50 protein-coding genes and 1 pseudogene (1 of these 51 running past the window's edge) are annotated in these 57671 nt (G+C 49.9%); 42 read left to right on the top strand and 9 right to left on the bottom strand.

Going from position 1 to position 57671, the window contains the following annotated elements:
• The 40 genes from NT140_00530 to NT140_00335 form a co-directional block, all read left to right on the top strand.
• Nucleotides 1–85: the 3' end of an ABC transporter ATP-binding protein gene (locus tag NT140_00530; GenBank protein MCX5830377.1), read on the top strand. 596 nt of this gene lie to the left of the window's left edge; 85 of the gene's 681 nt are visible here — the last part of the coding sequence; its start codon lies off the left edge, out of view; the stop codon is at nt 83–85.
• On the top strand, nt 78–2366 hold the full coding sequence (gene bamA, locus NT140_00525; GenBank protein ID MCX5830376.1) for an outer membrane protein assembly factor BamA: 2289 nt from the start codon (nt 78–80) through the stop codon (nt 2364–2366). The genes NT140_00530 and bamA overlap by 8 nt, the downstream gene beginning before the upstream one ends.
• 29 nt (nt 2367–2395) lie before the next feature.
• Nucleotides 2396–2944, top strand: coding sequence for an OmpH family outer membrane protein (locus NT140_00520; GenBank protein MCX5830375.1), 549 nt, complete (start codon nt 2396–2398; stop codon nt 2942–2944).
• A 27-nt stretch (nt 2945–2971) separates the two neighbouring features.
• Entirely contained in the window at nt 2972–4009 is a 1038-nt protein-coding gene (gene lpxD, locus NT140_00515; GenBank protein MCX5830374.1) for a UDP-3-O-(3-hydroxymyristoyl)glucosamine N-acyltransferase, read from the top strand.
• Nucleotides 4006–4779, top strand: a complete 774-nt coding sequence (gene lpxA / locus NT140_00510; protein MCX5830373.1) for an acyl-ACP--UDP-N-acetylglucosamine O-acyltransferase — start codon at nt 4006–4008, stop codon at nt 4777–4779. The genes lpxD and lpxA overlap by 4 nt, the downstream gene beginning before the upstream one ends.
• Complete coding sequence (gene lpxB, locus NT140_00505; protein MCX5830372.1) at nt 4770–5966, top strand: lipid-A-disaccharide synthase; 1197 nt, start codon at nt 4770–4772, stop codon at nt 5964–5966. The genes lpxA and lpxB overlap by 10 nt, the downstream gene beginning before the upstream one ends.
• On the top strand, nt 5963–7711 hold the full coding sequence (gene msbA / locus NT140_00500; protein ID MCX5830371.1) for a lipid A export permease/ATP-binding protein MsbA: 1749 nt from the start codon (nt 5963–5965) through the stop codon (nt 7709–7711). The genes lpxB and msbA overlap by 4 nt, the downstream gene beginning before the upstream one ends.
• Before the next feature lie 2 nt (nt 7712–7713).
• On the top strand, nt 7714–8826 hold the full coding sequence (gene lpxK, locus NT140_00495) for a tetraacyldisaccharide 4'-kinase (GenBank protein MCX5830370.1): 1113 nt from the start codon (nt 7714–7716) through the stop codon (nt 8824–8826).
• A gap of 1 nt (nt 8827) precedes the next feature.
• A complete protein-coding gene (gene waaF, locus NT140_00490) occupies nt 8828–9910 on the top strand; it encodes a lipopolysaccharide heptosyltransferase II (GenBank protein MCX5830369.1) in 1083 nt (360 codons plus the stop codon).
• On the top strand, nt 9907–10518 hold the full coding sequence (locus tag NT140_00485) for an HAD family hydrolase (protein ID MCX5830368.1): 612 nt from the start codon (nt 9907–9909) through the stop codon (nt 10516–10518). Before waaF ends, NT140_00485 begins: the two co-directional genes overlap by 4 nt.
• Entirely contained in the window at nt 10515–11591 is a 1077-nt protein-coding gene (locus NT140_00480) for a glycosyltransferase family 9 protein (GenBank protein ID MCX5830367.1), read from the top strand. The genes NT140_00485 and NT140_00480 overlap by 4 nt, the downstream gene beginning before the upstream one ends.
• Nucleotides 11592–11605: 14 nt before the next feature.
• On the top strand, nt 11606–12259 hold the full coding sequence (locus NT140_00475) for a protein-L-isoaspartate(D-aspartate) O-methyltransferase (protein ID MCX5830366.1): 654 nt from the start codon (nt 11606–11608) through the stop codon (nt 12257–12259).
• Between the two features lie 46 nt (nt 12260–12305).
• Nucleotides 12306–13232, top strand: a complete 927-nt coding sequence (locus NT140_00470; GenBank protein ID MCX5830365.1) for a M23 family metallopeptidase — start codon at nt 12306–12308, stop codon at nt 13230–13232.
• 168 nt (nt 13233–13400) lie between these two features.
• Nucleotides 13401–14531: a flagellar assembly protein T N-terminal domain-containing protein gene (locus NT140_00465; GenBank protein ID MCX5830364.1), complete on the top strand. Its 1131-nt coding sequence runs from the start codon at nt 13401–13403 to the stop codon at nt 14529–14531.
• A 43-nt stretch (nt 14532–14574) separates the two neighbouring features.
• Entirely contained in the window at nt 14575–16560 is a 1986-nt protein-coding gene (locus NT140_00460) for a tetratricopeptide repeat protein (GenBank protein MCX5830363.1), read from the top strand.
• 28 nt (nt 16561–16588) lie between these two features.
• Entirely contained in the window at nt 16589–18844 is a 2256-nt protein-coding gene (locus NT140_00455; GenBank protein ID MCX5830362.1) for a hypothetical protein, read from the top strand.
• A 46-nt stretch (nt 18845–18890) separates the two neighbouring features.
• A complete protein-coding gene (locus tag NT140_00450) occupies nt 18891–19688 on the top strand; it encodes an MBL fold metallo-hydrolase (protein MCX5830361.1) in 798 nt (265 codons plus the stop codon).
• Nucleotides 19689–19710: 22 nt separating this feature from the next.
• On the top strand, nt 19711–22458 hold the full coding sequence (locus NT140_00445) for a DUF799 family lipoprotein (GenBank protein MCX5830360.1): 2748 nt from the start codon (nt 19711–19713) through the stop codon (nt 22456–22458).
• A 31-nt stretch (nt 22459–22489) separates the two neighbouring features.
• Nucleotides 22490–23407 (top strand): hypothetical protein, encoded by a 918-nt coding sequence (locus NT140_00440; protein MCX5830359.1) that lies wholly within the window; start codon nt 22490–22492, stop codon nt 23405–23407.
• A gap of 140 nt (nt 23408–23547) precedes the next feature.
• Nucleotides 23548–25347, top strand: a complete 1800-nt coding sequence (gene mutL / locus NT140_00435) for a DNA mismatch repair endonuclease MutL (GenBank protein MCX5830358.1) — start codon at nt 23548–23550, stop codon at nt 25345–25347.
• A complete protein-coding gene (gene miaA, locus NT140_00430; protein MCX5830357.1) occupies nt 25344–26327 on the top strand; it encodes a tRNA (adenosine(37)-N6)-dimethylallyltransferase MiaA in 984 nt (327 codons plus the stop codon). The genes mutL and miaA overlap by 4 nt, the downstream gene beginning before the upstream one ends.
• Nucleotides 26328–26413: 86 nt before the next feature.
• Nucleotides 26414–27574 (top strand): hypothetical protein, encoded by a 1161-nt coding sequence (locus tag NT140_00425; GenBank protein ID MCX5830356.1) that lies wholly within the window; start codon nt 26414–26416, stop codon nt 27572–27574.
• 76 nt (nt 27575–27650) lie between these two features.
• The gene (locus NT140_00420; protein MCX5830355.1) at nt 27651–30320 is read left to right on the top strand and encodes a valine--tRNA ligase; all 2670 of its coding nucleotides are present in this window, start codon (nt 27651–27653) and stop codon (nt 30318–30320) included.
• Between the two features lie 31 nt (nt 30321–30351).
• On the top strand, nt 30352–31203 hold the full coding sequence (gene nadC / locus NT140_00415; GenBank protein ID MCX5830354.1) for a carboxylating nicotinate-nucleotide diphosphorylase: 852 nt from the start codon (nt 30352–30354) through the stop codon (nt 31201–31203).
• The gene (locus tag NT140_00410; GenBank protein ID MCX5830353.1) at nt 31204–32004 is read left to right on the top strand and encodes a biotin--[acetyl-CoA-carboxylase] ligase; all 801 of its coding nucleotides are present in this window, start codon (nt 31204–31206) and stop codon (nt 32002–32004) included. It abuts the gene before it with no gap.
• Nucleotides 32005–32007: 3 nt separating this feature from the next.
• A complete protein-coding gene (locus tag NT140_00405) occupies nt 32008–32844 on the top strand; it encodes a type III pantothenate kinase (GenBank protein ID MCX5830352.1) in 837 nt (278 codons plus the stop codon).
• Nucleotides 32792–34795: an ASKHA domain-containing protein gene (locus NT140_00400; GenBank protein ID MCX5830351.1), complete on the top strand. Its 2004-nt coding sequence runs from the start codon at nt 32792–32794 to the stop codon at nt 34793–34795. The genes NT140_00405 and NT140_00400 overlap by 53 nt, the downstream gene beginning before the upstream one ends.
• Nucleotides 34796–34912: 117 nt before the next feature.
• Nucleotides 34913–35659 carry an AAA family ATPase gene (locus tag NT140_00395; protein MCX5830350.1) on the top strand — a complete coding sequence of 249 codons (747 nt, stop codon included), beginning with the start codon at nt 34913–34915 and terminating at the stop codon, nt 35657–35659.
• Nucleotides 35660–35679: 20 nt separating this feature from the next.
• Complete coding sequence (locus NT140_00390; protein MCX5830349.1) at nt 35680–36570, top strand: bifunctional 5,10-methylene-tetrahydrofolate dehydrogenase/5,10-methylene-tetrahydrofolate cyclohydrolase; 891 nt, start codon at nt 35680–35682, stop codon at nt 36568–36570.
• Between the two features lie 4 nt (nt 36571–36574).
• Nucleotides 36575–37519: an acetyl-CoA decarbonylase/synthase complex subunit delta gene (locus NT140_00385; GenBank protein ID MCX5830348.1), complete on the top strand. Its 945-nt coding sequence runs from the start codon at nt 36575–36577 to the stop codon at nt 37517–37519.
• A 102-nt stretch (nt 37520–37621) separates the two neighbouring features.
• The gene (gene cooS, locus NT140_00380; protein ID MCX5830347.1) at nt 37622–39709 is read left to right on the top strand and encodes an anaerobic carbon-monoxide dehydrogenase catalytic subunit; all 2088 of its coding nucleotides are present in this window, start codon (nt 37622–37624) and stop codon (nt 39707–39709) included.
• Between the two features lie 103 nt (nt 39710–39812).
• Nucleotides 39813–42026 carry an acetyl-CoA decarbonylase/synthase complex subunit alpha/beta gene (acsB, locus tag NT140_00375; protein MCX5830346.1) on the top strand — a complete coding sequence of 738 codons (2214 nt, stop codon included), beginning with the start codon at nt 39813–39815 and terminating at the stop codon, nt 42024–42026.
• 115 nt (nt 42027–42141) lie between these two features.
• On the top strand, nt 42142–43488 hold the full coding sequence (gene acsC / locus NT140_00370) for an acetyl-CoA decarbonylase/synthase complex subunit gamma (protein ID MCX5830345.1): 1347 nt from the start codon (nt 42142–42144) through the stop codon (nt 43486–43488).
• 34 nt (nt 43489–43522) lie between these two features.
• Nucleotides 43523–44425, top strand: coding sequence for a dihydropteroate synthase (locus tag NT140_00365; GenBank protein ID MCX5830344.1), 903 nt, complete (start codon nt 43523–43525; stop codon nt 44423–44425).
• Between the two features lie 17 nt (nt 44426–44442).
• Nucleotides 44443–45366 (top strand): methylenetetrahydrofolate reductase, encoded by a 924-nt coding sequence (locus NT140_00360; protein MCX5830343.1) that lies wholly within the window; start codon nt 44443–44445, stop codon nt 45364–45366.
• Nucleotides 45367–45380: 14 nt separating this feature from the next.
• Entirely contained in the window at nt 45381–46019 is a 639-nt protein-coding gene (locus tag NT140_00355) for a hypothetical protein (protein ID MCX5830342.1), read from the top strand.
• A gap of 113 nt (nt 46020–46132) precedes the next feature.
• Nucleotides 46133–46462 (top strand): 4Fe-4S dicluster domain-containing protein, encoded by a 330-nt coding sequence (locus NT140_00350; GenBank protein MCX5830341.1) that lies wholly within the window; start codon nt 46133–46135, stop codon nt 46460–46462.
• Between the two features lie 17 nt (nt 46463–46479).
• Nucleotides 46480–46890 (top strand): cytochrome c3 family protein, encoded by a 411-nt coding sequence (locus NT140_00345; GenBank protein ID MCX5830340.1) that lies wholly within the window; start codon nt 46480–46482, stop codon nt 46888–46890.
• Nucleotides 46891–46919: 29 nt separating this feature from the next.
• Entirely contained in the window at nt 46920–47594 is a 675-nt protein-coding gene (locus NT140_00340; GenBank protein ID MCX5830339.1) for a methylenetetrahydrofolate reductase C-terminal domain-containing protein, read from the top strand.
• A 15-nt stretch (nt 47595–47609) separates the two neighbouring features.
• Nucleotides 47610–49112 (top strand): PAS domain S-box protein, encoded by a 1503-nt coding sequence (locus NT140_00335; GenBank protein MCX5830338.1) that lies wholly within the window; start codon nt 47610–47612, stop codon nt 49110–49112.
• A 408-nt stretch (nt 49113–49520) separates the two neighbouring features.
• On the opposite strand, the pseudogene NT140_00330 reads toward NT140_00335, so the two are convergent.
• The 9 genes and pseudogenes from NT140_00330 to NT140_00290 all read right to left on the bottom strand — a co-directional run bounded on the left by NT140_00330 (nt 49521) and on the right by NT140_00290 (nt 56189).
• Nucleotides 49521–50060 (bottom strand): annotated as a pseudogene (locus NT140_00330) (MvaI/BcnI family restriction endonuclease).
• Between the two features lie 28 nt (nt 50061–50088).
• Nucleotides 50089–50841 (bottom strand): HNH endonuclease, encoded by a 753-nt coding sequence (locus tag NT140_00325; GenBank protein MCX5830337.1) that lies wholly within the window; start codon nt 50839–50841, stop codon nt 50089–50091.
• A complete protein-coding gene (dcm, locus tag NT140_00320) occupies nt 50834–52168 on the bottom strand; it encodes a DNA (cytosine-5-)-methyltransferase (protein ID MCX5830336.1) in 1335 nt (444 codons plus the stop codon). Before dcm ends, NT140_00325 begins: the two co-directional genes overlap by 8 nt.
• Before the next feature lie 163 nt (nt 52169–52331).
• Entirely contained in the window at nt 52332–53120 is a 789-nt protein-coding gene (locus NT140_00315; GenBank protein ID MCX5830335.1) for a tetratricopeptide repeat protein, read from the bottom strand.
• 13 nt (nt 53121–53133) lie between these two features.
• On the bottom strand, nt 53134–53940 hold the full coding sequence (locus NT140_00310; protein ID MCX5830334.1) for a hypothetical protein: 807 nt from the start codon (nt 53938–53940) through the stop codon (nt 53134–53136).
• On the bottom strand, nt 53921–54811 hold the full coding sequence (locus NT140_00305) for a tetratricopeptide repeat protein (protein ID MCX5830333.1): 891 nt from the start codon (nt 54809–54811) through the stop codon (nt 53921–53923). The genes NT140_00310 and NT140_00305 overlap by 20 nt, the downstream gene beginning before the upstream one ends.
• A gap of 339 nt (nt 54812–55150) precedes the next feature.
• The gene (locus NT140_00300; protein ID MCX5830332.1) at nt 55151–55555 is read right to left on the bottom strand and encodes a putative toxin-antitoxin system toxin component, PIN family; all 405 of its coding nucleotides are present in this window, start codon (nt 55553–55555) and stop codon (nt 55151–55153) included.
• On the bottom strand, nt 55552–55770 hold the full coding sequence (locus tag NT140_00295) for a ribbon-helix-helix protein, CopG family (protein ID MCX5830331.1): 219 nt from the start codon (nt 55768–55770) through the stop codon (nt 55552–55554). The genes NT140_00300 and NT140_00295 overlap by 4 nt, the downstream gene beginning before the upstream one ends.
• A gap of 44 nt (nt 55771–55814) precedes the next feature.
• Nucleotides 55815–56189: a hypothetical protein gene (locus tag NT140_00290; protein MCX5830330.1), complete on the bottom strand. Its 375-nt coding sequence runs from the start codon at nt 56187–56189 to the stop codon at nt 55815–55817.
• 65 nt (nt 56190–56254) lie between these two features.
• On the opposite strand from NT140_00290, the gene coaE reads away from it, so the two are divergent.
• Together coaE and NT140_00280 are read left to right on the top strand one after the other, a co-directional pair.
• Entirely contained in the window at nt 56255–56914 is a 660-nt protein-coding gene (gene coaE, locus NT140_00285) for a dephospho-CoA kinase (GenBank protein MCX5830329.1), read from the top strand.
• A gap of 17 nt (nt 56915–56931) precedes the next feature.
• Nucleotides 56932–57549: a carbonic anhydrase gene (locus NT140_00280; protein MCX5830328.1), complete on the top strand. Its 618-nt coding sequence runs from the start codon at nt 56932–56934 to the stop codon at nt 57547–57549.
• Nucleotides 57550–57671: the final 122 nt, after the last annotated feature.

Here is a 57671-nt window from a genome sequence, read left to right as displayed (position 1 = left end):
TGTCGTCACGCATAATAAATCCCTGGCTGACCGGATGTCGCGTCGTATCGGCCTGGGAGACGGAAGGATTTACACGATTGCCTAAGAAAAAATTGTCGCTGATATGCGCGTTGCTCCTTTTCCCTTTTTTCGCGTCTCCCCGTCTGTTTGCAGAGGAGACAAAAAATTCACAGATCCTGATGCGCGTGGCAACGGAGCAAAGAATTGCCCGCATTGAATTCAAGGGCAACCGTCGCATTGAAAGCCCGGCCATAAGCCAGGTGATAAAGAGTTCTGCGGGAAGTGTTTTCTCCAGTGCGGATTTAGCCCAGGATATCAAGGCAATATATAAAATGGGTTATTTTACCGATGTCTCCGCCCAGACTACCGATGTCCCCGAGGGCCTGGTAATAACTTTTACCTTGCAGGAGCAGGGCATTATCGGTTCCATCAAGGTTTCCGGCAACAAGAAAATATCCAAAGATGATATTGATGCTGTCATTGTCGTCAAGGTCAAGCAGATCCTGAACCGTGAAAAAATTAAGGCCGATGCGGGACGCATCAAGGAACTATACGATACTAAAGGCTATTACAACGCTGAAGTGGTGGATGTTGTCGAAAAAGAGGGGGAAAAGGACGCTCGGGTAATCTATAATATCGTCGAAAACGAGCAGTCGTATATCGAACAAATAAGCTTTACAGGCAATGAGGCTTATACCGCCAAAGAGCTGCGCAAACTGATGACCACCGATGAAAAGGGCTTCTTTTATTTTATCAGCGATTCCGGGCTATTGAAGAAAGATCAGCTTAATCAGGACATTGGGAAGATAAATGCCTTCTACCTGAACAATGGTTTCATCTATGCCCAGGTCGGTGAACCGGAAATTATTCACGACAAGAAAGGCATCTATGTCAAGATAACGATCACGGAGGGCAAGCGGTATCAGGTTGGAAAAGTCAGCATTGCCGGTGATGAGATAAAGCTCTCCCGCGCGGAACTGCTTGACAAATTGATGATCAACAAGAAACGCTATTATGACCGGGAAGCGGTCATGAAAGATATGGATTTAATTCAGCAGGCCTGCAGTGACGAGGGCTATGCCTATGCCGATGTCGTCCCCCGTACAGTTCCCCAGGACAAGGAGCAGACGGTAGATGTCGTTTATCAGGTAGCGAAGGGTAATCAGGTTTACTTCAACAGGATAAATATTATCGGCAACGTCAAGACCCGCGATAAGGTCATCAGGAGACTTCTTACCGTGGTGGAAGGCGATCTTTACAGCAAGACCAATCTAAAGAAGAGCTACATGGCGATCAATCGGCTCCGGTATTTTGAAGAAGTTGATTTTCAAACGGAAAAGGGTGACGATGCCAACTCCACGAATGTAAATATTCGCGTCCGGGAAAAGCCGACGGGGATGTTCAGTATCGGCGCCGGTTACAGCGCCCTGGACAACGCAATCTTTACGGCCCAGATCGCCCAGCAGAATCTCTTCGGGCGCGGGCAAAGCTTGAGCCTGAGAGCGAATATCGGGGGCAGTTCCGCGAATTACGAACTTTCCTTTATCGAGCCCTGGCTGTTCGACATGCCTCTGTGGACCAAGACCGACATCTGGAAAATGTATCGCATCTATGATACCTACAAAATGGATTCCGAGGGCGCCGGTTTTACTTTTGGCTATCCGATCTGGCAATACATCTCCTGGTACACGGGATACAAGCTGAGCAAGGATAACGTCGGTGATATATCCGATACGGCTTCCGCTTACATAATAAAGCAGAAGGGGCAAATAACCACGAGCAGCCTGACGATTACGCTTACCAGTGATACGACGGATGATAACATATTCCCCTCGAAGGGATCGAAAAGCAGTGTTTCCACGGAATATACCGGCGGATTTCTTCAGGGAGACGCCGCTTTTGTCAAATACCAGCTTACTTCAGCCTGGTTTTATCCGCTGCCGCTGGATACTGTTTTCGGTGTCAGAGGCCGCGTGGGTTATTTGCAGGGCAGGGATGGCAAGGAAGTGCCCGTTTACGAAAGATTTTATCTGGGCGGCATCAACTCGCTCCGGGGGCTTCGTTCCGTAGGGCCGATGGATCCTCTCACCGGCGACGTGATCGGGGGATTGACCATGATGAACTTTAATGCCGAGTTTGTTTTCCCGCTGATAAAAGATGCCGGCATGAAAGGGGTGCTTTTTTACGATACCGGCAACAGTTGGCTATCGAGATATGACATTTATGATATGAGGCAAACTGCGGGTATCGGTGTGCGCTGGTACTCGCCCGTAGGTCCGCTCCGGCTGGAATGGGGCCATGTTCTTGATCAGAAGAAAAACGAATCGTCCAACAGGTGGGAATTTACCATCGGCATGTTTATGTAGAGGCAATTAACAATAAAGGAGAGGATTTTATGAAAAAAAATGTTCTATTGATCACCGGCTTGCTCAGCCTGTTACTGGCGGGGGTGGCCCCGGCAGCGGAGAAGATCAGTGCGGAGAAGATTGGTTTTGTGGATATCAGGGAGATCATGATGAATTCCGAGTCCGGGAAGAAAGCGGCGGCTGAATTCAAGAATATTTATGAAAAAAACAGACTTATTGTTCAGGGCAGGGAGTCGGAACTGCAAAAGTTGAGGGAGGAGATCGAGAAGCAGCGTTCGATCCTTACGGAAGCGGCCTTGAAGGAAAAAGAAACGTCCTATCAGGCGAAATTCCGCGAATATCAGGTTCTCGTCAAGGAAGCCAATGATGACTTGCAGGGGAAGGATCAGGAACTGTCCAAGAGTATGATTCCCGAAATCTCAAAGGTAGTCAATGCCATCGGAGAAAAAGAAAAATATACCGTAATCTTTGACTTGAGCGCGATGCCGATACCCTACTACAACAAAACGGCAGATCTGACGAAGCGCGTCATGGACGATTTTAACAAGAGCTATAAACCCAACCCCGCTAAAAAATAGAATTGTTAAAAGGGAAATCACTTGTCCATGAAAATTAAGGAAATTGCCCGTATTTTAAATGGTAGCGTCGTCGGTGACGGTGAGGTGGTAATTGAGCGTGTGTACCCGATCGAAGAAGCAGGCGCAGGGGATCTTACCTTTATTGCCAATCCGCAATATCTGCGCCAATTAGAAACCACCCGCGCGGATGCGATTTTGGTTCGTCCGGGGACGGAATGCCCCGGTAAGAACCTGATCATTGTCGGTGATCCTTACGTCGCTCTGGGGAAGCTGCTGGCGATTTTTTGCCCCGAGGAGTCTCATTCACCAGGGATTTCCAGCCGGGCTTTCACGGAGGAGGGCGCTGATATATCGCCGGAGGCCACTGTTTACCCAGGTGCTACCGTTTGCCAGGGCGCCAGAATATTGCGCGGCGTGGTTCTTTATCCGGGGGTCTTTGTCGGTCGTGATGTCTCGATAGACGAGGATTCGATCCTTTACCCTAACGTTTGCGTTTACAGAAAATGTATTATCGGTAAGCGCGTCATCCTGCATGCCGGCGTGGTGGTCGGCGGTGATGGTTTTGGTTATGCCAATCCGGGTGCTGATAACCTTAAAATCCCGCAGGTGGGCATTGTTCAGATTGACGATGATGTGGAAATCGGTTCCAACAGCACTATTGACCGCGGTACCCTCGGCAAAACATGGATTAAAAGGGGCGTTAAAATTGACAATCTTGTCCAGATCGCCCATAACGTTGTCATTGGCGAGGATTCCGTCATTGTCGCCCAAGTCGGCATTTCCGGAAGCACAAGGTTGGGAAAAAGTGTCATTATTGGTGGTCAGGCCGGCTTAGTGGGACACATCGCCATTGGCGATCGGGTTATGATCGGCGCACAATCAGGAATTCACGAAGATGTCCCATCAGGCATGACCGTATCCGGCTCGCCGCACCTGCCCCATAAAATGTGGTTGCGCGTTGTCGCCTCAATGGCAAAATTGCCGGAGATGAGGCATATGCTGTCTTTGCTGACTATGAGGGTAAATAAGCTGGAAGAGGAGTGTAAAATAATAGATCCGTCATGAATATTCATCCAACTGCAATAGTATCCCCCGATGTAAATATCGGGGAAGGAGCGACCATTGGCGCCTACAGCGTTATCGGGCGGCAGGTGCGGATCGGCAGCAACACCGCCATTGCCTCGCACGTGGTAATCGAAGCTGGTACCGAGATTGGTGAAAACTGCCAGATTTCGCAATTTTCCTGCATCGGCGGCGTTCCCCAGGATCTGAAGTTCAAGGGAGAAATTACCAGGGTAGTAATTGGCAATTTCAATAACATCAGGGAATTCGTCACCATTAATAGAGCCACTGTTGACGATATTGGCGTCACCATGATCGGCGATCACAACCTCATCATGGCTTACTGCCATGTTGCCCACAACTGCCACCTGGCTAACAACATAGTCCTGGCCAACGGCACCAACCTGGCCGGCCACGTTATCATCGAAGACTATGCCGTGGTGGGCGGATTAACAGGTGTCCATCAGTTCACCCATATTGGCGCCCATAGTATGATTGGCGGCGCTTCAGCCGTTAATAAGGATGTCCCCCCCTATGTCACGGCCTCGGGCAATCATGCCAGGCTGTACGGCCTTAATCTGATCGGCATGAAACGGCGTGGCTTTTCGGCCGAAGTACTGCAGGCGCTGAAGGATTCCTACCGGATTATTTTTCGTTCCAGTATGTTGCTCTCTCAGGCCATCGCCCAGGTTAGGAACGATGTCCCTGATTTTGTCGAGGTCCGACATTTTCTGGACTTTATCCAAAAGTCCAAAAGAGGTGTTTGCCGCTGAAAGAACTGCCGGTTTCTTCTGAAGATCAAAATATTATGGTGGTAGCCGGAGAGGCTTCGGGCGACTTGCATGCCGCTGCTCTTGTCCGGGCCCTGAAACGAATTGAACCCCGGTACCGGTATTACGGGGTGGGAGGTGAGAAGCTCCGTGCGGAAGGGATTGAATTAATCGCTGATTCCGCTGCGATGGCTGTTATTGGGCTTACGGAAGTCTTCTTGAAGTTGCCTGTCATCCTCAAGGTGATGAACAGTTTAGTACGTTCTTTCCAGGAAAAAAAACCGGTAGCCGTAATACTGGTTGATTATCCGGACTTCAATCTTATCCTGGCGCGCAAAGCCCATGCCAGGGGCATCAAGGTATTTTACTACATCAGCCCCCAAATATGGGCCTGGCGAAAGGGCAGGATAACGACCATTCGACGTAATGTTGACAAGTTGGCAGTTATTTTACCTTTTGAGGCGCCTATCTACAGGTCGGCCGGCGTGAATGCCGAATACGTCGGTCATCCGCTCCTAGACATGATTCCACCTCCCTCTTCACAGGAAGAAGCCAGGGAAAAACTGGGGCTCCGGGCCGGGGTAAAAACCGTCAGTTTGCTCCCCGGCAGCAGACCAGGCGAGGTGGCAAAACTCCTGCCGGTATGCCTGCAAGCGGCCACGATAATGCAGCAGCAACAAGAACTGCAATTTATTTTGCCGTTAGCCAGCACTCTGTCTCGTGATTTTGTGGAAAGCATCATTAATCGTTATAATCTCAAGATTACTGTTGTTTCCAACGCTATTTATGATATTCTGGCTGCCGCCGACCTGGCCATCGTTGCTTCCGGTACGGCGACCCTGGAGGCTGGGCTCATGGAAACACCGATGATCATCATTTACCGCGTCTCCCGGTTGACCTATTTACTGGGTAGAATGCTTATCAAGGTGAAAAATATCGGTCTAGTAAATATAATCGCCGGCAAAACAATCGTTCCCGAATTGGTCCAGACGGAGGCCAATCCGGAACGTCTGGCCGAACTGGCAGACCGGCTGCTTGGCGACCAAAGCGCCAGAGACAGGATGAAAATTGCCTTGTCCCAGATTAAAGCCCAGTTGGGCGCCCCCGGTGCTTCCGAGCGGGCGGCTCATCTCGTAGCCAACCTGTTGAATACTTGTTTCACTTCCGATGATATGCACAAACCCATATGAAGATATTCCAACGCCTCCTGAAACTGGCCCGACCGCACCTGATAAAATTCGTCCTGGCAATGCTTTGCATGCTGACGGTGGGCGCCCTCACATCGTCGTTGGCTTTTTTGGTCAAACCAGCTCTCGATGAGATATTTATCAATAAAAACGGCTTGATGCTGAGGTGGATTCCGCTGGCGGTGATCGCGCTTTATCTCTTGAAGGGGATATGTAATTATGTTCAGACCATCCTTATGAGCTTTATCGGTCAGCGCATTATTGCCGATCTGAGAAATACGCTTTACTGGCAGATTCAAAAGCAGTCGCTGGCGTTTTTTACCAGAAACCCGACAGGCCTGCTCATGTCCCGCATTACCAATGATGTTGCGTATGTTCAAGGCGCCGTTTCGGAAGCCGTTACCAGCCTGCTACGCGATTCTTCCACATTGATATTCTTGGTTTTTGTCGTTTTCTACCGTGACTGGCAGCTTGCCATCATCGGGATGCTCGTTTTCCCGCTCACCGTTTTCCCGATCGCCAAGTTCGGCGAGAAAATGAGAAATGTGGCCACCCGTACCCAGGTAACAATGGGATCGTTGACCACCATGCTGCAGGAAACCATTTCCGGCGTCCGCATTGTCAAGGCCTTTGGCCGGGAAGATTACGAAAATCAGCGTTTCGCCCAAAACAACGAACGGCTCTTTAACCTGACTTTAAAATCAGTGACAATCAATGCCCTGTCCAGCCCCTTTATGGAGTTTCTGGGGGGGATCGGCATCGCGGCTATCATATTCTACGGCGGGAACCAGGTAATAAATGGTAAATCTACGCCCGGCACTTTTTTTTCCTTTCTAACCGCCCTGATCATGCTCTACGAACCGATCAAACGCCTGACGAACGTCAATAATACCATTCAGCAAGGCATCGCCGGCGCCGAGCGTGTCTTCAGTCTGATTGACAATGTGCCCGATATTCAGAATAAACCGGGGGCTTTGGCCTTGCCGAAAATATCCCGGGAGATAGAGCTGAGGGACGTCACTTTTTGCTACGAAGAAACGCCGGTATTAAAAAACATCAATTTAAAAATAAAAGCGGGCGACGTTATTGCCTTTGTCGGTATGAGCGGCGGCGGCAAGACTACCCTGGTGAACTTGATCCCCCGTTTTTACGATGTTACGACCGGTCAAATATTGATTGACGATGTGGATATCCGCGAGGTGACCATGGAATCGCTCAGGAACCAGATGGCGATCGTTACCCAGCAGACCATTCTGTTTAACGATACGGTGCGCAGCAATATCGCCTACGGGGATATCAACAAGACTGAGGAGGACATCAGGCGAGCGGCTCGGGCTGCCAATGCCCATGAATTCATTATTAATATGCCTCAGGGATACGAAACGGTAATCGGCGAACTGGGGACCAAGCTTTCGGGCGGAGAGAAACAAAGGCTCTCTATCGCCCGCGCCTTGCTTAAAGATGCCCCGATACTGATCCTGGATGAAGCTACCTCTTCGCTGGATACGGAGGCGGAGATGGAAGTTCAGGAGGCCTTGGACAATCTTATGCGGGGGAGAACCACCCTGGTCATCGCGCACCGGCTTTCCACCATTCGTCATGCCAACCGGATTGTTGTCATTGAGGGTGGAGAAATCGTGGAAGAAGGTACGCACGAAGAGCTGCTCGAGGTAAGAGGCGAATATTACAAGTTATACAACATGCAATTTCGCGAGGAAGATGCTCATCGGGCCAACGGGAAACCGTAGCAATGATTAACCGCCACGAAATAATCAGGATAATTTGGGACGGAGAGAGCAAGGTTCCAGCTATATCTTTGCTATCTCTCTTGCTTCGTATCCTGTCCATTCCTTACCGGTTTGCCGTTGGCGCGAGGAATTTTCTTTATGACCAGGGTACGCTGCGGTCCAAAAAACTTCCCTGCCCGGTGATCAGCATCGGTAATCTGACTGTCGGCGGCACCGGGAAAACGCCCCTGGCAATCCTGCTGGCTGGCATGCTGAAGGAGAATGGCTTTCGACCGGCAGTTCTTTCGCGTGGCTACGGGCGCCGCGGAGGCCAAAGTAGCGGCGTTGTTTCCGATGGTTGCCGTATCCTGATGGACCATCGGCAAGCGGGCGACGAGCCATTTCTGATGTCTCTCTTGCTGCCCCAGGCGCCCGTAATTGTAGGCGCTTGCCGCTTTCTCACCGGCAAGAAGGCAATAGAGGAACTGGGCGCCGATATCCTGATTCTCGATGACGGCTTTCAGCACCGTGGTCTTTATCGGGATATTGATATTGTGCTTTTGGAAAGTAGCCGGCCCCTGGGAAACGGTCGCCTGCTTCCGGGCGGATCCCTGCGGGAGCCGCCCCGCGGTCTGCGGCGCGCCGATATCATTGTAATGACAGGAAGCGGCAACCCGGCAGGTTCAAGTTCGCCTGACTGCCGGCAGCGATTTTTGAAGGGCTTGGCGCCTTGTTTTCAGAGCTGTCACAGGGCCCGGGCAATCATTGACGCCGACAGGGATGCCCTTTCGCTTACCTTTCTGCAAGGTAAAAGAATTTATGCCTTTTCCGGCATCGGTAATCCGCTTTCCTTTCGCCGGACGATAGAAGACCTGGGTGCGAATCTGTCCGGTTTTGAAGCCTTTCCGGATCATCATTGTTACAGTGCGTCTGAGATTGCCGGCATTACCGCTCACGCCCAGCTTTTACAGGCTGATATAATTCTGACGACAGAAAAAGATGGCGTAAGACTGCTCGATTTTCCAGATTTTCTGGCGAAGATATTTCTCTTGCGCATTGAGATGGCCTTCATCCCGGACGGGGATGGTTTTTTAAAACTGATTCTGGATAATCTGAAAACGCTTAACAGGGAATAATATGAGGAAATTACCAACAAGCGGCGTGAATAAGATTCTCATCCGGGGAACAAACTGGATCGGCGATGCCATACTCACTCTTGCCGCCGTCTCCTCCATAAGGAACACCTATCCCGAGGCCCGGATATTTATCCTCGTGAAGCCCTGGGTGGCAGATATATTCCGACTCTGCCCGCTGGTGGATGAAGTTATTATTTATCATAGCCCCGGGATCCATGCCGGAATGCTGGGCAAGCTGCGGCTGGCGAGAGAACTGAAGGCCCAGGGGTTCGATATGGCTATTTTGCTCCAAAACGCCATCGAGGCCGCTATTATTGCCCGGCTGTCAGGCATTCCTGTTCGCGCCGGCTACAATACTGATGTCCGCGGCGGCCTGCTTTCTCACCCTGTTGTAATGACGAAAGCCATCAAAAAAGTCCATCAGTCTCATTACTATTTGGCAATGGCCCAGAGCTTGGGATGCGGAGACCCAGGCGTTGGACCCTTTATCAAGTTGACGGGAGAAGATGAAAGGACGGCCAGCCGGTTGCTCCAGGATCAGGGAATTGATAATGAGCAGCTTCTCATCGGGATGGCGCCGGGCGCCACCTATGGGCCGGCCAAGAAGTGGTTTCCCGATCGCTTCGGCGCCGTGGCAGAAAAATTCAGGGAAGAATTTGGCGCCACAACCATGCTTTTCGGCGGTGCCTCCGACCGTGAAACCACCCTGAATGTCCAGAGATCCTCAAAATATCCGCTCCTTGATCTGGCCGGTAAAACTGACTTGCGCACTTCTGTGGCGCTCATGGCCCGGTGCGCTCTCTTTATCTCCAATGATTCCGGGCTAATGCATGTTGCCGGGGCGTTGAATATTCCCACTATTGCCATCTTCGGATCTACTAACCCCGTTACCACCAGTCCCATTGGCGAGAACAACACAATTATTTATAATAAGACAGACTGTAGTCCTTGCCTGCGGGAAACTTGTCCCACCGATTTCCGTTGCATGGACTCAATTTCAACCTTGGCGGTTTACAACCAGGCAAAAGCTATTGTAGGGGCTGATTTTAAACCCGTCCGTACATTAATTTCAGGTGACCGATGACAACATACACACGTCATTCCGGTGAAAACGGGAATCCAGGAAACAAGGTGGAGGCAATATTCTTGGATCGGGATGGAACAATCAATGAAGAAGTCGGGCATCTGAGCAGCCTCGCCCAACTGATGCTTTATCCCCAAGCGGCGCGGGCAATCAAAATGATCAACGTCAGCGGGATGAAATCAGTCGTCGTTACCAACCAGTCCGGCGTGGCCCGAGGATATTTTACTGCGGCCCTTGTCGCGGACGTGCACATGAAGATTCAGTCGCTGCTCGCGCCCCACCAGGCCCACTTGGATGCTTTCTATTACTGCCCTCATCATCCCGAGGGACAGGGCATTTACCGTCAGGGATGTAACTGTCGGAAACCGGAGCCAGGAATGCTGCTTACGGCCGCGCAAGATATGGGGATTGACCTGGGGCGGTCCTACCTTATTGGCGATACTCGCAAGGATATGCAAGCGGGACTGAAGGCCGGGGCAAAAGCGGTCCTGGTCCGGACCGGTTATGGCCGGGAAGCGGAAGCGGAGTGCTCGGACATCGGTCTCAATTATGTTGCCGATGACATCCTTGCTGCTGTAATATGGATCATGCAGGACCGCCAAAAATGAATATCCTGATCGTAAAATTAAGCGCCATCGGCGACGTTGTGCACACCCTACCGGCCTTGGCCGCCTTGAGAAAACTTTATCCCCAGGCCTTCATTACCTGGGTAATAGAGGAAGGAGCCGCCGACCTGATCCAGGACCACCCTTATCTGGACAAGGTTCTTGTTTCTCACCGTAAGCGCTGGCTCAGGGACTTGAAAAGGGGACATCTAAAAACGGTCGGAAATATCATGGCTTTCATAAGAGAACTCAGGAGCCGCCGCTATGACCTGGTTATAGACTTTCACGGGCTTCTGAAAAGTTCTCTGATCGTATTATTGACCACGGCGGAGCGCAAGATTGGTTATGACAGTATGCAGGAGCTGAGCGGCCTTTTTATTCGTGAAAAAGTTCCGGAAGATATGGACAAGCATGCTGTAGACCGCTATCTCGACCTGGTCCACTACCTTGACACTAAGAAACTTGTGATGTCAGGCGGTGGAAGCTGTAAAGCGACGGCAACTGCCGGTGACTGTCAGGAGAAGGTGGAATTTATTATTCCTGTTCTCGATGCTCAGGAGAAACGGATAACGCAACTGCTCCTGTCAAACGGCTTGACAGGCCGGTTTGTGGCTCTCAATCCGATAGCTTTATGGCAGACGAAGCTCTGGGATGACGCAGGGTTTGCCCGCTTATGCGACCGGATTGTCGCAGAATTAAAATTACCGGTGGTATTTACCGGAACTCGGAAGCAGGAAATCAGCCCTATTCAATCTCTCATGTCCGTTCCTTCCGTTAACCTGGCCGGGGAAACGTCACTGCGGGAACTGACCTGTCTATACCGGCACGCAGCGCTCGTGATTACCACGGATAGCGGGCCGATGCACATCGCCGCGGCGGTCGGAACCCCGGTTGTTGCGCTTTTCGGACCTACTGATGCCAGACGGACCGGTCCTTACGGAAAGGGGCATCGCGTGGTAAGCGTTGATATCCCCTGCCGCCCATGCTTCCGGAAAAAGTGTCCCACCCGGGAATGTATGCACGGCATTACGGTAGATGCAGTCTTCAACGCTGTGAGCGATATATTAGCAAGATAGAAATTGGATCATTTATGGAAAGATTCAATAAAAATCGCACCCGGATGGTTGATAGTCAGCTCCGCTCGCGGGGTATCCTGGATCAACGAGTATTGGCGGCCATGGAAAAGGTTCCGCGTCACCTGTTTGTGGCGGAGTGTATGTGGGATCAGGCCTACCACGACAGCCCGCTGCCTATTGAGGAGGGTCAGACGATTTCTCAGCCTTATATGGTAGCCCTGATGACGGAGTTGCTGGAGATGAAGGGCGGCGAAAAGGTGTTGGAGATAGGCACAGGTTCCGGATACCAGGCGGCCGTCCTGGCGGAACTCGGAGCGCAGGTCTATTCCATTGATCGCATTGCCCAACTGGCTGTGAATGCCAGGAGGCTGTTGGAATCACTTGGTTATTATCAAGTAGTCGTCAGGGTTGGCGACGGTACTTATGGTTGGCGCGAAGAATCGCCCTTTGATGCCATTATCGTGACCGCAGGCGCACCGGCAGTACCCCATACCCTTGTGGAACAGCTATCATTAGGTGGATGTCTGATAATACCGGTGGGCGATCGCCATTATCAGACCCTGACCAGGATTACCCGCCTTTCCGAAAATGCTGGTGATCTGAAAAAAGAAGATCTGGTGGGCTGTCGTTTTGTAGATCTTATCGGGGCCTATGGCTGGAAAGCGTAAGCACTCATTGTATCCGTCTCGAAAAGAGACTCATTTGTTGCCGGATATGCAACGCATCTGCAAGTTGCTGATTATCGTCGCTTTTGTCCTGGTCACCGCCTGTGCCGGCTCGTTAACCGGAAGCAAACAGGCCAGCGGCGTTTATCATCGCGTAAAAAAGGGAGAGACCCTGTACAGGATAGCGCAAGTTTATCATGTCAGCTTGCAGCAACTCGCGGAAGTGAATAATATTGATCATATAGATATCTTGGAAGCCGGCCGAGTTCTTTTTATTCCCGATGCCCAAGCGGTTGCAGATGACATCCTGGTTGCCGTGAAGGTGCAGGAAGCAGAGAAGAAAACTGCCAGGACGCCGGGCAGGAAGGGAGATGTGGTTGCTTTGACACCCGGTGGAGAAGCGCCTGGGGTTGATCCGCCGTTAAACGAAAAGCACTCTGCGGAAAGAGACAAATCCCGACTTCCCGCCGCCGGCAAATCCGAAATTGCCTCGCAACCTGATAAAACCATCTTCCCCTTGAAACTGCCCCCGGTTTTGCAAAAGGAGAGCAGCAAAGGTGAAAATTTACCTCCCGATGCGGAACAAGATAAAATCCAACGGGATAAAATGTTTTTTATTTGGCCCGTTGCCGGAAAGGTCGTTTCTCGATACGGAATACAGCCTAACGGTATGTTTTACAACGGGATTAAAATTGCGGCGCCGGAGGGCGCTCCCGTCTCCGCCGCAGCAGGTGGAGCAGTTATTTTCTCTGCTCATTTAAAGGATTATGGGGAAACCATCATTCTGAAGCATGATAATGATTATGCCACTGTATACACTCAGTTAGGCGAACGTCGGGTAAAACGCGACGATCGTATTAAAAAAGGGGATAAGATAGCCACCGTGGCGCGGTCGGAAACTAAAGGAGATGGCCTGCTTAATTTCGAGATTCGCTATAAAAATAAAGCACGTAACCCGTTATTTTTTCTCCCCTGATTTAGGGCTTTTGAGGTAAATAAGGATATATATACAATAGCATTGGTGATTTGGCTGTAGCATCAATTCGAGCCAAATTTGTTGCTTGACAGCCCGGGTATATTGACCTATAAATCGAGTAGAGTTAGCAGTTAAGCACGCACTGAATATGAGAAATGGATTGATGACATGAAAAAAATAGTCTGCCTGATTGTGTTGTTGTGCCTTACTTGGGTGACGCTTACCTGGGCAGCCCAGGAAAACAATAAGATCCGTGCCGTAGGCATGGCCACAATTCACAACAATATTGTGGATATTGCCCGAGACAAGGCCATTGATAATGCACTGCGCAATGTAGTGGAAAAGGTAGTGGGGGTAATGGTTACCGGCAGCACGGAGGTCGAGAATTTCCAGCTCAAGATGGATCGTATCCTCTCGGAATCCAAGGGATTCGTTGAAAATTATCGCATCCTGTCCGAAAAAAGGGAGGGCGATAACTATGAGGTTAACGTTGAAGCAGAGGTGGGGGCCGGCAAATTGCAGGACCGCCTGCAGGCTATGCAACTCCTCATAAGCAGGAAATCAAGGCCTCGCCTGATGGTTGTTTTCAACGAGGCTGGACAGAAGGACGCCATCGCGGAGGCCGCCATGAGCAAGTTCTTCCTCGTGAAGGGTTTTAAACTTGTTGATTCATCAATTGTCAAGAAGAGCCGCGGTGAAATCAATGTGGCTGTTTCCGCAACTAACGAAAAAGCCTTGTCCAATCTGGCGCGCACTTACGGAGCAGAAGTTGTAATTTTCGGCTCCGTTGAGGCCGTGAGTAATTCCTTTACGGTCAGCGGCATTGAAATGTTTACTAATAAGGTCAGTGTGTCCGTAAAGGTAATCAATGGCGATACCGGAGATGTTATTACCACCGGCAGTGAGTCTAAATCAGTGCCGGGCGCTAAGGGAGACATCAGCCGCCTCGCAGAGGAGGCAGCCGGCAAATTGGCCGGGAAAATCCTGGAAGATACGTTGGAACGCTGGTCCTCTGAACTTACCAACACCACCACCATTAAATTAGTGGTTTCCGGTTTGGACGAATATCAGGATCTGGTAGGTTTCAAGGATCACCTGCAACTCGTTCTGAAAGGGTTTAAAGTTTTGTATCAACGTAGCTATCAGCAGGGGACCGTCGAGCTGGATATTGAAGTTAAGGGCGATATTCAGGGAGTAGCTGATGACCTTTCCGTCTTCGTTATGAAGGGACGTAAATTGAAGATATCTGCCATTACGCAGAACATGGTAAAGGCCATTTTTTTGCCGCAACCACGATAACAATTTACTTACTCACAAATACTGCCATTTAAGGGAGGCACGCATGAAAAAGAGTACATATGGAACAAGTCTGCTGGTCTTTGTCGTTTTTATGTTTTTTGGTTGCGTTGTAAGCGAGAGTTACAAAATGGGACAGGAACTGGCCAGCGGGAGACGCTGGGAAGAGGCGGCCATTTATTTTGAAAAGGCTTTGAGTGAAAGCCCGGGCAATCAAGAATACAAGGATGCCCTCAGTAAAGCCAATCAGGAAGCTGCCAAAAGCGTTTATGAAAAAGCCAGGCAGGCACTGATTGCAGCATCCGATCAGAATTTAACCAGCCTGGAGCAGATCAGCGTGACTGCGGAAAAGGCTCGCCGACTTGATCCGCTTAATCAAACAATTGAGTCGTTTGCCACCAGCCTGGCAGGGAAAATTTCAATTTTAAAAGGCAAGCTCCAGTCACTTTATGCGCAGGCCGATGCGGATATGCAGAAGGAAGACTGGTCGGCAGCGGCTGAAAAACTCAAGCAGATAAACAAGATATATCCGAGTTACGAAGATACCGGCGCCCGGCTGACAAAGGTGGAGCAGGAGGGAGCAAAAAGTTTATACCAGCAGGGAATGGCTTTAAGAAAACAGGAAGACTGGAAATTGGCTGTCCAGACTTTTAAAAAGCTGATTGAGATTAACCCGAATTATTATGACGTGGCCAAGCTTTATCAAGAGGCACAGGATCGGGACAATATCCAGTACTATATCGCCGAGGGGGAGAATGCTGGTCGCAACCAAAATTGGGACCGGGCAATTATGATGCTGGAAAAAGCCTCAGAATATCAAGCAGATAACCAAGACCTCCGCAACAAGATAGAATCAATGAAGGTTAAGGTTAGCCAGATATATTTTTCCGACGCCGTCAAGCTGGCAAATCAAGGTGTCCTTTTTAAGGCGATGAGCCTGCTGGACTCTGCCAGGAACTATACACCGACGATGCAGAGTGATCCGGTTTACAGAGAATTCATAGGTAAATTTTGCGCTAAATTGATGGAGCGATCGGAGAAGTATGCGGAAAAGGAGCTTTGGGGCAATGCCTATATCTGGCTGCAAAAGGCGGAGATGTTTAATCCCAGCTACCCTAACTTGTTCCAAAAACTGTTGGATGCCCGAGATAGCATCAACAAGAGAATAAAAAAATCCATTGCCGTCTTTGAATTCGGTTCGCCAGGCAATAATAAAGACGCCGGCAAGATTGCCGCCAATAAATTGACTGCTTTTTTGCATAAGAATGCCAGTGGTGATTTACGCATCATTGAAAGAGCGAATCTGGAAAATATTTTGAGAGAAATGCAACTTGGACAGACCGGTCTGGTGGATATTAAAACAGCTCAAAGTATGGGTAAAATGCGGGGCATTGATACCTTCATCATGGGTGATGTCATGCAATATTCTACCAACTATGCGGACAGTCCCAGCACCGGCCAGGCCAAGGTGCTCGTGAATGAAGAAGATGTGCCTAACCCCGAATTCTCCGATTGGAGAATGCTTAACCCCAAGCCAAGTAGGGAAGAATTGGCCCATGCACCCTCGCGCACGATCAGAAAACCGACTTATCAATTCATCTCCTATAAACGGGGTGTTGCCAAAGTCACGGCGATGATAGAGGTGTCGTACAAACTCGTCAACACAACGACGGGTGAAAATATGTTTACTAATACAACATCAGGTAAAGCCATAAAGGAAGATGCGTATCAGGATGGTGTTGCCCTGGCCAATATTCCCCACGATCCTCTGACCCTTCCATCGGAGCTGGAGGTTATTGATGAACTGACCAACGCGAAGATATCCGAGGTCGGTCAAAGTGTCCTCAAGCCATTCCAGAGTCTGGAAGTAGAATATTTCAATGACGCTCAACAGTATGAAAAGAGGCGCAATTACGAACAGGCGGTGGAAAAATATACCGATGCCGCGTTCGATGAAAAGCTCAAGAGCATTACGACACCAATTTCACAACAATCGCAGGAAAGCATCAATAAATTGATTCAGGACAAGTAGAGGTAAAGTAAAGCGCCGGAGGAATGAAATGGTTAAAAGAGCAGCAGCTTTTATATCGTTGTTGATAGTTGCCATTTTCTATCTGACGGAAGTGGCGACGGCAGCGCCCGTGAAGATGGCGATTTTCAATTTTCAAACGGTGAACATGGAGGCTTCCGGTCAGGGGACCGCCGTAACAAATATGCTTCTTACTTCGCTGACTTCCGAGCGAAGCCTGAACGTTCTCGACCGTAAGGACCTGGAAGCATTCATGACTCTTAATGACCTGCAGCAAAATGATAAATTGGACAATGTAATAAATATCGGCACCCGTCTCGGATTAAATTTGATCGTGGTAGGATCGGTTGAAAAGAAGGGTGCCATCCTCTTAATCAATTGCCGTGCCATTGGTATAGAACAGAAAAAAGTCATCTTTTCCAAGCAGATAAGATCGCTCGGCGACGCCAGTCTGGGTAGTGAAATAAGCGATCTCAGTAAAGCGCTTGTCTCAACTGTTATCAGTGCTCACAGTAGCGATGGACAAGCCGATTTTTCCGGTCCTGTCAACATTATCGTGCGTCCGGGCAACAAACAGATACAGATGAGCTGGGATGGGCCGGCCATGGCGGTGTCTTATGAGATATTCCGGGCAACGAACCAGTCTGGTCCCTACGCCAAGGTTTCCCAAGTGACGGTACCGGAATATGTGGATCAGAATTTGGAAAAAAATGTCCTCTACTACTACAAAATCAGAGCCTATAATGAAAAAGGCGCCCGCAGTGAATTCTCCGAGATTTTTTTTGCCGAAACAGTATTAACACCCAATTCCCCGGTAATTTTGAAAGCGGAAAGTCATATTCGGAGTATCCAGATTACGTGGACACCAAGCCCCATGAGCAGCAGCGATCCGTTGAAATTGCGAGGATACAAGGTTTACCGTTCCAAAAACGAGCCAGGCCCGTATAAAGAAGTAGCTAATATTGTGGGTAAGGATCTGGGCATTGGTGTGGATACGGCCACCACCCTCGATAGAATATTCAAGGTAGATTTTACGGATAAGGGGCTTGCCGACGGAGAAACAACATATTACAAAGTAACCGCCTACAATGAAAAAAATTTGGAAAGCGAATACTCGTCTCCCATAAGAGGCCTTACCGTATCGCCTGTAACCAACATTTACGCTCAAGGCGATCTGGTCAGAGAAGTCAGGCTGTCCTGGGCGGCGCTTGAGGGCCCTGATATCAAAGGTTACAATGTTTATCGCTCTACGATGGAAAATGATGGGTTCAAGAAGATTGCAGTGATTGATCAGCCTGCTAACGCGAGTGAAAAAAAACTTCAATACAAGGACATAGACGGTCTGGCGGACTCGGTACGTTATTTCTACCGCATCACGGTGTTTGAATCTTCAACAGCGGAAACAGCTTCGAAAATTACCGTTGCAGCGATCACGAAGGGTAAGCCGTCCGCACCTCAAAATGTTCGTGCCGTTAGCGGACTCGTTAAAAAGATCGAAATCAGTTGTACTCCCAGTAACACCGAGGATGTGGAAGGCTATAAACTATATGCCGCCAGGCAGAGTGATGGTCAATTTTTGCTGATAAAAAAGCTGGAGGGCAGAAACAATAATAAATTTGTTGATGAGGACGGAACCAGGCTTGATGATGGCAGCAAGTACTATTATCGTCTAACGTGCTATAACAAGGTTGATATTGAAAGTCCATCGGTAGAGGTTTCTGCGACAACAAAGTCCCGGCCTTCACGCCCGCAGGGGCTTAAGGGTGAATCCCTGAAGGTGAAGGAAGTCCCCCTTTCCTGGGGAGCTAATCCGGAGAATGATATTTCAACTTACCATTTATGGCGACTGAGTTCCGAAGGAGGCGACTTTAAGCAGGTTGCTAAAATACCTGCCCGGACGGGTTATGTGGACAAGGAGTTGCAGGATGGCGTGTCCTATAGTTACAAACTCCGGGCGGAAGACCGGGACGGCCTCATCAGCGAATTTTCGGAGACCGTAAAAATACCTACCAAGCCTCGACCAAATAGTCCCGCCGGTCTATCCGGTGATGTGCGCAATGGTAAGGTTATTCTCAAATGGGATCGAGGTCGTGAGCCTGATATAGCTAATTACAGTGTGTATGAAAAAAAATTCTTCGGCAACGAAAAGATAGCCGACGAAAAGACCAATACCTTCAGCGAGACCTCGCCGCCCAAAGGCAAAACCAAGACTTATCTGATTACCACGGTTGATGCAGACGGCCTCGAAAGCAATCCCAGTCGGGAATTAACCGTTACGGGACGTTAACTTTTTTTAGAGTTTTCAGGCAGATGAATGTGAAGAGGGCTGTTTTGTGGTTCATAAGATTCCCAACTGTGGTTTTGCTAATACATATGTCGTTTCCGAGTCAGGCGGGTTGATGGTTGTTGACGTGGGGAGTATTGGCGCGGCACAGGACGTGGAGGATTACTTGTATAATCAGCCTGGTATGTCCCTCGATATGGTGAAATGCATTACGGCGACGCACTTTCATATTGATCACATAGGCGGGATCGCGGTGCTACTGAAAAAATGCCCGCCAACGACTAAGGTGTTATTTCACCAACTGGTGAAAAGTTATCTGGAAGGAAGAAAAAAGCTTTCCCTCATCCGTAATTGGTGCTGCGGTCTTTTGCCAGCTGCTATTGTGGGGTTTGGTCAGGTGAAAAAGATATCCCATCTGGGGTTTGCCGGACTGGCGGGCATTCCCTTGCCCGTCCTGAGAAATATTATCAACATACCCTACAGGCAACGGATTTCATATTTCGGCCCGGCATCAGAACGGCAGCCGCTCGCGACAGCGGCAACTTCGCCGGGCACTCTTCTCGGCTTTGATCAATGGGAATATCTTGAAACGCCTGGTCATACAGAGGATTCGGTATGTTTTTTTAATGCTTCTTCGGAGGAGTTGATCTGTGGTGATTTAATAATTAACCGCGACGAAAACGGCCCCGGTGAGTTGAATCGTTTTCACTGGGATCGAAAGAAACTGACCAGCTCTTATGAAATGCTCCGCCGGTCAATAGCTTGTAAAACTATTTATCCGGGCCACGGCAAGGTACTGAGAGACAATGGCAAGCCTTTGGAAAAAGTCAGGGTCTTTCAAGCCTAATCAGATAAGCAGGAGGCCATTTATGGCAAAGATATTAAGTAAAGTTTCATGGTTGGGGATCTTACTGGTCATGATCAGCATACAGAGCTGTGTGGTTGCTACCGAGACTACGGTCATCACACCCGTGATCAGAGACCTTTTTCAGGGGAAATCTATCGTTGACCCATATATGGAGGGTCACAGACCAGTTACGGTAGCCGTTCTGCCTTTTATAGATCAGTCTCGTAAAAAAGAAGGCGCTGTGGCTGTAAGAAAAGGATTTTATAACCATTTCAGTTCTCTTCCCTTTAAGGATATGGAACTGCAAAGGGTTGATAACCTGCTAAGCAAGGCCAACCTTGGGGACACTGAGGCGTTATATAAAACTTCACCCCAGGAATTGGGTAAGTTACTGAATGTTGATGCGGTCGTATTTGGCGAGATATCTAATTTTGACAAGCTGTTTGCGGTCATGTACTCACAGGTTGCCGTAGGGGCAGAGATTAAGATGTATGACACTAAAACCGGCAATTTCCTCTGGAGCGGACAGCACACTGTAAGAATCCATGAGGGCGGCCTCTCTGTCACACCTTTCGGCATTATTGCGACCGTGATTGCGACCGCGATGAATGTTCGCGACATTCAGTTGCTACGGGCCTGTGACGACCTCTTCCGGGATATGGTTAAAACGATACCCGTTCCGACCATCGCGGAAGCGCTGCGCCCGCCCGTAATTTCACTTTTAACCCAGGATACGAAAAACTTGCCCAAAAAAGCTGGCGACGTGATCAACGTCGTCATCCAGGGCGCGCCGAAAATGCAAGCCTATTTTGACATCGGTGAATTCAAAAAGCACATTGACATGCAGGAAATGGAACCGGGCTGGTATCTCGGCACATACAAAGTCCTGCCCGGCGATAACGTATCTCACGCCATGATTGTCGGATATCTTGCCGATGATGCCGGCAATGCCTCGCAATGGGTAGATGCTCTCGGTACCGTGACGCTTGATACCACACCTCCGGATAAGATTAATAACCTGCAAACAGTCGGGAGAAACAATCTGTTGCTCCTGAACTGGGACAAATCTCCGGCAACTGATCTGGCGGGGTATCGCCTCTACCGCAGCTTAACTCCACTTTCAGGTTTCCAGGAAGTGGGCAGAAGCGAGGTAAATGAATGGCGCGATGATAAAGTAACTAATGGTCAGAAATATTACTATTTCCTGACGGCCATTGACTGGGCGGGAAATGAAAGCGAAAAAATTGACCCTGTTATTGGCTTGCCGATCGCACCCGGTCCTACTGCCGTAAATGGTCCCATTGAGGCCGATACCACCTGGTATTCCGGCGCCAGCCCATATATCATTGATCAAACCATATTGGTCAAAGACAAGGCGACACTGACCATTGAGCCGGGCACGGAAGTCCGCTCCTCGGGAGGCGGATTAATTATTGAGGGGCAGATCAAGGCCAGAGGAACTAAAGAGCATCTGATAACCTTAACTTCCACAGAAGAGGGAAAGGTCTGGGAGGGTATATTATTTATAAACACCAAAGAAAAAGAACAGCAATTGGCCTACTTGCGGATATCAAATGCCAAGACGGCCATCAGTTGCGAAGCTTCCTCACCACGCGTAGAAGATTCCGAGTTAACGGCGAACCTGATTGCGCTGAAGATCGTGGGCGCTTTTTCCCGGCCGGAATTGCAGCGTAACTCCATCCACAAAAACATGCAAAACGCCGTATTGATTCGAGACGGCGCCCAGCCAAAATTATCGGGAAACACGATCAGCGATAATCTGCGGGAGGGTGTTGTTATTGAGTCATCTTCTCCATTACTACGGGATAATGTTATTGCCCGTAATCAAGGAATCGGCATCCGGGTGCAAGCCAGCAATGCCGTTATTACGGGAAACAAGATTTTGGACAACAGCCCACTCGATATGCAGGCCGATATGTCCGGCGAGCCTGTTCAGGCGCTGGAAAACTGGTGGGGAACGGTCAGCGGAATTAACATTCTGGCGCGGATCAGGGGAAAAGTTAATATCGCCGCGATTCTTGATGGTGATAAGCCCGCCGGGAAACCCATCAAGCTGCCCATTCTGGATTCCCAGTTAGGCGGACCTGTTGACAAAGATTCCTTCCTTATCCTCTCTAACAGTCCCTACCGGATAGCCAAAGATATCGTTATTATTAATGGAGCTACCCTTTACATCGAACCGGGCGTTACCCTGCTTTACGACCAGGGGAGAGCGATCACGGTGGAGGATGGCGGTGTGATGGCCAAAGGCACGAAGGAATTGCCCATTATTTTCACTGCCTCGGCAAAATCTCTCCTGCCTGGCTCTTACTCCTCCGCAGTCCGGTTCACCAAACAGACCAAGGTAAATAGCGCTTTTTCCTACTGTGTTGTCAAATACGCCGAGACGGCCTTTGATATTCACTACGGAGCGCCGGAGATTTCCTATTGTCTGATCGCTAATAATTCCCAAAACGGCGTATTCTGTCGTCATGACGCCGCGCCGAAAATTACATACAGCACCTTTTTGAATAACGATGGTGAGGCCGCCATCCAGAGTGTGGGTATGTCCAGACCGGTTATCAATTACAATAATTTCCTCAAAAACACATTTGCCATACAGGCGCGTTCTACCATATATATAGACGCGAGATACAATTGGTGGGGCAGCGCTCCGCCTGATGATAATTACATATTGAAGAATAATGATGACAGCATAAATATCAAGCCCTGGTTGGAGAGGGCAGAAGAAAAGGCGTTTAAAGAATAAGTATCAATAACTTAAGTAGGGAGGAATGAAAATGAAGTTACGTTACGTTGTTGCTCTGTTGGTTATGGGACTGCTGATCTTATCAACAAATACGGTTTTTTGTGAAGATACTGTCAGTATGTCGGATTGGAAACAGATCATCGAAAAAGTTGGCACCGGGAGTATCAATTGGTCAGCCGGATATATCGAAGCAGTGGGCATTGGAGCTCCTCCGGAGCGGTTTATCGGCAAGATTCAGGCCCGCCCCATGGCCTTGCGGGCCGCTGAACTTGTGGCAAAAAGGAATCTGCTTGAAACTACCAAGGGGGTAAGAATTGACTCGACAACTTTAGTGAAGGATTTTGTCGTCGAGAGCGATGTCATCAACAGCCAGGTTGAAGGTATCGTAAAAGGGGCGGTGGTGGTAAAACAGGACTATATGTCCGATGGCTCAGTTGAGGTCACGGTGCGCATGCCCCTTTTAGGTGACTTTTCTTCGGCCATCATGCCGAAAGCATTGGAGAAAAAACCAATTGCGCAGCCGCAGGTAACACCTCCTGCGCCTCCCGTTCAAACTGCACCGCAAGGCCGTTCCTACACTTCCGAGCCAAGAAAGCCATCTTCCGGGGCGGTTTACACGGGCATGGTGGTAGATGCGCGTGGTATGCAGACGCGACCGGCGATGTCGCCGAAGATTCTTGATGAAAATGGTCAGGAAGTTTACGGTTCCGTGATAGTGGAGCGGGAATTTGCCGTCCAGCAGGGCATGAGCGGATATGCCCGTGATTTGACGTCGGCGCAGGGTAATCAGCGCGTAACCAACAATCCTCTTACGGTCAAGGCTATCAGGGCGCAAGGAGCGGGGAAATCCGACATCATAATCAGTAATGCTGATGCTGCCGCGCTCAGATCAGCCGCTGATAACCTGTCCTTTATGAAGAAATGCCGTGTCATGATCGTTTTGGACTGATATTTATTTGTTCAGTTGGTTAAGCAAATGAGGACCGCAGATACCTGTCAAGGTGCTGCGGTCTTTCATATCTATCTCCCGATGGCGTTTGCTTTTTGCCTGTCATTTTTTTGCATCATCTTCCGGGAGGAGGAGCGATTTTGCCCGGCCGTATTCTTATTTTACCAGATGATTTAACAAACAAAATTGCCGCCGGGGAGGTAATTGAACGGCCCGCTTCCATCGTCAAGGAGTTGTTGGAAAACGCCCTGGATGCGGGGGCGACCGACATTGCCATAGAGCTCCGCCAGGGTGGCTGCGAATCAGTCCGGGTAACCGATAACGGCGCAGGCATTGATCCTGAGGATGCGGTATTGGCTTTTTCCCGTTTTGCCACCAGCAAAATATATCATTTCGACGATATCTATAAGGTTCATTCCTTCGGATTTCGGGGGGAGGCCCTGCCCAGTATTGCCTCTATAGCCCATGTCGAGATGGTGACGAAGCAGCAGGGCGCCCTGGCTGGGGTGAGAGTAGCCGCGGAAGCTGGCAGCATCAAAGAAATCAGCGAGGCCGGCTGTCCGGTGGGGACCTCGATATTAGTTACCAATATCTTTGGACCCGTGCCGGTGCGTCGTAAATTTCTCAAGTCCGAACAGACGGAACAGGGTCACTGCCTGGATGTGGTCAGCAGATTGGCTCTTTCTCATCCTGCTTTGAGTCTGAAAGTTACGGCCAATGGGCGATTGATACTGAATATACCGGCCACGGATGCAGCCGACCAACGGTTGGCGCTTGTTCTCGGTACCGATTTTCTCGATCAGATGATCTTTATTTCGGGAAAGAGAGAAGGGCTTACTCTGCAGGGTTTTGCCTCTCAGCCGTCGCTCACCCGCTCTAATTCCAAACATATCTACCCCTTCGTCAATAAACGCTTTATCCGCGATCACCTGATCAATCACGCGGTGATGACAGCCTACCGGAATCTGATTCCCGCTAAAAGATACCCGGCCGCCGTCCTTTTGCTTGAGCTACCGCCGCATGAAGTTGATGTAAATGTCCATCCGGCCAAGATGGAGGTTCGTTTTCGTAATCCCCGTGCGGTTTACGAGACAATCGTGGAGTGTTTGGCCGGTGCGCTGAGCGGCGTTCCTGCGCAAACGGCAGGGCCGGCAGGGGAGTATTTGCCCCGTGCGCCGCACACGGTCCCGCTTTCCCAGTACCATTCCCGCGTGGAGGAAGCGCTGAAAAGGTACAGCATTTCCTCCGCAGCTCCCCCGGCAAACGCCGCTGCTGCCTGGCAGGCGCGAGAATCTTATCCGGCAAAAAATTATCATACGGTACAGGCGGAAGAGGCTGCTGTAACCATTCCGGACATGGTTCTTAGTGATTATAAGTATATAGGTCAGGTTATGGAGACGTATCTTATTTTTGCTGATGCCGAGAGACTGGTTATGGTGGATCAACATGCCGCCCATGAAAGGCTGTTATTCGAAAATTTAAAGAATAAGACTTCTCCCCATAGCCATATTTCGAGTCAGCGGTTGCTCCTGCCGGAGGTAATCACCTTGCCGCCCCGCGATTATGCTTTGTTGATGGATTGTCTGCCGCTTCTTCAGGATTGTGGCTTTGAAGTAGAACCCTTTGGCCTGAATACGGTAGTGGTCAAGTCTCTGCCGTCGCTCTTTGCGACTTTGCCGCCCCAGGCGATGATAAGCGATTTGCTGGCTGAATTCATCGAAAGGGAAGGCGCGTCATTGGATGAAAAAAGAGAAAAAATATATGCTCTTTTAGCCTGTAAGGGCGCCATCAAGGCCAATCACAAACTTTCGCCGTTGGAAGTTGCCGCTCTGGTCAAGAATCTTGACGCGATACCAAACATCGCTTCCTGCCCCCACGGACGTCCTGTCTTTCTTACTTACACCCTGTGGGACATCGAAAAAATGTTTAAGAGACGTTGAGGATAGTTATTAAGGGTGATTATCCCGTGTTTATTCCCCATTCCCCTCGTTTGCTGATTCTTGTCGGCGCTACCGGCGTTGGTAAAACTCAGTTAGCTTTAAAGCTCGCCCATACTTGGGGGGCGGAAATTATCAGCGCCGATTCCATGCAAGTTTACCGTTACATGGATATCGGTACGGCCAAACCTGGCAAAACGGAGCGGGAGAATACTCCCCACCATCTGATTGATGTCGTGGATCCGGACGGGGTGTTTAATGTTTCTTTATATATTAATTTGGCCCGTCAGATCATCGCGGTGCCAGGAAATAATCAAAAACTTTTTATTGTCGTGGGCGGCACCGGTCTTTATATACGGGCTCTGCTGGGTGGCCTGGTTGCGGATGCAGGAGCTGATAAGGATTTGAGAGACTACTTGCGAATGCAACTCAAAGTCTCCGGCAGGGATAGTCTCTATGCTATCCTGAAAGAAAAAGATGCCCTGGCCGCAAATTTGATTGATCCGCACGATACCAACCGCATTATGCGCGCCATCGAAGTCTGGCACCAAAGCGGGAAATCTATTGTCGTCAAGCAAAGAGAGCACCATTTTTCCGAGCGTCCATATCATTATCTCAAGATAGGGCTGAAGATGGAGCGGTCACAGCTTTACAGGCGCATAGAGCGTCGGGCGGAGGACATGATTGACCGCGGTTTCGTTGAGGAGGTTAAATGGTTGCTTGCACAGGGCTATCACGAGGATCTTAAATCCATGCATTCCCTAGGTTATCGTCATCTAACAGGTTACCTGCATGGGGATTACAGTCTGGAAGAGGCCGTCGCCGCAATGAAGCGCGATACCAGGCAATACGCCAAACGTCAGGAAACCTGGTTCAAGGCGGACCCTGAGATCAACTGGTTCAGTTATGATGATTTCACATCGTTGTCAAAACTGGTGGAGGAATTTATGACCGGAGCGGATACCCGAAATATCTTGACTTAAATAGGGCATAAAGATAATCATAGCCAGATTGTTGTTACTATTGAGGTGAAACAAGGGATTATTAGTCGGGACGAAAGGAGCTCAATATGAAACGGTTCAAGATCAGAAAATCGGTATTATCGGTTGTGTTAATTTGTTTGACGATGGCAATGCTTGCTTGTGCGCCGGAATTACGAAAGCCTGTCAGCGCGATGGACACACCGGAACACCATAGTGTTGCCGGCCTGCGTTTACTCGAAGAGGACAAATATATAGAGGCAGAGCGGGAGTTCACTCTGGCCATCCAGATAGCCCCCGAGTTTTCTCAAGCCCATGCCGGGATTGCCTTGGTCAAGGCCTACACGGGTGATCATGACGCAGCCGCCGAGGCGATTAAAAAGGCCTGGAGCAATGCCAACACCAAAGAGGAAAAATTATTTGTACACATCGCGCGGATAAGACTTTTTTACAAGGGTATGAGCGGTAAATGGTTGGATGACGCCCGCGATGAATTCGAACGTGCTGTCAAGATTGACAAGCAGTCTTCAGCCGCTTATTACTATATGGGTATTGCCTACATATCGGTACAGGACTTTGAACAGGCCGGTCAGATGTTCCGGAAAGTTATTGATCTGAAGAAGGAATATGTAAAGGACGCCGATATCTCATGGAATCTGATCCAGAAGATCCTGCGGGCCATGCCCGGAACAGCAGCCGGTAAAAAGATTGCCCTCCTGCAGCGCATTACCCGGGCCGATGTGGCTGCCTTGTTTATGGAAGAGCTTAAAATTGACGTTTTATACAAGAAGCGCAGTATTAAAACGTTCGATACCTCTTTCAAGGATCCCGAGAAGGCGAAGAATGCCCCCGCAGCGGCAGCAATGCCCAAAGATATTGCCGATCATCCCTTAAAGGTAGATATAGAAGGAATTCTGGGAGTTGGCGTACGTGGGCTGGAGACTTACTCTGATGGTTTATTCCATCCAGGAGAGAATATTGATCGTGCTACTTATGCCATGATGCTGGAAGACATTCTCATCAAGGTGACGGGCGATAATACTTTGGCGACAAAATTTATCGGCCAGACCTCGCCTTTCCCGGATTTGCGCTCCGATCTTCCTTATTTCAACGCCGTTATGGTTGTTACCACAAGGCAGATCATGGGGGTAAAAGATTTTACGTCCGGGGAATTTGCGCCCTTAGGTGACGTGCCTGGCGTAGATGCGTTGCTTTATATCAGAAAAATCCAGGAAGAACTGAAATTCTGATCTTTTTTGCCGAGGGGACAGATGGGGAGGGGGCTGATTTCAAATCAGCCCCCTCCCCATCTGAATATCTGAATATATGAAATTATTGAGTAAATCTTTTGAACCGCATGGTTCTGAGGACAGTTATTATCAGAGCTGGGTCAGCGGCAATTTGTTTCATGCCGCGGACAGCAGTCCCAATAAACCCTATTGCATTGTCATCCCGCCTCCTAACGTTACAGGAATTCTGCACATGGGCCATGCCTTGAATAATGTCCTCCAGGACATTATGATCAGATACCGGCGCATGCAGGGTTACAACACGCTTTGGATGCCCGGTATGGATCACGCGGGTATCGCCACCCAGAATGTCGTGGAGCAGCAACTGGCGGCCGAAGGCATATCCCGGCATGATCTGGGCAGGGAAAAGTTTCTGGCCCGGGTTTGGGAATGGAAAGCCAAATCAGGCGGGACTATCATCAATCAGTTGAAAAGACTTGGTTGTTCCTGCGACTGGTCCAGGGAACGCTTTACGATGGATGAAGGTCTGTCCAGGGCGGTCCGGGAAGCCTTTGTGCGTTTATATAATGACGGTTTGATCTACCAAGGTGATTATATTGTTAACTGGTGTCCCCGCTGTCATACGGCCATTTCTGATCTGGAGGTGGAGTATACGGAGGAGCCGTCGTCACTTTGGTATATTCGGTATCCTCTTACCCAGGGCCGGGGCGAGATCGTGGTGGCAACAACGCGTCCGGAGACCATGCTTGGCGATACGGCCGTCGCCGTTAACCCCCATGACAAAAGGCACCAGGGCAAGATTGGCAAAACAGTCATGTTGCCGCTTGTTAATCGAGAAATACCCGTCATTGCCGATGACTATGTTTCCCTGGAATTCGGCACCGGCGCCGTGAAAATTACGCCGGCCTGCGACCCCAATGATTTCTCTATGGCCGAACGGCATCAACTGCCCATTCTGAAAATCATGAATGGAGACGCCGTTATCAACGCCGAGGGCGGCATTTATGAAGGGATGGACCGTTACGAGGCCCGAAAAAATATTATCAAGGATTTGGAAAGCGGCGGTTATCTGGATCACAAAGAGCCCTACAACCATAATATCGGGCGCTGCTATCGCTGTCATACGGATATTGAGCCAACCGTTTCCCGCCAGTGGTTCGTCAAGGTCAAGCCGTTGGCCAAGGCAGCCAGTAACGCGGTCACCAAGGGGAAAACAAGAATAATCCCTTCAATGTGGGAAAGCACCTATTATGAATGGATGAATAATATCCGTGACTGGTGCATTTCCCGGCAGATCTGGTGGGGCCATCGCATCCCCGTCTGGTATTGCGAATGCGGCAGGATTATTGTCGCCGCCGCTGAACCGCTTGCCTGCCCGGATTGTGGCAAAACGAACTTAAAGCAGGATGAAGATGTCCTCGATACCTGGTTCAGTTCCGCCCTTTGGCCATTTTCCACGCTGGGCTGGCCGGACGAAACGCCCGCCTTGAAAACCTTCTATCCAACTTCCCTGTTGATCACGGGCTTTGATATCCTCTTTTTCTGGGTTGCCCGGATGATGATGATGGGGCTTTACATTATGAAGGAAGTCCCTTTCCGCGATGTTTATCTCCATGCCCTCGTTCGCGACGAAAAAGGCGAAAAGATGAGCAAGTCCAAGGGCAACAGCATAGATCCCCTAAAAATGGTGGACAAGTTCGGCGCCGACGCCTTCCGGTTTACCCTGGCCGCTTTTACTGCTCAGGGCCGGGATGTGCGCATGTCCGAGGAGAGAATAGAGGGTTACAAATTTTTCGTAAACAAGATCTGGAACATGGCCAAGTTCGTTCAGATGAATATCGAAGATTATGACTCCGCATCGCCAGTCAACACCGGGGAATTATCGCTCGCTGACCGCTGGATCAAATCCCGTTTGAACGTAACTGTCGTGGAAGTAATCAAGGCTTTGGATGAGTATCGGTTTAATGAGGCGGCCGCAGCCATTTATCAGTTCATCTGGCATGAATTATGTGACTGGTACGTGGAATTAGTAAAACCGGTTCTTTATGGCAAGAGCCAGGCCGGATCGAGAAGGGCGGTTCAGAGCACGTTACTTCAGGTATTGGAGGCATCGCTCAAACTCCTGCACCCCTTCATGCCTTTTGTGAGCGAGGAAATATGGCAGCATTTGATCAGCAATGACGGTTACCTCATGGTCAGTGAATTTCCCGTCCCCAATGACACCGCTCGGGATGACGCTGCCGAGCAGGAAGTACGCAATATTGTGGAGATAATTACCGCCATCCGTAACATTCGTGGAGAAATGGGGATTGCCCCCTCTAAAAAGCTCAAGGTAATTATCCATGCCTCAGACGACAAATCCCGGTCTGTTATTTTAAGCGCGGAAGACTATATTTACCATTTAGCCAATCTGGTAGAGCTGACCATTGTTACCGCGGCAGTGGAAGCGAAAGAGGCGGCCACTGCCGTCGCGGCGGACATGATGATATATGTTCTCCTCGAAGGGCTCATTGATATTCCCGCCGAAAAGTTCAGGTTGGAAAAGGAAATTGCCAAGGTAGCCAAAGACCTGTCATTTGTTTCTAAGAAGCTCAGCAACAGCGATTTCCGCGCCAAAGCGGCCGAAGCAATTGTAAGTAAAGAGGAAGAAAAGTATCGCGATTTGATGGGGAAACATAATGTCCTGGAGGCGGCTTTAAAGAAATTTCAGGACATCGCCCAATCTGCCGCGGCTGCAATTATCTAAGACATTGGAAGCAATGATGAATGATGACCTGATGGCATATAAACCAGCGGTGCATAAATTGATCGCGATGGCCCTTGCCGAAGACATCGGTTCCGGGGATGTAACTACAGGCGGCGCCCTGAAGGGTAACGAAACAGGATTCGCAAAAGCGGTGGCGAAATCCGAGACGATTGTTGCCGGCATTAATGTCTTCCGGGAGTCATTTCTGTTTCTTGATCCGGACCTCCTATTTACCGCCTCGGTTGCAGACGGTGATAAAGTGCAGCAAGGTGATGTCATTGCCGTAATTCAGGGTCGGCTGGGGAGCATATTAATGGCCGAACGGACGGCGCTGAACTTTCTGCAAAGGATGTGCGGCATTGCCACCCACACGCGTCGCTTGGTAGAGGCCGTGAAAGACAGTGGCGTGAAAATCATTCATACCAGAAAAACTGCGCCGGGATTAAGAATCCTGGATACCTATGCTGTCCGCGTTGCCGGCGGTTACAGCCATCGTTTCGGTCTTTTTGACGGCGCCTTGATCAAGGAAAATCATATTGCCGCCGCCGGCAGCATTGCCGCGGCGGTAGCCAATGTGCGTCGCCGGGTGCCCATAACCGTCAAGATCGAGGTGGAAGTGGAAAATCTCCCACAGGTGGAAGAAGCACTTAGCGCTGGCGCCGATGTGATCATGTTTGACAATATGAGCATTGCCGATATGAAAAAAGCGGTAACAATTGTTGCGGGTCGGATCCCTTTGGAGGCATCTGGCAACGTGACGCTGGCTAATGTGAAAGAGATAGCCGGAACGGGGGTAAATTACATATCATCCGGGGCGCTTACCCATTCCGTGATGGCAGCGGACATATCTCTGCGGGTGGAATGCCGCGATGAGATACATTAGATGGACTTTAATGCGGAAAACCTGAACGCCGCTCTGTCGGGAAAAGCGATTGGCTCGCCGCTTTATTTTTCCCCCAGTGCGGACTCAACTAATTTACTGGCCTTCAAGTTGGCGGGGGAGGGGGCGCCGGAAGGAACGGTCATTATTGCCGACCATCAGACCTGTGGTCGGGGACGTATGCAGAGAGTGTGGCAGTCTCCGCCGGCTGTCAACCTCTATACATCCTTGATCCTTAGGCCTGCCTTGGCGGCGGCTTTATCCTCTCCCCTCACTGTCATGGCCGGAGTGGCCGTCGCCGAACTCCTAAACGGCTATTGCCCTCAACGGGTGCGGCTCAAGTGGCCGAATGATGTGCTGATCAATGATAAGAAAGTCAGCGGCATTCTGACGGAAATGAAAACGGCAGGTCATAAGGTTGAATTCGTCATTGTCGGGATCGGCATCAATATCAACATGCAAAAAAATGATTTCCCGCCGCCTCTCGAAGAGATTGCCACATCGCTTCGAATAGAGATGGGGAAGACGATTGATCGTGTCGGGTTGACAGTTAAGTTATTTGAAATTATGGCTGATTTATATCAGTTATTCCTCAAGGAAGGAATCAAACCCATCCGGGAATTGTGGTTGTCATCTTCGCAACTAATGGAAAGATGCGTCGGGGTAACCTTCGGAGAGGAAGTTTATCAGGGGATGGTCACGGGTATGGACGACGCGGGAGCGCTCATTATCAGGGATGGAAATGGTGAGCAACGCCGCGTCATCGCAGGCGATGTCAAGTTAATTGAAGGGTATAGAGGATAGCCAATGCTATTAGTCATGGATGTAGGAAACACCGATACCGTCTTGGGTGTGTACGATGGCGAAGAACTGGTGCATGACTGGAGAATCCGCACCAATGCCAGTCATACGGTAGATGAATACGGCATCCTTATTTACAATCTCTATAAGTCAAGCCGCCTCAGTTCGCAGGCGGTTACGGATATCATTATTTCCTGTGTCGTGCCGCCCATGCTGAATATCCTGGAACCTCTGTGCCGGAAATATTTTAATATCAAACCGATGATTGTTGGCCCGGGTATCAAGACGGGCATGCCGATTTTTTACGATAATCCGAAGGAAGTAGGCGCCGATCGCATTGTTAATGCCGTCGCCTGTTACAATAAGTATGCGCGGGACTTGATCGTCGTTGATTTCGGCACCGCCACCACTTTTGATTATATATCTCCCCAGGGTGAATATATGGGCGGATGCATCGCACCAGGGATCATGATCTCCACGGAAGCTCTGTTTGAACGCACCGCCAAACTGCCGCGAGTGGAACTTACCAAACCCAGGAACATTGTTGCCAAGGATACCGTGAGCAGCATGCAGGCCGGCATTATGTACGGCTATGCCGGCCTGGTGGACGGCATAGTGGGGCGTATGAAAAAGGAAGTGGACGGCAATCCTCTGGTGGTGGCGACAGGGGGGCTGGCAACTGTCATTGCTGCGCAGACGGCAACTATTGACGTAGTGGAACAGATGCTGACTTTAGATGGTTTGCGCATCATCTACAACATCAATGTCAAAAAGAGGGATTGTTCAGGTGATGGGGAAATATCAGGTAACATTCCATCCCAGCGAGAGAGCCATCTCCGTTGATGAAGGAGAGAACCTTCTTCAGGCGGCTATGGCCGCGGGGATACATATCAATGCCTCCTGCGGTGGCAATGCAAACTGCGGCAAATGCAAGGTCAGGATTAGCGGCGGTTTGGTCGCCTCGCCGCTGCATGCCAAGTTGTCCTCATTTGAGTACGCAGACGGCTATCGGCTGGCTTGCCTGACTTCCGTAATCGCTCCGGTGGATATCGAAATCCCTCCGGAATCGCAGGTTGACAGATCTACGCTGGCACTCAAGGGCGATCGGGGCCTTGCCTCTTATCTTCTTTCTCCAAAAGACATTTACCAATTAGTGCAGGGTTGGGATGTTGACCCTTCGGTATTTAAAATATATGTGGAATTAGAGCCTCCTTCTCTGGGCGATAATGTCAGCGATCTGACGCGCCTTATTCGTGCCATCAATCGCCAGCATGGCATTAACGGCATTTCCACCGACTTCCGGGTAATTATGAAATTAAGCCGCCTGCTGCGGGAGGCGGATTGGAAGGTAACCGTTACCCTGGTGCTGACCATAAAGGGAGCAAAATTAATCAACGTGGCGGCCGGAGACAATTGCCAGCAGAATTACTCGATCGTACTGGACATCGGCACCACCACTGTTTTCGGTCAGATCCTCAATCTTAACGAATGCAAGGTTGTCGCTTGCCCCGATGGTAACTGTAATGGCGCAACTCTCTTTGCCCTCGCCGAGGCCTCTGATTATAATGCCCAGATAAATTTCGGAGAAGACGTTATCACCCGGATCGTCCACTCTCAGAAACCGGGCGGTCTAATGAAGCTCCAGCAAACGGTGGTGGGAACGATCAATGGCATTATTGAAGAGCTTCTGAAAATGAGCGGCATTGATCGCGCCTTGATTTCCCATCTCGTCGTAGCCGGCAATACGACCATGACGCAATTGCTGTTGGGCGTTGACCCGAAGTATATCCGGGAGGCCCCCTATGTGCCCACCGCCAATTTTATCCCCCCGGTACGAGCGGTCCATCTGGGCATCAATATCGGCGAACATGTTTATATGTATATCTTTCCATCGGTGGCCAGTTATGTAGGCGGTGACGTAGTCGCCGGCGTACTCGGCTCCGGCATTTTCCAGCGGGAAGCCTTGACCCTTTACATGGATATTGGCACCAACGGGGAGATTGTTTTGGGAAACAAGGATTGGCTGGCCAGTGTTTCCTGCTCAGCGGGACCGGCCTTTGAGGGAGCAGGGATAAAATTCGGCATGCGGGCGACCCGCGGCGCCATTGAAGAAGTCAGTATCAACCCGCACACCTGTGAACCGATGATCTTGACCATCGGCCGCACCAGGCCACTCGGCATCTGCGGATCAGGCTTGATTGATATTGTAGCCGAACTGCTGGAGGCAGGCCTTATTGATCAAGATGGCAAGTTTCGCCTCGATCTTCCGACCGGGCGGGTAAGGAGGGGAGGGGACGGTTATGAATACGTGCTGGCCTACAAAGAACAAACGCAAATTCATGAAGATATTGTCCTGACGGAGATTGACATCGAAAACCTCATCCGTACCAAAGGTTCCATATATGCCGGTTGCAAGATACTACTGGAAAGTCTGGGCTTGGGTTTCAAGGATCTGGAGCAGGTCATTATAGCCGGCGGCTTTGGCCGACATCTCGATCTGGAAAAGGCTATTTTTATAGGTTTATTGCCGGAATTGGAGATCAGCAAATTCATCTTTGTCGGCAACGGTTCCCTGCTGGGTGCCCGGCTGCTTTCCTTTTCGCAAGATCTGCTTAAGGAAGCGGAAAGGATCTCACTCATGATGACCAATCTGGAATTGAGCAATCACGGCGGTTTCATGAATGAATTTATGGCGGCACTGTTTCTGCCCCACACTGATGCGTCAGCCTTTCCGAAGGTACAGGAGCGGCTGCATTTGAGCAGGGAAAATGCCCAAAAATCGTCATTCCGGTGAAAACCGGAATCCAGAACTTTGTTAAGGAGAAGTGCTGAGTGCTGAGGACTGAGTAATAGAAAGTACTCAGTCCTCAGTACTCGGAACTCAGCACTTTTTTAAGGGGCGGTATAGATCATGAGTTTTACCATCGCAGTATCGGGAAAAGGAGGAACGGGCAAGACTACCTTTGCGGGCATGGTCATTCGTTACCTCCTGGAAAAAAATAAAGGACCTGTCCTCGCGGTGGATGCCGACGCCAATGCCAATCTTAATGAAGTGCTGGGCATTGACGTCAAGACCACTATCGGCCAAATGCGCGAGGCGATGAAAGAGGAAGTTCCCGCCGGCATGACGAAAGATGTGTGGTTTGAATATAAGGTTCAGGAAGCCTTGACGGAAGCCAGGGGTTTTGATCTGCTGGCAATGGGGCGACCGGAAGGCGCGGGTTGCTACTGCGCTGCCAATACCCTTGCCAGGAAGTACATAGATATGTTGACGGCAAACTACCCTTATATTGTTATTGACAACGAAGCGGGAATGGAGCATTTCAGCCGCCTGACAACTCAGGATGTGGATCTGCTTTTTATCATGTCCGATTCCAGCCGCCGCGGCATTATTACGGCGGCCCGCATCCGCGATCTGATCAGAGAGCTCAAGTTGAATATCACCAAAGATGTACTGGTCTTGAATCGCCTGACAGGCCCCCTGCAGGATGATACCAGGGAAGAAATTGGCAGGAGGGGACTGGTGCTCGCAGGCGTTATCCCTGTTGACGATGAAATCAGCCGCTTTGACCATAGCGGGACGCCTACTTTTCAGCTTCCCGCGTCCGTTCCAGCGATACAGGCGGCATGGCGCATTTTTGATCAGTATATTTTATAATAGAGAAGGAAATGCAGGATATGACGGCAAAGTTAATCAACGGCAATGAGATTGCTGCGCAGATCAGGGAAGAGATCAAGGAAGAGACGGCGCAGCTCAAGGAAGCAAGTAATGTCGTTCCGGGTCTGGTAACGATTCTGGTGGGGCAAAACCCCGCCTCCATCAGCTATGTGACCGCCAAACAGAAGGCATCCAGGGAACTGGGATTTTACTCTTTGCAGGACAACCAGCCTCCGGATGTCGCCGAAACGGATTTACTGGCCTTGATTGAGAAGTATAATCAGGATCCGAAAATCCACGGTATATTAGTGCAACTCCCCTTGCCGGAGCATGTCAATGAAACAAGAGTCCTCTGTGCCATTGATCCCCGGAAGGATGTGGACGGATTTCATCCCGTCAATTTGGGTAAACTAATGATCGGCGCGGCTGATTATCTTCCCTGCACACCAGCCGGGATTCAGCAGTTGCTCATGCGTACGGGAGTAGAAACGAGCGGCGCCGAAGTGGTTGTCGTCGGCCGTTCGAACATTGTGGGCAAGCCCATCGCCAATATCCTTTTACAGAAACAGAAAGGGGCTAATGCCACGGTAACCATCTGCCATACCGGTTCCAAAGACATCGCCTTTCATACCCGGCGGGCGGACATCCTGATCGTTGCGGCCGGCAAGCCCAACGCCATCACGGCTGATATGGTGAAAGAAGGCGCCGTTGTGATTGATGTGGGGGTGAACAGGATTGGTATGACTGCGGAAGGCAAGGCCAGGCTGTGCGGCGATGTTGATTTTGCCTCCGTGAAAGAAAAGGCCGGCGCCATTACCCCTGTTCCAGGCGGAGTTGGTCCCATGACCATTACGATGCTCATGATGAATACCGTTAAGGCGGCCAAATTGGCAGCAGGCATAAAGGAGTAGAATAATGACATTCACAATACCGAAAGCGGTCTATACGGGAAAGATCAAGGAAGTAGTATTGGGAAAAGGCGCCAGAGCCGTGACCGTGGGGGGAGAAACATCCTATCCCTTTCATCTTTTTGAAGGAGAGATGCCCCACGCCCCGAGAATTGCCATCGAGGTTTACGATGTAGCGCCTGATAATTGGGCGGCGGCGGCATTAGAGCCCTATCTCGACGTTATTAATGATCCGGTAGCGTGGGCGCAGAAGGCGGTAGATGTTTACGGCGCTGAACTGATAGCTTTGCAGCTCGTCAGTACGGATCCTAATGGTCTCAACAAATCGAGCGAAGAGGCAACGGAGACAGCCAAAAAAGTGGCCGCGGCGGTTGATGTCCCGGTCGTTGTTTATGGAAGCGGTAACTCCGATAAGGATTCTGATTTACTACGCAAAGTTGCCGAAGCAAGCGACGGGATGAATCTGGTCCTCGGTCCGGTGGTAGCGGACAACTACAAGCAGATCGGCGCCGGCGCGATTGCCTATAAGCATACCGTCTCTGCCAACACGCCGATAGATATTAACCTGGCCAAGCAGCTCAACATACTTCTCGGCAATCTTGGCGTGCCGGATCGTCAACTCATAGTAGATCCAACTACCGGAGGCTTGGGTTACGGAATCGAATATACCTACTCGGTAATGGAGCGCGATCGTATGGCCGCTCTTACCCAACAGGACGAGAGACTGCAATTCCCCATCATCTGCAACCTGGCCGGGGAGGTCTGGAAGACCAAAGAGGCCAAGGCCAAAACAGAAGACGCCCCCCACCTCGGGGATGCTACCCGACGGGGCATCATCATGGAGGCCATGACCGCGACCCTGCTTCTTCTGGCCGGGGCGGATGTGCTGGTGATGAGACACCCCGAAGCGGTACGGCTGGTGCGAGAGATGATCAATGATTTTACCGCGTAAAGAACCCTTTACGGCTCATGGCCTGGAAATATAAGGAGAAGTGCTGAGTGCTGAGGACTGAGCAAAAGAAAGTACTCAGCACTTTTTTAAGGAGGAGCGTAGATGTCGGACGAGATAAAAGACAAGATAAGGCCCCTGGAGAAGGAAAAGAAACAGATTAAACCGGAAGAAAAGTCGGTGGATCAGGCTACCATCAAGATGCTCTACAAGGCACAGGCCGATGGGGTGGAGACCATATTTGATCGTGCCGAAAACATGAAACCGTGCAATATCGGCGCCCAGGGCACCTGCTGCAAGCTATGCGCCCAGGGGCCCTGCCGCCTGCCCCTGACCAAAAACTCCCCCATCCCCCCCTTTACCAAAGGGGGTTTAAGGGGGGATTTGGAAAATACAGAGGGAAAAGATACCCGGCAGGGGCTATGCGGCGCCACGCCGGAAACAATTGCGGCCCGAAATTTTTCCCGGATGGTGGCCGCCGGCTCGGCCTCTCATTCCGACCACGGTCGCACCGTCGCCGCGGTATTCCTGGCGGCAGCCCGTCGCGAATCGCCGGATTATGACATTGTGGATGAGAAAAAACTGCGGGCGATTGCCCCGGACTTCGGCGTGGCCATCAGCGTCACAGTTGATAGTGTGGCAACACCGCGGAATAAATACGAAATCGCTGTGGAGGTCGGGGAAAAAGCCTTGGGTGAATGGGGCAAACAGGAGGGTGAAATCTATTACGCCAAACGCGCTCCGCAGGCGCGGTATGACCTATGGAAGAAACTGGACATTATCCCCCGGGGAATAGACAGGGAGATCGTCGAGATCATGCACCGGACCCATATGGGGGTAGATCAGGATTACCAGAACCTTGTCAAACAGTGTTTCCGCGCCGCCCTGGCGGATGGCTGGGCCGGTTCGATGATTGCCACTGATTTGCAGGATGTCATGTTCGGCACTCCCAAGCCCATTCTCGGTGAGATCAACCTCGGTGTCCTGAAGGAAGACCACGTAAATATTATCGTCCATGGTCATGAGGCGTTGCTGCCGGAGATGATCGTGGCGGCCGTACGGGATCCTGAGATGCTTGACTATGCGAAAAGCAAGGGCGCCAAAGGCATTGTCCTGGCCGGTATGTGCTGTACGGCCAATGAAATTCTGCTCCGCCACGGACTGCCCATTGCCGGGAACTTCCTGCAGCAGGAACTGGCTATCGTTACCGGCGTGGTGGATGCCATGACGGTGGATGTCCAGTGTATCATGGAAAGCCTGGCCAATGTCTGCGCCTGCTACCATACGAAGCTTATCACCACCAATACACGCTGCAAAATCGCCTCTGGCGCAACGATCCATGTGGAGTTTGACGAACATAACGCCCTGGCAGATGCCAAAAAGATAGTGAAGATTGCCATTGACAACTTCCCCAATCGTCGCGGGGAAGCGATGATCCCCCGGGAGAAAGAGAAGATGGTCGTGGGTTTCAGCTACGAGGCCATAGAGTATAACCTGGGCGGAACCTTCCGCGGCTCTTATGTCCCCCTGAATGACAACATCATCAATGGACGGATCCGGGGTATCGCCGCCATTGTGGGATGCAACAATGCCCGGACGATGCACGACAACGCCCATTTGATTCTGGCTAAGGAGCTGCTCAAAAATGACGTAATTATCCTGACTACGGGCTGTGCCGCCATGGCCTTCGGCAAGGCGGGCCTTTTGACACCCGAGGCGGCGATGGTCTATTGTGGACCCGGTCTGGCGGAAGTTTGTGAGACCGTGGGCATCCCCCCGATTCTGCACATGGGTTCCTGCGTGGATAACAGCCGGATGCTCTCGGCTGCCTCCGCAGTAGTGGCTGCGGGAGGCCTGGGCAACGATCTGAGCGATCTGCCGTTGGCGGGGTGCGCCCCCGAATGGATGAGTGAAAAGGCGGTGGCCATCGGACATTATTTTGTCGGCAGCGGTGTATATGTCATCTTCGGCGCCGGTCTGCCCATTGATGGGTCGCCTGTATTCAAGGATTACCTCTTCAATGGTTTGGAAAAGATAGTGGGCGGCAAATGGGATGTGGTTTCGGATCCCTACGAAATGGCCCGCCGGATGCTGGCCCACATTGACAAGAAGCGCAAGGCCTTAGGTATTGACAAGGCCCGTGAACGGGTCCTGATGGATATGGCGGATCGGCAGAAGCTGGCCGCGGGGTAAATGCAAATGCTGAGTGCTGAGGATTGAGTAAAAGAAAGTACTCAGCACTCAGTACTCAGTACTCAGTACTCGGAACTCAGCACTTTTTTAAGGAGGATGCAGCATGTCCAAATTAGTTGCCTTTGCCGCCATTCAGGGCGCATACAATATCGTTTCCAAGGCCGAGGGTAAATTGAAGAAGGCCTTGGAAAAATACGGACCTGAACAGAAACTGGAATTTCCCAATACCGCCTATTACCTGCCCATTATCTATTCGATTCTGGGCATCCCGGTCAAGACCCTGGGCGATGCCAGGAAACCTATGGAAATCTGTCGGGGTCTGCTCCCGTCCCACATAAAGAATGTTTATCACCTGCCCTACCTTGGCCCCCTGCTGGATGCCGGCATGGCGGCCATCCTGGCCGAGGAAATAGTGGAGGCCATTCGCTATATCGAGGATCCCGATTTTTACCTCACGAGCGAGGAGATTGACGAGGTCTCCGGCAAGATCTGGCTGGGCGCTGCCGGGGACGTGATCTTCCGGAAGCGGGGGATCGAATTTGTGGACGGCTCCGCCCCGGGCTTTGCTGCCATTGTGGGCGCCGCCCCCGATCCCGGAACGGCAAAGATGATTGCCGAGGAATATCAGAAAAAGAACCTCTATGTATTCATGGCCGGCAACCAGAACGGCACCACCTTCTCGGAGCAGCTCCGCGAAGCAGGGGTGCAGATCGGCTGGAACACCCGTCTGGTCCCCTTCGGACCGGATATCTCCGCCGCCGTCTTCGCCCTGGGTTTTGCCAACCGGGCTGCCATGGCCTTTGGCGGGGTGCAACCAGGCGACGCCAAGAAGATGCTTCTTTACAATAAGGACCGGATATTTGCCTTTGTCAACGCCCTGGGCGATGTAGGCGCCGAGTGGGCGGCCAACGCTGCGGGTTGCGTGAACTGGGGCTTCCCCACCATCGCCGATACGGATATCCCGGAAATCCTGCCCACGGGCGTGTGTACCTATGAACATGTGGTGGCCAATGTCCCTCACGACCAGATAGTCCAGCGGTCCGTCGAGGTAAGGGGCCTGAAGGTTACGGTGTCCAATGTCCCGGTGCCGGTCGCCTATGGACCGGCCTTTGAAGGCGAACGGGTCCGCGGCGAGGATATCTATCTGGAGTGCGGCGGTGGCCGGACCCAGGCTGTGGAGTGGGTTACCTCCATGAGCATCGCCGAAGTCGAAGACGGCAGGGTAGAGGTTATCGGTCCCGATCTGGATCAACTCACTCCGCCGGCCCAGCTCCCCTTAGCCATTGTGGCGGAGGTGGCGGGCCGGAAGATGCAGGAGGATTTCGAGCCTATCCTGGAACGTCAGATTCACCACCTGATCAATTATGCCCAAGGTATCATGCATATTGGTCAGCGGGATATTGCCTGGTTGAGGGTCGGCAAGGCCGCGGTGGATAAGGGGTTCCGCCTGGCCGATATTGGCCGGATCCTTCATGCCAGGTTCCACCAGGATTTCGGAGCCATCTTCGACAAGGTGCAGGTAAAGATCTATACGGAAAAGGCAAAGGTGAGCGAGCTTGTGACCAAGGCCCGGACAGTTTACGCCAAGCGGGACGCCCGGGTGGAGGGCATGACCGACGAGACCACCGATACTTTCTACTCCTGCACCCTCTGCCAGTCCTTTGCCCCCAGCCACGTCTGCGTTATCAGCCCCGAACGGACCGGGCTCTGCGGCGCCTATAACTGGATGGACTGCAAGGCCTCCTTCGAGATCAATCCTACGGGACCAAACCAGCCTGTACCCAAGGGAGAAACACTTAACGATCGCTACGGCCAGTGGAAGGGCGTAAACGACTTTGTGTTCAACGCTTCCCGGCAGAAGATCGAAGCGGTGAGCATGTACAGCCTCATGAACGATCCCATGACCACCTGCGGATGCTGCGAATGTATCGCCGCCGTTATGCCCATGTGCAATGGCATCATGACAGTGAACCGTGATTTCAACGGCATGACCCCCTCCGGAATGAAGTTCTCCACCCTGGCCGGAACAGCCGGCGGCGGCGGCGTCACGCCCGGATTCCTCGGTCACAGCAAGTACAATATCACCCAGCGCAAGTGGGTGACAGGCGACGGAGGATTGCCAAGATTAGTGTGGATGCCCAAGATACTCAAAGAGGAGCTGAGGGAGCGATTGGAGAAACGGGCGGCCGAACTGGGAATTGCCAATTTTGTTGATATGATCGCCGATGAGACGATCGGGGTCACAGAAGATGAGATTCTGCCGTTCTTGACGGAAAAGAACCACCCGGCGCTTACCATGGAATCAATACTGGGATAGTGTCTAATAGATCATATAAAGGAAGAGTGCTAAGTGCTGAGGACTAAGTAAAAGAAAGTACTCAGCACTCAGTACTCGGAACTCAGCACTTTTTTAAGCTGGAAGGAGAGTAGAAATGGCTCTGACGGGGATTCAGATATTTAAGTTATTGCCCAAAACAAACTGCGGTGAATGCGGGGTGCCTACCTGTCTGGCCTTTGCCATGAATCTGGCGGCAGCCAAGGCGGAATTAGCCTCATGCCCGCATATATCAGAGGAATCAAGTGCTCAGCTTTCGGAAGCATCGGCGCCGCCCATTCGACCGATTGCTTTTGGCCCGGGCGATAACGTGGTGAAAATCGGCGGCGAAACGGTTCTTTTCCGTCATGAAAAAACCTTCGTCAACAAACCGGGGTTCGCTATTCTCATTAGCGATGCCATGGCCGCAGACGAGGTCGCGGGTCGGATCAAACGCTTTAAGGAATTGCGGTATGAGTGGATTGGACTCGTGCTGCGTCCCGAGATGATCGCCCTCAAGAATGAATCCGGGGATGCCGGCAAGTATGAAGCGCTGGTCAAAAAGGTCATGGATGAGACGGATGCCGCTTTGGTCCTCATGAGCACCAATGTGGAGGCCATGACGGCTGCGGTCAAGGTATCGGCAGCTCGCCTGCCGCTGATTTACGCCGCTACCGATGGCAACAGCGATGCGCTGGCGGCCTTAGCCAGGGAATACAAATGTCCGCTGGCTGCCAGGGCCGATAATATGGATAGCCTGAGCGCTCTGACGGATAAACTGAGTGCGGCCGGAATAAAGGACATCGTCCTGGACACCGGCGCCCGAACAGTGCGTCGCGCCTTCGAGGATCAGGTATTTTTACGCCGCGCCGCCCTGGTGCAGAAGAATCGCTCCCTGGGATTTCCCACGATCACCTTCCCCTGCGAAATGACGGCCAATCCAGCTAAGGAGGCGCTCATAGCTGCCATGTTCATAGCCAAATATGCTGGAATTATAGTTCTTTCCGACTTCCAGGGAGAAGTCTTATTCCCCCTTTTAGTCTCGCGACTCAATATCTACACCGACCCGCAACGTCCGATGATGATGAAGCAGGGCATCTATCCGATCGGCAATCCCACGGAGGATTCCCCCGTACTGATTACCACCAATTTTGCTTTGACCTACTTTATCGTGTCCGGTGAAATAGAGGCGAGCCGCGTGTCGAGCTGGCTTTTGGTCATGGACACGGAAGGACTGTCCGTTCTTACCGCCTGGGCTGCCGGTAAATTTGTCGGTGATGCTATTGGCCAGTTTGTCAAGAAATGTGGCATTACCGAGCGAGTCAAGCATAAGAAGCTCATCATTCCTGGATTTGTGGCCGCCGTCAGCGGCGATCTGGAAGAGGAACTGGGACCGGAATGGGAAGTGAAGATCGGGCCGCGCGAAGCTGCTCACCTGGCACCGTTCCTGAAAATGGGCGTTTAGTAATTAGAAATTAATTGAGGAGGAGCAGCAGCAGATGATTCGTGTCGGAGAAAACCTTAATGTAATGGTTAAGAGAATAGGTACGGCGATGAAGGACAGGGACCCCAAGCCGATCCAGGAACTGGCCATCGCCGAGGCCAAAGCTGGGGTTGACTATATAGATATCAACTTGGGACCGGCGCGGAAAGATGGCGCCGAATTAATGGAGTGGGTGGTCAAAGTCGTGCAGGAAGTTGTTGACACTCCCTTGTACTTAGATACGATTAACAACGAAGCCATCGAGGCGGGCTTGAAGGTGTACCAAAACAAAAAGGGCAAACCCGTCATCAATTCGGTGATGGCTCGCCCGGAGAGCATGGCCGCAAAATTTCCCCTGGCCCAGAAATACAATGCCGGCCTGGTGGCCCTCCTCTGGGGACCTTCCGGGCTGCCCCGGGATGCCAGTGAAAGAGGCGTGCTGGCAGCGGAGTTAATGCTGAAGGCCGCGGAATTCGGCATTCCTAATGAGGATTTGTGGATTGATCCCATCGTCACACCCATTACCAGCCCCCAAAGCCAGGTGCAGGTGCCGAGCTGTGTGGAATTCATGATGATGTTTCAGGATTTCCAGGAGATGGCCCCGGGGCTGAAGTCAACCTGCGGTCTTTCCAATGTTTCCAACGGCGCCCCGGACCATTTGCGCCCCATCATTAATCAGACCTACATGATGATGCTGGAGAGATACGGCATGGTAAGCTGCATCGTAGATGCCTTCGACGAAGAAATTAAGGCCCTTGCCAGCGGCAGCAGGCCAGAACTCCGGGATATTGTCGCCCGTACGATGGATGGCGAGGATATTGCTGTTGCCTCGCTGACGAAGGAACAGGTGAACTTTATCAAGACGACCAAGGTCTTGATCGGGAAGACCCTTTACTCGGATTCATGGTTGGAGTTTTAACGAAAAGGGAAATATCCATGAAGTCAGGAAGCCGTCTTGAAAGAGTTCTCGAAGCTGGACATTTTGCTTTCACTTCTGAACTCGGCCCGCCCCAGGGGGCCAATGTGGAGGCGATCCGAAAGAAAGCCGGTTACCTAAAAGGGATCACCGATATGGTGAACATCACAGATAACCAAACTGCTGTCGTGCGAATGGCAAGTTGGGCGGCGGCTTTAATTGCCATTCAGGAAGGGTTGGAACCGAACTATCAGATGGTCTGTCGGGACCGCAACCGTATCGCCATGCAGAGCGATATCCTGGGCGCCTATGCTCATGGTATCCGGAATATGCTCTGTCTATCAGGCGACCACCAGCAATTTGGCAACCATCCTTTTACCAAAGGGGTCTTCGACATTGATTCCATCCAACTTGTCCAAATGGTAAAGAGGATGCGGGATGACAAAAAATTTCTTAACGGCGATGATATTGATGGGGCGCCTCAGCTCTTCATCGGCGCTGCTGCCAATCCCTTTGCTGAACCTTTTGAATGGCGGGTCCATCGTTTGGCAAAAAAAATAAGCGCGGGGGCAGACTTTATCCAGACTCAATGCATTTATGACATGAAACTGTTCCGGGAATGGATGAAACAGGCCAGCGATATGGGACTGACCGAAAAGGTGCACATTCTGGCGGGAGTGACCCCTCTTAAATCAGTCGGTATGGCCCGATACATGGCAAATAATGTCTCCGGCATTACTATCCCTGATGATATCATAGACCGGATGGCAAAAGCGCCCAAGGGCGCCGGCGCCGAAGAAGGAATTAAAATCTGCCTTGAGCAGATTGAGGAGATGAAGCAAATTAAGGGATTACATGGGATTCATCTGATGGCCATTGAATGGGAACATCGGGTGCCGGAAATCGCTGAACGGGCCAAGCTCCTTCCCAGACCTCAAGTTTAGATAAGGAGAGGTTCATGTACGATTTGATCGGAGGCCAGTTAGTATCCACCTCTTTTATCATATTTGTTTTGGGGCTGCTCTATCAGGGGAGCCAATTTTTCAAATTGACGAAAAAAAAAGAATGGATTTTGCCACCCCTCGCCGGCATGGAAAAACCATTCTTCGCCCTTACTTCCCGGCAATGGACTTTATGGAAAACCGATCCCCTCATGATGATTGCGACATCGGTGTTCCATGTCTGCCTGATCCTCGCGCCCATTTTCTTGCTGGGACATAATATTCTCCTGAATCAGTCTTGGGGGGTAAGCCTTGGGAATCTCCCTGAATCTTTCACCGACGGGTTGACGATAGCGGTACTGATCTGCGCGGCGTTTTTCCTGATGCGGCGCCTTTTTCTGGCTCGGGTTCGAGCCATCACTTCGCTATACGACTATGTTGTTCTGCTCATAGCAGTCGCCCCCTTTTTAACCGGATTTCTGGCATATCATCAGTGGTTTGACTATCATATTATCATGATCCTTCACATTCTCGCGGGAGAACTCCTGCTCATAGCCATCCCGTTTACGAAATTGGGTCACATGCTCTTTTTCTTCCTGTATCGTTTCTTGATCGGGAGCGAATACAGTTTCACCCGGGGAAGCAGGACGTGGTAACGCAAATGATTACGATGTCATAGGGAATAACGGAGAGCAAAATGTCCAACCAGGAAATAAAGCCCATTGATACCGAAACGATCAAAGAGATGTTGAATCGTCAAAAAGGCAAAATGAAACGATATCTGTCTTTTTGCTCCCATTGCAGCCTTTGTGCGGAAAGCTGTTTCTTATATAGGGCTCATAACAAAGATCCCCAATACATGCCCTCTTACAAAGTCATTCAATCTTTAGGAAAACTATATAAAAAGCGGGGTGAAGTGGATCGCCGATTTTTGATAGAGATCAAGGGGATCGTGTGGAGAAACTGTGTCCTCTGTAGCCGTTGTTATTGCCCAATCGGCATTAACATTCCGAGTATGATCGCTTTTACCCGTAGCATCTGCCGATCTCAGGATGTGTACCCTCAGATAGATGAGGTCTCTTCGGAAAGCTGGTTGTAGATTGAGGGAGTAAGGGTATGAAATGGAAATGCGTCATGATTCTGATGATCACGTTGGCGGCCATGATCGCTTTAACCGGATCCGTCCTCATGGCGCAGCAGGACAAGATGGTATTAGATTCTTCGAATACCTTTAAGAATAAAGGACGTCCGGTAGTGACGTTTCCCCATAACCAGCACATCGAGGCCGGACTGGACTGTAAAGCGTGTCATCATCTTTATCAAAAGGGGAAAAATGTTCTCGACGAAAGTAAACTGGAGGCGGGAAATGCGGATATCCGTTGTTCAAATTGCCATGGTTCAAAGTTGCGCCTCAATTTGCAGCAGGCCTTTCACGACCAGTGTATCGGTTGCCACGCAGGGTACCACCAGAAGGAAAAGAAAAAAACAGGTCCCCGGTATTGTGGGGAGTGCCATATCCGGAGATAATTTCTCGACATTTACCTGGGAGGGAGAAAATGATCGTTGCGGAAAGAAAGCCTTTTGCCGAAATCAGGGATATGGTAAAACACTTCAGGAAAGTTTTGAATGTCGGTTGTGGGGGTTGTACTTCCATTTGTCTTTCAGGGGGTCAAAGGGAAGTTGATCTCTTAAATGAAGAACTGAAAAAAGCTTTTGAACCGGACCATATTTCACCCCAGATAGATGGCTTTACGATTGAGAGACAATGCAATGCCGATTTTTATTTCCTGCTGGATGAGAGGATAAAATCCTCTGAGGCTATCATCTCGATGGCTTGTGGCGCCGGGGTCCAGTTCATCGCGGACCGCTATCCTGAAAAACCTGTCTTTCCGGCTTTAAACACCATGTTTGTCGGAGTGGATCGAGATCTCGGATGGTTTGAGGAGAGTTGCCGAAACTGTGGAGAATGTGTGCTTGGAGAAACAGGAGGAATTTGCCCTGTAACAAGATGCGCCAAGAGTCTTTTCAACGGACCATGCGGAGGAACATCTCGTGAAGGTAAATGTGAAGTGAGCAAAGACACCCCTTGTGCCTGGTTTGAGATTCATAAACGTCTAAAGCAACAGAACAGGTTGGAAAACATTCTCAGGATAAAACCTGCCAGGGAATGGCGAAATCAAACTCAGGGAACTCTGGTTCAGGAAGCTTATAAGGAAAGATATACCAAATGAAAGGAGTAAACCACGATGTATAAGTCCATTATCGAACTGGCCAACGACGCTATCCTGGTTTTTGATGAACGATATAAAGTGGAATTTGCCAATCAGATGGCAGCAGTTATTACCGGCTACGATAATAGGGAACTAAAACGAAGTAATGCCCTTTCTCTTTTAGGTACCTATTTTCACCAGTTAGTGGAGGAGCTTTTTACCCACCCGGAACGCTATGGTGAGAAAAGCTGTTCAGAGGGCAAGCTCAGCACCGCCGGGGGGCTGACAAAGGATGTAGAGGTGTGCATCGCCAAGGCGATAACATTGGAAGGCGAGCGCAAGGTTTACGCCTATATACGTGATATTTCGGAGAGAAAGCGGATTGAAAATGAGCTCCGGGAAGCAAATGAATTCTTTGCCAACCTGATTGCCAGCTCCGTGGATGGCATTATCGCTGCCGATATGAAGGGTAATATCATAATATTCAACAAGGGCGCCGAGACCCTGACGGGCTATCCGGCGGAAGAGGTTATTGGGAAGATGCACATTTCCAAAATCTATCCCGCAGGTGTTACCAAAGAGACAATGAAGAAGCTGCGCAGCCCTGATTTCGGTGGAGTGGGAAAACTTATACCCTCTCACCTTAACCTCATCAATAAGGCTGGCGAGGAGATACCCTGCCAGTTGTCCGCTGCGCTGATTTATGGAAGTTCCGGGAACGAAACGGCCAGTGTCGGTATTTTTACCGATTTACGACCCCGGTTGCTGATGGAACGGAAATTAAAGGAAACCCTCCTGCAATTGGCAAGCTCAGAAAAACTTGCTTCTCTTGGTAAGCTTGCTGCCGGGATCGCCCATGAAATAAATAACCCCTTGGGAGGTATTCTTATCTATGCCAGTCTTTTAATTGAGGATCTACCGGAAGATGATCCCCAGCGCCAGGGTCTGACCCGCATCGTTCATGAAGCGGGCCGATGTAAGGAAATAGTGAAAAGCCTCCTCGAGTTTGCTCGTCAAAGCGAACCAATTATGGACCCCGTAGATATCAATCGCGCCATTACCGATGGCTTGTTCTTCCTGGAGAATCAGGCTTTATTTCACAACATTCAGATAGTGAAGAACCTCGATCCGGCGTTACCTTTTGCACGGGGTAACGGCAGCCAGTTGAAACAGGTATTCATGAACATTTTGGTCAATGCCGCGGAAGCCATTCACGGCAGCGGCACTTTAACCATCTCAACCGCCTTCTCTTCTGAACGGAAAAGCATTACCATTGAATTCGCCGATACGGGTGAGGGCATTCCCGAAGAGAATCTTTCGCGGATATTTGATCCATTTTTCACGACTAAAGACGTAGGAAAAGGCACCGGGCTCGGGTTGAGTATGGCCTATGGCATAATTGAAGGACATGGCAGCAAGATAGGTGTGAAAAGCAAGATGGGCGAAGGAACAATATTCACTATTGAGCTTGACGTTTATCCGGAAACCCAAACTATAGTGGAAAATCGGACCGTGACTACTCAGGGAATGATCGGATAAACCTTCGTTGCGGTTGAAAAAAAGACAAGTGCGGAGCTTTCCCCTTTTGCCTTAACAAACCACCCTTCTTCAAGTGCTGGCGTCTGCCACGAGCGGGAACCGTCGGAGAGACCTCCCCGGGCCGGTGCAAAATTCAAGCTCCTCAATTTTCGAGGAGCAGAGCAATAACTGATTGATATACATGGAATATCTACGATGGATGCGCTGTCTTTCAATGATATTCAACACTAAGATTATTCGCTTATATATTCGGATAGATAAGTGCTATTGATTTACAATAATCGCATAGTTATTGCACAACATCCAAGACGTTGTTTTTTAACATTTTGGAGAAAATGAGGATTATCGTTAAGAACTTTCAACTACACCTGTCCACCTTGAAGCGGCAAGAGAAAATTGGTTTCATTACTATTCAGCCAGTAAATCAACCGTCTTCATCTCGTGATACAGTGACGGCACGTACACCGACCTGATGCGGAACTGGCTTCTTTGTTTTGTATGGGGAGCCGTCGAGGCATTTTCCAGTTTAATACCCGGATCATAGTAGATATGTCCTGCCGATATTGCCTTGAGGTAAAGCAGGAAATCTGTTCCCATCCCCAATCGTACCAGATTGCCGTACCAGTATCTGAGGTCGGGAATTTTATTGCTCATGCTGGGAATGTAGACAGCCTGCGCATGCTTGCGATTCCAGTGCGCCATAATTTCGGTGTAGCGCCAGACGGCTGCCTCTTCACCATTGAGATTCATCAGTGCAATCCCGCCCGTGGCGTCACGAATTTTGCCGGCCTCCCTGTCATAACCGAGCAGCATTATGGCCAAGCCTGTTCGCTCGTGATAACTGTCTATTCGATGTATGCCGCCAAAATTCAGCCGGTCTTCCCGTCCGGCTTGCCCTGTCATATCCGGGTAGCCATATTTCCGGATGAATGCTTCAACACCGGCTGCCTTGTAATAACTACCAGTCGGTCATGGGTTATTGTTTGAACATATTCTGGTTATGCCATGTTAAAAATTCCGGTAATGGACGAAATTTTTCCGGCATTTTGATCTTTTGGCCGTTATTTGCCACAAGTGTGATTTGAGCAAAACGATCGTCTGTTAATTTGGTAATTTCCTTTGATACAACGACAGTATAATCAGGCAAAACGGTAATCAATCCTCTGTCAAACGCCTTATCATGTAAAACTGATAGGCATAAGCCATTGCGCGGATTCAGCCGATTTTCACTGTCCTTGTTCCACGGAACAATATGGCTCGCAATGAGTAGTTTTGGCTCGGAAAGGCCACTTATACAACATACGCCAGCATAGCTGCTTAAAATCATGCGCCGGAAAATGGATTGCTTCATTCTGATTTCTACTTCAGCCTTACGAGTCGTGTCGCCAGAAATAACAAGCGGTTCTTCAGTATCCTCGTAAGAAAGAATTTTAAAATCAGGAAGATCCTTTGTTGCTTTTAGCAACTCATTATCCCAATCAGTTTGGAATGTTTCCCAAACCATTTTATCCGTTGCAGAAGCATTTCCAAGACCTGTCCTGCCAGACGCTGTTATTTCTGGGTCGAGACTTGCAAAATTCACCAACTTCATGGCAACAGCAGAAGCTGTTCTGCCTATTTTATCTGCTAATCTGATAACATCGGGGTTTCTGGAGTGCATTTTGCCAAAGGGAATTTGGCAATACAGCGCAAGCGCAAGTTTCAGTTCCTCAATAGTCCATTTATTCATCACATTCCTCCAGCAGATAGATGTAATTGCAGCTTGGACAAGTATGCAGTTGTTGACCGTTTTTGTAGTCAATCCAGTTAGTTCGCGCGCCACATATTCCACAAGTTTCGGGCTGGTCTGTCATCAAAAATATAGCCAAATTATCGCTGTTTTTTTTCGCCGCTTCCAATATATGCGGATTCATCGTTCTTGCAATCTCCCTAATAACTGGCACTACGGATGCGTTGCCGAATTGTTTGTAAGCTTGCAAATCTGAGACCGGGATTTTGAAGTCATCCCGGAATCCCATCAGCCGAGCACACTCGCGAGGTGTCAAACGCCGCGGATTCTTTCCTGTTCCTCGATAGACAAGTATTTCACTGCCATCCTTGAAATATCGTGGCGTCAATGGTCGGGTAGTTTCATTTTCTCCCGTCAACCCGAAACCGAACCCGTGACCGGCAGCCTTGTGCTTTGCTGCATAGTCTTGCAGATAGCGCCACAGGTGGTCTGACAGGATGTACTTGCTGTCAACCTCCGTGGCAGGCTGAAGGATGTCTTTCAGGGTCAGGGCTTTCGGGTCCGGCAGGTTGAGATCATCCCAGGTAAAGCCGGTATCGCCATCGAATCCGACAATAAAAATCCGTTCCCGGTGTTGGGGAACAAACCCCTTTGCATCTATCACCTTGTAATGAACCTTGTATTCCAGTTTATTCACCAAGGTATCCATGATGACCCGGAAAGTGTTCCCTTTGTCATGCCGTTCGAGGTTCTTGACATTTTCCAGCAGGAAGGCAGGCGGCCGCAATTCAGCAAGGATAGAGGCAATATGGAAAAACAGGTTGCCCTGCTCCTTGCATGCGAAACCATGCGGACGGCCCAAGGCATTCTTTTTGCTGACGCCGGCAATGGAAAAAGGCTGACAGGGAAAACCGGCCAGCAAGACATCGGGAGAGACCGGAATATGTTTTCTGATATCTCCCATGATGTCGTTTATATCACCGGCAAGTTCGTGATTGTCGTTGAAGTTGGCCCGGTACGTTTTCTGTGAATATGCATCCCATTCACTGGTGAAAATGCATTGTCCGCCGATATCTTCAAACCCCAACCGGAGCCCGCCTATTCCGGCAAACAGGTCAATGAACGTAAAATCAGCTTTTTTCGGAGATGCTTCATAGAGATCAAGGTAGAGCTGCTCCATAACCCGGCAGTCATTTACCGACATTTTCGTCTCGTAGGCCATCCATCGCCTGATGGTTCGCGGAGATTTGCCCATATTGTCGGCTACAGTCTCCAGACCATGTACATCAACTGCTTTTTTGATAAGTGGGACGGGATTTTTATCCATAAAAACCTCAAGGATTATTTGTGACAAAATGTCACATTTAATCCCGACATGCAACCATGAATGTTGAAAGCAAGGTAACAGGTAGTTTTCTATAGATACATGAAACTAATGGCGCGGTAGGATATTATCTCTATAAAATAGCAATAAAAAGCAACTATATAGCTCAATGTTTCTTCTCTTTGCTCAATTCACTGTATAGGGCATTGGCTTCCGCGTATATCCCAGCATGGTCTCTTGCTAAAGTTTGCTGAGGTATCCGGGCAAACATCGTTTCCAGAACGCTTTTACTTTCTTCAAGTTCTCCTGCCATCCGATAAAGAAGAGCCAGACCGTAATAGGCGTTTGGGACATTATGGATCTTGATGGCCTTCTTGAAAAGGATCTCCGCCTTTTGAAACTCTTGCTTTTGCGTCATCAAGCCGGCGTAGTTGGTCAAGACCATGGCATCGTCGGGATAGAGCTCCAGACATTTCTCGTAATAGAAAGCGGCTACGTCCAGGTTGTTTTCGTGATGCAAATAGATGTTACCCAGCATTACGTAGCTGTAGGCATCTGTCGGAGCGATCTGCAAACATTCTTGCAGGTGCTGTTTTGCTTTTTCCAGTTTGCCTTGCTCCAGGTAAATCTTGGCCATATTGCGGCGGGCGGCCACGTTTTCGGGAATAACGGCGAGGACCTCCTGAAATAGTTTCAGAGCCTCGGGGAGCCTGCTTTTCCCGGCCTCGTCAACTCCCCTTGCCAGCTTCTTCATGGCTTCGGCAAATTTCTCCGGTGTCGCGTCCCGGAATTCAATGTGAGCCATTCCATTGTCAATCACGATATTCATTACTTGCGCAATCATGCCATAAAGTTTCTTGATGCGGGTAGTAACGTCCTGTTCACTATGTTCCGCCGGATCAAACCGTTTGCCGGGGGCGAGCATAATATCTTTCAGGGGAATGGATAATTTCATTTGCTTCTATCGCCTATACTGTTTCTATATAATTCGGAGGAACATCTTCAAATCCGCGCCATTTGAACCAACCGACTATGTTGACGAAATTTGCCCACTTGTCGATCATGACGTTATCGCCTTCATGGCTGTCAGTGTAATCTTTTTCCGTCATGGACGCCAGTTCCTTGCCTTGTCCCAGATAGCGGGTTGCGCTGTATTCCCTTATGAAGTTCTGGCCGACATGCAGACCTATAATCCTGTAAAAGGCATAATTCATCACATTAGCTGCTAACAAGATTGTACGGGGGGTCATTCTCTGGACCGTTTCAGCAAGGCCTTGTATTGATTCTGAATGCTGATGTTTCAGCGATTGCAATTGCAGGTGTCTCAGGGTAGGAAATTGATCGTAAATCCACCTTTCGATCATGATGTCAGGCGGCAAGTTGGTGACCTGTCGTATGAGACCGTTGTACCAGATATCTATAATATGGGCGATTTGGTCCTCCGAAAAAGTATCATTCAACGCCGTGATCTCCTTCTTTATGGACATGAGGGCGCTGTATTTTATCTTCCGGTCACTGTACGGCATCAATCTCTGATTCTCCGGACATTTGAAGATTCTGAAAAGATGCCCGCATTCGTGGACAATCAGATGGTTGATGATTTCGTCATGCTTTTTCTTGTAATATATGAGGTGAGACGGCATATCTTTTCTTGCCATCTTGACCATCGCGAATGTCGTCAGATTCTCTTTTTCAATAAATTCTATCCCCTTTCCCGTAACATTCTTGACCTCTTCAAGAACAGCGGGAACGGGGTCAATGAAGCGTATATCCACGCGAGCTTTCCTTACTGAACAGGTTTAGGGCCTGCTGGTATTCCTCGGACAAATCTAATCCGATATCTAGTTGCGGGTCAATCATCTTGAAACCCACGAACATGTAGCTGACGAGTTGCAACGCTGTAAAAGAACCGTCCATGGAATTGAGCGTATATTTCTTTTCGGGATTATTGATATCAAGTCCCTGTCTGCCCTTGTCACCAATCTCAAAGGCAACCTGTTTGACCTGTTCTTGTGTTTTATCATTGAAGAATTGAAGGGCTGAAAGACAGAAAAACATGGCGTCTGTTCGGAAACCTTTTGCCTTCAGGTTGATTTCGGCTATCTCTCTCCTGAAATCTTTTGCCATGGCGGCAATCTTGGTAGATTCGTTCAGATCTATTGCGGCGGTGAAATACTTGTCGGCCTTATCGGTTCTCCCCATGTAAAAATAACTGTAGCCGAGGCCGTATGCCGTCTGCTGGTCATCCGGATTGATTAAAAATGACTTCTCCAGGCACTGGACAGCCCTTTCGTAATCGCTTTCTTTGCCATAAAGACCGCCCAGGTTCCTGAGGGCATAGGGATTTGAAGGTTCGATCTCGAGAGCCCTCAGGAAATTATCCTTGGCCTTTTCATCCTCATCAAGCCGTGAATAGGCAAATCCAAGCGCCACATAAGCATTCGAATAGTGGGGGTAATACCTTACGCATTCAGACAGGGTTTCTATGGCCTTTTCGGGTTCGTCCATTTCCGTATAGCACATGCCGAGATTGTACAGAACGTCCTTATTTCCGGGATCGCTCTGGAGCAGCTCCTCAAGCAGATCCTTAGCGCCCTCATACTTCCGGGCTTCGATCAGCATTAACGCGTACTGAAAGTCTTTCATAGTTATTACTTGGTCCTTGTTCAAATCCTATGGTTTGTTTCGCTCTTTATCTATAGTTCTGGTGCCCACCGGTCCGGTCACGCATATCACAATTATTGAACAAATAAAATCAGTGATTAAGGAATAATATCAAGAATTTCTTTCAGGGGTAGATGGACAAGTAAGTAAGGAGATAATATTTATAGTTTTACCCCGCGCCTTTCAAACAGAAGTCATTGATTTAGCAGGTGTTATTTTTCTATTGACTTGTATTTTAAGGGTAAGCATCTGACCGCATGGTCTGAGGTGGCAAATCAGGCTACCAATCGCACTGACGCAAGCTAACGAATGTTCCCTTTCTCAATCTGGAAAAAGCTTTTCAAATTCCCTGGGGTTTAGGATGCTTATGCCCTCATAATCCTTCAAAACCAATAAGTCTTCATCTCCGGTAACGACGTAGTCTGCAACAGCATCTCTGGCACAGGCCAGAATCAAGTCGTCATCCGAATCTCTACAAATGGGCACAATTGGATCAGTCTGTCCGATAATGTCCTGCGCGGCCGCAGATAGAATAAGCAGTGCTTCGGACATTTCATGAGGAGAGGCGGCAAACTTTTTCTTAAGGACACGCTTAAAATCCTGAAGTATTCCATCGCATAAAATCATGTCGAAATCCCGCCTGCGTGCCCGGATCAGGAGCTTGGCACAGATTCCCTCCGTGAGGAAGGCGGCGATAAGGACGTTCGTATCGAAAACTGCCTTCATGATACCGCCTTAAAGACATCCTCCTCGGTAACAACACCGGAAGCCTTAGCCTTGATGGACAGTTTCTTCTTTACATTGCGGAACTTCGTTTCCCAAAGAAATAATCCTAAGGATTCTTTTACAATGTCACTCTTGTTCCTGCCCATTTCTTTGGCAATGGCTTCAAGTTCTGCCGCCACGTTATCCGGCAAGCTTACCGACAAGACTGTTCTCATATTCATTACCTCCTGCACTACAATACACTACATACATGATTACGTCAAGTAGATTCTTTTAGGCATTGCATGTTTGGACCGGCATTCAACAAAACGCTCTCGGCATCCGTATCCAACATTAGTGTTTGGAGCCCAGATGCTCGACCATTAAATTCATCTATTCTCGACAAGTCAGTTAACAGACCAGTAGGCACCAGCGCCCTCGTTTTGGACACCATGACGGTATCAATATCATCAGGCGTTTTCAAGCTTTTCCTACTGCCCGTCTCCGGCGGGAATCCCATAAAATGATGACAAACCGGACGGTGTGATGTTAAGCGGTCATAAAAATGCCCGCCGGGGTGCGCATCTTTGAGAGGCGTGGCAGGTGTTTTGCCTAATTTATCTCTTTTTTCGCGTTGCCAGATATCCCTTGACAAGCAAAAACAGCCCCCCTATACTCCGCACCGTCAAAAGCAATGCCTTAACAAATGAGTATAAAACAATGTTAAACGTGGGAATGACAGGCGGGATTGCCTCCGGCAAAACGACGGTAGCTCAGGTGTTTGTGGCGCTGGGGGCTCATCTGATTGATTTCGATAAGCTGGCGCATGAAGTGCAGGAACCGGGAAAGCCGGCCTGGAATGAAATTGTCAAGTTTTGCGGCGACGGCATTCTCAATCAGGATGATACAATTAACCGCAATATATTAGCTCAAATTGTTTTTACGGACAAAAAAAAACTTGAAGCCCTGAACAATATTGTCCATCCGCTTGTTTTTGATCTTTGGCATGAACGATTGGATAAAATCAAAAGGCAGCAAGAGCAGGCCATTATTTTATCTGATGTTCCATTGTTATTTGAAGAAAAGATGCAATATCTTTTTGATCTGACAATGCTGATTTTAATATCTCCTGAAGAACAAATATTCCGGCTGATGGGACGAAATGGTCTGTCTTATGATGAAGCCCAGTTAAGACTAAAAAACCAGATGCCCATCGTGGACAAGATCGGGCTTGCCGATATTGTAATTGATAATTCAGGCGATGTTTCACAAACTAAAGAAAAAGCGGCGGCAATCTGGCAGCAGCTCAAGGCGCGGGAAGAAAATAAAGATACAATTTCAGGCTTATTCCCAATTGGACGCCCCGAGAAAAATATATAAAATATGTGGAGGATAAAATGATTGGAAAAAATGTTAAAACTGATTTCAACGCGACTGTATCCGAACCTGTTATTGATCCATCGTCCTATGTTCATCCGTTGGCCGCGGTTATCGGCAACGTAATTTTGGGGAAAAATATCATGGTATCGCCAACGGCATCACTTCGCGGTGATGAAGGGCAGCCCATTTATGTTGGTGATGATTCCAATGTGCAGGATGGCGTCGTGATCCATGCTCTGGAAACGGAAGTTGACGGCAAACCCGTGGAAAAAAATCTTTATGAGGTCAACGGCAAAAAATACGCGGTTTACGTTGGCAGCTCCGTATCGCTTGCGCATCAGACGCAGATTCATGGTCCGGCAGTAGTTATGGACGATACTTTTGTAGGTATGAAAGTGCTGGTCTTCAAGTCTTTTGTCGGCCGGAATTGTGTGATTGAACCGGCAGCGGTGTTGATGGGGGTGAAAATTGCCGATGGCCGTTATGTGCCGGTGGGATCGGTTGTCAAGACTCAAGCCGATGCCGATAAGCTGCCTGCTATTACTCCCGATTATCCGCTCAAAGACATGAATAAGGGTGTCTTGCACGTGAACAAAGCTCTGGCAAAAGGCTATCTGGCGGCAGAAAAGAAATAATGTTTTAACCCGGGGCATATGGGTACAGGCCTGATCCCGACAGGGACTATAGGATCATTAGGGAATATGTGGTCTGGTTACTCCCGTTATGATGCAACGGAGGCGGGGTAATATCTCCCCCG

It is taken from the genome of Deltaproteobacteria bacterium (assembly GCA_026388415.1).
GTDB lineage: Bacteria > Desulfobacterota > Syntrophia > Syntrophales > JACQWR01 > JAPLJV01.
Note: the sequence above shows the minus strand (reverse complement) of the source record. Positions and strands in the feature narration are given on the sequence as shown.

Bases quoted from the DNA above. Each gene is read 5' to 3' on its own strand.
- NT140_00520 (MCX5830375.1), top strand. From the start codon at position 2,396: ATGAAAAAAAATGTTCTATTGATCACCGGCTTGCTCAGCCTGTTACTG.
- lpxD (MCX5830374.1), top strand. From the start codon at position 2,972: ATGAAAATTAAGGAAATTGCCCGTATTTTAAATGGTAGCGTCGTCGGT.
- lpxA (MCX5830373.1), top strand. From the start codon at position 4,006: ATGAATATTCATCCAACTGCAATAGTATCCCCCGATGTAAATATCGGG.
- msbA (MCX5830371.1), top strand. From the start codon at position 5,963: ATGAAGATATTCCAACGCCTCCTGAAACTGGCCCGACCGCACCTGATA.
- lpxK (MCX5830370.1), top strand. From the start codon at position 7,714: ATGATTAACCGCCACGAAATAATCAGGATAATTTGGGACGGAGAGAGC.
- waaF (MCX5830369.1), top strand. From the start codon at position 8,828: ATGAGGAAATTACCAACAAGCGGCGTGAATAAGATTCTCATCCGGGGA.
- NT140_00485 (MCX5830368.1), top strand. From the start codon at position 9,907: ATGACAACATACACACGTCATTCCGGTGAAAACGGGAATCCAGGAAAC.
- NT140_00480 (MCX5830367.1), top strand. From the start codon at position 10,515: ATGAATATCCTGATCGTAAAATTAAGCGCCATCGGCGACGTTGTGCAC.
- NT140_00475 (MCX5830366.1), top strand. From the start codon at position 11,606: ATGGAAAGATTCAATAAAAATCGCACCCGGATGGTTGATAGTCAGCTC.
- NT140_00470 (MCX5830365.1), top strand. From the start codon at position 12,306: ATGCAACGCATCTGCAAGTTGCTGATTATCGTCGCTTTTGTCCTGGTC.
- NT140_00465 (MCX5830364.1), top strand. From the start codon at position 13,401: ATGAAAAAAATAGTCTGCCTGATTGTGTTGTTGTGCCTTACTTGGGTG.
- NT140_00460 (MCX5830363.1), top strand. From the start codon at position 14,575: ATGAAAAAGAGTACATATGGAACAAGTCTGCTGGTCTTTGTCGTTTTT.
- NT140_00455 (MCX5830362.1), top strand. From the start codon at position 16,589: ATGGTTAAAAGAGCAGCAGCTTTTATATCGTTGTTGATAGTTGCCATT.
- NT140_00445 (MCX5830360.1), top strand. From the start codon at position 19,711: ATGGCAAAGATATTAAGTAAAGTTTCATGGTTGGGGATCTTACTGGTC.
- NT140_00440 (MCX5830359.1), top strand. From the start codon at position 22,490: ATGAAGTTACGTTACGTTGTTGCTCTGTTGGTTATGGGACTGCTGATC.
- NT140_00425 (MCX5830356.1), top strand. From the start codon at position 26,414: ATGAAACGGTTCAAGATCAGAAAATCGGTATTATCGGTTGTGTTAATT.
- NT140_00420 (MCX5830355.1), top strand. From the start codon at position 27,651: ATGAAATTATTGAGTAAATCTTTTGAACCGCATGGTTCTGAGGACAGT.
- nadC (MCX5830354.1), top strand. From the start codon at position 30,352: ATGGCATATAAACCAGCGGTGCATAAATTGATCGCGATGGCCCTTGCC.
- NT140_00410 (MCX5830353.1), top strand. From the start codon at position 31,204: ATGGACTTTAATGCGGAAAACCTGAACGCCGCTCTGTCGGGAAAAGCG.
- NT140_00405 (MCX5830352.1), top strand. From the start codon at position 32,008: ATGCTATTAGTCATGGATGTAGGAAACACCGATACCGTCTTGGGTGTG.
- NT140_00400 (MCX5830351.1), top strand. From the start codon at position 32,792: ATGGGGAAATATCAGGTAACATTCCATCCCAGCGAGAGAGCCATCTCC.
- NT140_00395 (MCX5830350.1), top strand. From the start codon at position 34,913: ATGAGTTTTACCATCGCAGTATCGGGAAAAGGAGGAACGGGCAAGACT.
- NT140_00390 (MCX5830349.1), top strand. From the start codon at position 35,680: ATGACGGCAAAGTTAATCAACGGCAATGAGATTGCTGCGCAGATCAGG.
- NT140_00385 (MCX5830348.1), top strand. From the start codon at position 36,575: ATGACATTCACAATACCGAAAGCGGTCTATACGGGAAAGATCAAGGAA.
- cooS (MCX5830347.1), top strand. From the start codon at position 37,622: ATGTCGGACGAGATAAAAGACAAGATAAGGCCCCTGGAGAAGGAAAAG.
- acsB (MCX5830346.1), top strand. From the start codon at position 39,813: ATGTCCAAATTAGTTGCCTTTGCCGCCATTCAGGGCGCATACAATATC.
- acsC (MCX5830345.1), top strand. From the start codon at position 42,142: ATGGCTCTGACGGGGATTCAGATATTTAAGTTATTGCCCAAAACAAAC.
- NT140_00365 (MCX5830344.1), top strand. From the start codon at position 43,523: ATGATTCGTGTCGGAGAAAACCTTAATGTAATGGTTAAGAGAATAGGT.
- NT140_00360 (MCX5830343.1), top strand. From the start codon at position 44,443: ATGAAGTCAGGAAGCCGTCTTGAAAGAGTTCTCGAAGCTGGACATTTT.
- NT140_00355 (MCX5830342.1), top strand. From the start codon at position 45,381: ATGTACGATTTGATCGGAGGCCAGTTAGTATCCACCTCTTTTATCATA.
- NT140_00350 (MCX5830341.1), top strand. From the start codon at position 46,133: ATGAAACGATATCTGTCTTTTTGCTCCCATTGCAGCCTTTGTGCGGAA.
- NT140_00345 (MCX5830340.1), top strand. From the start codon at position 46,480: ATGAAATGGAAATGCGTCATGATTCTGATGATCACGTTGGCGGCCATG.
- NT140_00340 (MCX5830339.1), top strand. From the start codon at position 46,920: ATGATCGTTGCGGAAAGAAAGCCTTTTGCCGAAATCAGGGATATGGTA.
- NT140_00335 (MCX5830338.1), top strand. From the start codon at position 47,610: ATGTATAAGTCCATTATCGAACTGGCCAACGACGCTATCCTGGTTTTT.
- NT140_00325 (MCX5830337.1), bottom strand. From the start codon at position 50,841: ATGAATAAATGGACTATTGAGGAACTGAAACTTGCGCTTGCGCTGTAT.
- dcm (MCX5830336.1), bottom strand. From the start codon at position 52,168: ATGGATAAAAATCCCGTCCCACTTATCAAAAAAGCAGTTGATGTACAT.
- NT140_00315 (MCX5830335.1), bottom strand. From the start codon at position 53,120: ATGAAATTATCCATTCCCCTGAAAGATATTATGCTCGCCCCCGGCAAA.
- NT140_00305 (MCX5830333.1), bottom strand. From the start codon at position 54,811: ATGAAAGACTTTCAGTACGCGTTAATGCTGATCGAAGCCCGGAAGTAT.
- NT140_00300 (MCX5830332.1), bottom strand. From the start codon at position 55,555: ATGAAGGCAGTTTTCGATACGAACGTCCTTATCGCCGCCTTCCTCACG.
- NT140_00295 (MCX5830331.1), bottom strand. From the start codon at position 55,770: ATGAGAACAGTCTTGTCGGTAAGCTTGCCGGATAACGTGGCGGCAGAA.
- coaE (MCX5830329.1), top strand. From the start codon at position 56,255: ATGTTAAACGTGGGAATGACAGGCGGGATTGCCTCCGGCAAAACGACG.
- NT140_00280 (MCX5830328.1), top strand. From the start codon at position 56,932: ATGATTGGAAAAAATGTTAAAACTGATTTCAACGCGACTGTATCCGAA.